Consider the following 48,363-nt stretch of genomic DNA (forward strand, 5'->3'; position numbering starts at 1 on the left):
CGACGTCGGTCACGCGCCTGCAGTTCCCGACCTACGGGGCGTACGCGGCGAGCAAGGCGGCGGTTGAGGCGATGACGCTCGTGCTCGCCCGCGAGCTGCGCGGAAAGGACGTGACCGTCAACGCGGTCGCGCCCGGGCCGACCGCCACGCCGTTGTTCCTGGAGGGCAAGGACGCGGCGGCGATCGACAGACTCGCGAAGGCCGCGCCGCTGGAGCGGCTCGGCACGCCCGCCGACATCGCCGAGGTCGTCGCCTTCCTCGCCGGGCCGGCCCGCTGGGTCAACGGCCAGACGCTCTACGCCAACGGCGGCATCGCCTAGGCGCAGGTCACGCGCGGCCATCCTCGCGCCGCGGACGCGGCCTGCCACATCTCTGCGCCGCCGCCGACGGCGGACCGGCGCGCCTGCAAACGATTGTCCACAAGGAGCACCGCCATGAGCACCACCATCGTCATCACCGGGGCCTCCAGCGGCTTCGGCGCCCTCACCGCACGCGCGCTCGCCGACGCGGGCCACACGGTCTACGCGGGCATGCGCGAGACGGCGAGCCGCAACGCGCCGCAGGTCCAGGCTGCGGCCGACTACGCCCAGGAGCACGGCGTCGACCTGCGCGCGATCGAGCTCGACGTCGGCGCGCAGGCGTCGGTCGACGCCGCGATCGCCCAGGTCGTCGAGGAGCAGGGTCAGGTCGACGTGCTGATCCACAACGCCGGGCACATGGTCGTCGGGCCGGCCGAGGCGTTCACGCCCGAGCAGCTCGCCGAGCTGTACGACGTGAACGTGCTCAGCACGCAGCGCGTCAACCGCGCGGTGCTGCCCGGCATGCGCGCCCGTGGAGCGGGCCTCGTGATCTGGGTCTCCAGCTCCAGCGTCAAGGGCGGCACCCCGCCATACCTGGCTCCGTACTTCGCGGCAAAGGCCGGCATGGACTCGCTCGCGGTCAGCTACGCCGGCGAGCTCGCCCGCTGGGGTGTGGAGACCTCGATCGTCGTGCCCGGCTCGTTCACCTCCGGCACCAACCACTTCGCCCACAGCGGCCATCCGGCCGACACCGCGGTCGAGGCCGAGTACGAGACGAAGTACGCCGGGCTGATGACGCAGGTCGCCGAGAAGCTCGCCGCGCTCGCCCCGGAAGGCGCGACGGCCTCGCTCGTCTCCGACGAGATCGCGCGCATCGTCGCCCTCCCGGCGGGTCAGCGGCCCTACCGCGTGCATGTCGACCCGGCCGACGACGGCTCCGAGGAGGTCAGCGACGTCGCCGACCGCATTCGCCGCGACTTCCTCGTCCGCGTCGGCCTCGACGACCTGCTGCGCGCGGGTTAGCCGACCTCGAGCAGGGTTCGGCCGACGGTCTGGCGGGCGTCGATGGCCGCGTGCGCGTCGGCGGCGCGCGCGAGCGGGAAGCGCTGGCCGATCACGACGCGCAGGCGGCCGGCGGCGCCTTCGGCGAGGGCGCTGTCGATGTCGGCGCGGAGCTCCTGGGGCGTGGGCATGCCGGGGCGCAGGAGCGTGACGCCCGCGGCGGCGGCTGCTGCTTGGTCGACGGCTGACCCGCGTCCGCTCGAGGCGCCGAAGCTGACCATGCGTCCGCCCGGTCTCAGGAGCTTGAAGGCGGCGTGTGCGAGCTCGCCGCCGACTCCGTCGAACACGACGTCGACCGCGCCGGCCTGCGCGGTCCAGCCGGGCTGTCGGTAGTCGACGGCGACGTCGGCGCCGAGCTCGCGGACGAGCGCGAGTTTGCGCTGTCCGCCGGCGGCGGCGATCACGGTGGCTCCCGCGGCGCGTGCGAGCTGGACGAGCAGCGTGCCGACGCCGCCGGCCGCTGCCTCGACGAGGATCCGCTCGCCGGGTTGCACGGCGGCCGTGCGGGTGAGCTTGGTCGCGGTGCGGCCGTCGCCGAAGAGGGCGACCGCGGCATCGAGCGCGAGCCCGTCGGGGAGCGGGACGACGCTGGCGGCGTCGAGCGCGACGCGCTCGGCGTAGGCGCCGCGGCCGCGCGTGCCGCCGACGACGCGTCGGCCCAGCAGCGCCGGATCGGCGCCCTCGGCCACGGCGGTGACGGTTCCGCCGACGCCGTAGCCGGGGATCAGCGGCGGGTCGCCGGGGAACGGTCCGCGCCCGGTCGCCCGGAACGCGGTCTCGGAGAACGAGACGTTGACGAAGGCGATCTCGACCATCACCTGTCCGGGACCCGCGACCGGCTCGTCCGCGTCGCCCGCGACCAGCACCTCGGGACCGCCGAATTCTCGTAACCAGATGGCTTTCATGCGGCCAGCGTAGCGCATATACGGACCACCGGTCCGGTTGTGCTACGGTCCGATCCGGACCGGCGGTCCGGCAGTCGAGACGGCTGTGCACCGCGTCCAACGCTTGCGAACCAACCGATCAAGGAGCACACCGATGTCCTCAGCAGAAACCGTCCAGGATCGCCTTGCCGGGGCGTGGAGATTCATGCCCGTCCATTCGTCGGCGGGCTTTGCGATCAAGTACCTCGTCGCCAGCTTCCGCGGCCGCTTCGAGGAGGTCGACGCGCAGCTCGTCGACGGCCGTCTCGCCGGTTCGGTGAAGGTCGCGTCGGTGTCGGTGCGCGACGAGAACCTGATCGCCCATCTGCAGGCGCCTGACTTCTTCGACGCGGTCCAGCACCCCGAGATCAGCTTCGCGTCCGACCAGCTCGCGATCGACGGCGACCGCGTCGAGCTGAACGGGCAGCTGACGATGAAGGGCGTCACCAAGCCGATCCACGCGACCGGCACCGTCAACGGGCCGACGGAGGACTTCGCCGGCCACACGCGACTGGGCTTCACGTTGGAGACGACGGTCGATCGGACCGCGTTCGGCGTCAGCTGGAACGCCGATCTGCCCAAGGGCGGGCGTGCGCTGTCCAACGACGTGACGCTGACGGTCGAGCTGGAGTTCGTCCGGGTCTAGCGGGATGCGCATCCTCGCGATCTCGGGGTCGTTGCGACGCGATTCGCACAACGGCGCGCTGGTGCGGGCGGCGGCGGAGCTGCTGCCGCCCGGCGCGCAGCTCGTCGCCCACGACGGCTTGCGGGGGATCCCCGCCTTCGACGACGACCTGACGCACGATCGGCCCGCGGCCGTCCAGCGCCTGTGGGACGAGGTCGCCGCGGCCGACGCGCTGCTGGTCTCGACGCCCGAGTACAACCATTCGCTGCCGGGGCAACTCAAGAACGCGCTGGACTGGCTGTCGCGCCCGCTGGCGGACTCGCCGCTGAAGGGCAAGCCCGCCGCGGTCATCGGCGCCTCGACGGGCATGTTCGGCGCCGTCTGGGCGCAAGCGGAGGCGCGCAAGGTGCTGGGCGCGATCGGCGCACGCGTCGTGGATCGCGAGCTGCCTGTCCCGACCGCTCACGAGCAGTTCCGCGACGACGGACGGCTCGCCGACCCGCAGCTCGCGGAGGAGCTCGCCGCGCTGCTGCAGGAACTGACCGACACCGACGCAGCGACGGCCGCGCGGGCATGACGCTCGCGCTCGCCGCGGCCCGTCGTACAGGAGAGGAACGAAGCAGATGAAGGACGCACTGGACTTCGCCGGCAAGACGGCCCTCGTGACCGGCTCGGGACGCAACATCGGACGCGCGATCGTGCTGGAGCTCGCCGCGCGCGGCGCGAACGTCGTCGTCAACGCACGCGCCACCGCCGAGGACGCCGCCGAGGCCGAGGCGGTCAAGCGAGAAGCCGAGGCACATGGCGTCCAGGCCCTGGTCGTCGCCGGCGACGCGGCCGAGCCCGGCACGATCGCGCGGATGAAGGAGCTGACGCAGGCGCGCTTCGGACGCGTCGACATCTGCGTCAGCAACGCCAACGGGCGGATGCGCCGCGAAGGGTTCTTCGACACCACCGACGAGGACTGGCACTTCTTCCTCAACCAGCAACTGACCGCTTCCTGGTATCTCGCCAAGGCGTTCGTGCCGGGCATGCGCGAGGCGGGGTGGGGCCGGATCATCCACATCAACGGACCGGCGGGCTGGACCGGCTCCTCGCGCAGCATCCCGCTCGCCGTCGGCAAGGGCGGCCTGCACGTCCTCACCAAGTCGCTGGCCGCCGGCCTCGGCGAGTACGGCATCACCGTCAACGACGTGAACCCCGGCTTCGTCGACATCTCACGCGGCGCCGGGTCGAGCCTCGACGACGTGGGCGTGCGCGACCGCGCGGCCGCCGCGATGCCGATCCGGCGCCTGATCGCCCCCGAGGAGATCGCGTGGGCGTGCGCCTACCTGTGCTCTGCGCGCTCAGGGGCCGTCACCGGCACCGTCGTCGACGTCGACGGCGGCCCTCAGCTCCCCGGCTGACCCCCGATCACCACGTGCAACTGAAAGGACGCCTCTGATGGCGCAGACCGCTGAGGTCGTCGTCGACGGCCTCGTCTTCCCCGAAGGCCCAGTCTGGTGCGCGGACGGCACCGTCGTGTGCACCGATGTCGCGCTCGCCGTTCTGTACCGCATCTGGCCCGGCGAGCACCGCCGCGAAGTGATCGCGCGCACCGACGGCGGACCCAACGCCGCGGCGCCGGCCAGCGACGGCGGCTTCGTCGTGACCCAGAACGGCGGCTTCGACTTCACCGCCGCGGCCGGCCCCGGCTGGACCGACCAACCCGTCGTCCACGTCCCCTCCGGCATCCAGCGCGTGCTGCCCGACGGCACCGTGACGACGCTCGCCGCCGGCGCGTTCCAGAACCCCAACGACCTCGTCACCGCCGCGGACGGCACGCTGTACTTCACCGATCCCGTCACACCGCCCGGCGGCGGACCGCTCGGCCGCGTCCAAGCGATGGGCCGCGACGGCACCACGCGCATCGTCGCCTCCGGCTTCGAGCACTGCAACGGCATCGCGCTCGACCCCGACGGCAACCTCGTGGTCGTCGAGGGCGAGGGCCTGATGCGTCTCGATCCGGACGGGACGCGGGAATGGATCGTGCAGCGGCTCGGCCCCGGCGGCGCCGACGGCTTCTGCTTCGACGCCGAGGGCAACGTCTACGCCGCCGGGACCACCGACCACGTCGTGCGAGTCCTCGACCCCCGCGGAACGCAGATCGACGAGCTCGCCATCCCCGACACGCCCGACGCGACCCCCGGATTCACCACCAACTGCTGCTTCGGCGGCCCCGACGGCCGCTCCCTCTACGCGACCGACGGCCGACCCGGCCAGCTCGTCGTCTGGGAGCAGATGCCGGTCCCCGGCCGCGAGGTGCACGCCTGGCCCGCGTGACGTACCGCGCGGCGCGCGTCTGGCTGAACCAGCCGATGACGGCCCGGCGTGGGAACATCGACGCGATGGCGGATGCGACCGTGAGGAGCGCGACAGACCGGACCGAGCTGCCGATGGCCGGCGCGCCGCGCGAGCGCGCCGACGCGGCCAGCAATCGCGCGCGAATCCTCGCGGCCGCCCGACGTGTGCTGGAGCAGCGCGGCGCATCGGGCACCTCCATCAACGCCGTCGCGACCGAAGCCGGGGTGGGGAAGGGGACGGTGTTCCGCCGCTTCGGCGACCGCTCGGGCCTCTTCCAAGCGCTGCTGGACGAGCACCTGCGGGTCTTCCAGGACGCCTTTCTGTTCGGTGCCCCGCCGCTCGGGCCCGGCGCACCGCCCCACGACCGTCTTGCCGCGTTCCTCGACGGCCTGCTCGACTTCCAGGACACCCACCTCGAACTCAGCCTCGCGCTTGAGAGAGACCGCTGGGGCGCGCCGATCGAGGGCTATCTCGCAATGGCCGTCCACGTCGAGAACCTGGTCAGCGAGATCTCCGCGGACCTTGACGCCCACACGACCGCGCAGCTGCTGCTCGCCACGCTCAACGTCAACATCGTCCGTCACCTGCGCCGCAGGGAGGGCGTCAGCCTCGACACCATCAAGGCCGCCGTCCGCCCGCTCCTCGCGGGCCTCGCAGCCTCGTCTGGGTGAGCTGCCTTCGGTCAGCTCTCCGCGACGGCGGTGTAGATGATGAGTCGTTGGTCTGGGGCGGTCGGTGAGAGGACGGACTCGTAGCGCATCTCGAAGGACGTGCGGTCGGGGCCGCGGAACCGTTTGACGCCGGCGGTCTTCTCCTGCACCTCGTGCAGGTTCCACCACTCCATGAAGTGCGCGTCGGTCGTGCGCAGGTGGTCGACGAGGGCGGCGGTCTCGGGTTGTTCGAGGTTGCGTGCGACGGCGGCGCGGAAGTTGGCCAGTGTGGAGCGGGCGACGAGCTGCCAGTCGAGGTAGCGGTCGCGCATCGCGGCGTCGAGGAAGGTGAGCTCGATCAGGTTGCGCCGAGCGGGGGGAAGCGCGTCGAAGTCGACGAGCAGCTCGCAGGCGGCGCGATTCCACGCCAGGACGTCCCAGCGCCGACCCAGGACGTAGGCGGCGACGTCGTCGGCGAGCGAGTGCAGGATGCGCTGCATGCTCGGGTCGACGGTCTCGGCAGCGGGCTGATGGAGCGGCGGCTGCTCGCTGCGGGCGAGGGCGTACAGGTGGCTGCGCTCATCCGGGGTCAGCTGCAGCGCGCCAGCCAGAGAATCCAGCACGGAGGGGGAGGGCCGCTCGGCGCGGCCCTGCTCGAGTCGGATGTACCAGTCGACGCTGATCCCCGACAGCGCGGCGAGCTCCTCGCGCCGCAGACCGGGCGTGCGACGGTGGCCGGTCGGTGCGGGAAGGCCGGCCTGCTCGGGAGCGATCTGCGCGCGGCGCCGGCGCAGGAAGTCAGCCAGCTCGCGTTGGCGGTCCAGCCCGGCCGGCGGGAGGGTCGCACTGCCAGTACCGGGATCCGTTCGACTCTGTTGCCCCGCCGGGTTCCGATTGATCATCGATCGCGTCACCGCCAGCCAGTCTAGAGCCCGGGAGGGCCTCCCATGTACCACATCGCCGTCCACTTCGACATCGAGCCCGAGCACCGCGAGGAGTTCATCGCCGCCGCCCTGCAGGACGGTCGTGACTCCGGCGCCAACGAGCCCGGGACGCGCCGCTTCGAGTTGATCGTCGACGAAGAGAACCCGAACCGCTTCTACCTCAACGAGGCCTACGACGACCTCGACGCGTTCAACGTCCACGCCGACGGTCCCTACTTCAAGCGGTTCTTCGCGCTGATCGGCGACTACGCCGAAGGCCCCACGTGGCTGATCAGAGGCACCACCGTCCTGGACGACGCGCACGCGTGACGAGCGCGCACAGTTCGCCGACGAGCGTCGAGGAATGGGCCGACCGAGAAGCCCTCGACGTCCACTTCGCGACGCCGCACTTCAAGCACGTCGCCGCCGTGTTCGACGAGATCCTCGTCGAACCGTTTGGGGCGACCATGCTGACCCAGGCCCCAACGTCGATGACCGGCTAGCGCGGCCAGCCAGGCGGACCGCCTCGATCGGCCGCGCCGTTGTGCTACAACTGAACTGGTCGTTCAGTTCGCTCAACGGCACAACCACTCGCCTGGCAGCTGAAGCGCTCCCCCGTCATGCCGCCGATTCCCTGGAACTCCACCGTCACGCACCTCGAGGACAACCTCGCCGCCGCCGGGATCGCGCTCTCCGACGCGCAGGCCGACGCGCTGACGGAGGGCGCGCGATGAGCGACGGCAAGGGCGCGCCGACGCCCGACCTGACCCGGCCCAAGAGCGTCCGCGCGCACGACGCCGTCCTCCAGGCAACCCGCGAGCTGCTGCAGGAGGGCGGCCTCCCCGCCGCCACCGTCGACGAGATCGCCCGGCGCTCCGGCGTCAGCAAGGCGACGATCTACAACCACTGGCCCAGCCGCACCGCCGTCGCCGCCGAGGCCTTCGGCGGACAGATGGCCGACGCCATCCCCCTCCCCGACATCGGCTCCGCCACGGGAGATCTGACCGAGCAGGCGCGCCGCGTCGCCGCGTTCTACGCGAGCGACGCCGGCACCGTCTTCGCGCAGCTGCTCGCCGCCGGCACGACCGACCCGCACGCCGGCGAGTACTTCCGCGACTTCTTCCTCGTCGGCCGCCGCGAGGCGATCCGCACCCTCTGGGACCGCGCCCGACGACGCGGCGAGGTGCGCTCCGACGTCGACGTCGAGACGGCCATCGACCTCCTCTTCGGCCCCCTCATCTTCCGCCTCCTCTCCGGTCACGCGCCGCTCGACGCCGACGCCGCCGAGGCGATCGCCGACGCCGCCCTGCACGGACTGCTCGCTCAAGACACCGCAAAATAGGTTCCAGCACGACGACGAAAGAGAGAATCCGATGCCTGGCAAGACATGGTTCATCACGGGCTGCTCGCGCGGCTTCGGCCGCGAATGGGCGATCGCGGCGCTGGAGCGCGGCGACCGCGTCGCGGCGACCGCGCGCGACACGGCGACGCTCGCCGACCTCGTCGAACGGTTCGGGGACGCCGTGCTGCCGCTGCGGCTCGACGTGACCGACCGCGATGCCGACTTCGCGGCCGTCAGAGCGGCGCACGAGCGGTTTGGCCGGCTCGACGTCGTCGTCAACAACGCCGGCTACGGCCAGTTCGGCCTCGTCGAGGAGCTCAGCGAACAGGAGGCCCGCGACCAGATCGAGACCAACCTCTTCGGCGCGCTGTGGATCACGCAGGCGGCGCTCCCGATCCTGCGCGCGCAGGGCTCCGGCCACATCATCCAGGTCTCCTCGATCGGCGGGATCAGCGCCTTCCCCAACATCGGCATGTATCACGCCTCCAAGTGGGCGCTGGAAGGCCTCAGCCAGTCGCTCGCACAGGAGGTCGCCGGCTTCGGCATCCACGTCACGCTGATCGAGCCGGCCGGCTACTCGACCGACTGGGGCGGCGCCTCCGCCCGGCGCGCCACCCCGCTGCCCGCCTACGCCGCCTTCCACGAGCAGGTCGAACAGGCGCGAAGAACCCGCGTCGGCACCCCGGGCGATCCCGTCGCCACGCGCGCCGCGATCCTCCAACTCGTCGACGCCGAGCAGCCCCCGCTGCGGATCTTCTTCGGCGACGGCCCGCTCGCGATCGCCACCAGAGACTACGAATCCCGTCTCGCGACCTGGCGCGAGTGGGAGCCGCTCTCGATCGCCGCGCACGGCAGAGGCTGATCAGCGACACGGCGGCAGCGGGGCGCACATCGTCCGCATCGGACGAGGCGCACCGCGCCCCGAACGTCAGTCCGGCGGCTGCGAGAGCGCTCGATCGATCTCGTCCGCGAGTCGCGGGTTGCGATACGGGCCGGCTGCACGTGGGTGAGGACCGCCAGCTCGTCGCTGCGGTCGTCGAGCAGGACCGGGTAATGCGACGCGACGATCCCGGCCTCCGTGTGGCTGACGATCGTCGCCCACGGGTTCTCCGCGATCAGCGTCCGCACGACGCCGGGATCGGTGACGGCGTATCGGGGGTTGTGGCGCATGCCGGCCAGTATCGCGCCGATACTGCTTCAGCATGAGCGAGCGTTCCGACGAGCATCGCGATGTCGCCGCGGACGAGCTGCGCCGGCGGCTTCGTGCGCTGCCCGTGTTCGACGTCGAGCTTCCGGAGTTCGACCCGGCGGCAGCCCCGAGGCAACCGCAGGAGCTGTTCGCGGACTGGCTGCTGGGCGCCATCGACGCAGGCGTGCGCGAGCCGCACGCAATGGTCCTCAGCACGATCGACAGCGACGGCCGTCCTTCGGCGCGCACGCTGATTCTCAAAGGCATCGCGGACGGCGGCTGGGAGTTCGCGACCAGCGGCGCCAGCCGCAAGGGCCGCGAGCTGACCGCCAACCCGTGGGCCGCGGCGACCTTCCACTGGCGCGAGCAAGGCCGCCAGATCCGACTGCGCGGCCGCGTCATCGACGCCGGCGCCGAAGCCAGCGCACGCGACTACCTCGCCCGCCCGATCGGCTCTCGCATCGAGACGCTCGCCGGCAACCAGAGCGCAGTCCTGCACGACCCGGACGACGTCGAGGTCGCTGTCGAACAGGCCCGTGCCGACCTCGTCGGCGACCCCGACCTGATCCCCGCCGACTGGACGCTCTATCGCCTGCTGCCCGACGAGGTGGAGTTCTGGCAAGCCGACCGCGATCGCCGCCACATCCGCCTCCGGTACCGCCTCGCCGACGGCTCCTGGCAGCAGCATCGGCTGTGGCCGTGATCCAAGCGATCTCCGCTGCCGCGCGTCAGATCCAACCCATGCGGCGGGCGATCGCGCAGGCCTCGTGGCGGTTGGACGCGTTCAGCTTCGTCATCGCGCTCGAGATGTAGTTGCGCACCGTCCCCGGGGAGAGCGCCGCGCGGTCGGCGATGTCGTCGATCGGGGCGCCGGTCGCGGCCAGTTCGAGCACGTCCGCCTCGCGCGGCGTCAGCGGGCAGTCGCCGGCGGCGATCGCCTCGGCCGCCAGTTCGGGATCGACGTGGCGGCCGCCGGCGTGCACGGTGCGGACGACCGCGGCGAGCGTGACCGCGGACGTCGTCTTCGGCAGGAAGCCGCGCACCCCCGCGGCGAGGGCGCGCTTGAGATGGCCGGGCCGTCCGTGGCTGGTGACGATCACGCAGCCGCAGCCGGGCAGCAGCTCGGTGAGCCGCTCGGCGACGGCGATCCCGTCGAGCTTCGGCATCTGCAGGTCGAGCACGGCCACGTCGACGGAGTGCTTCACGGCCGCGGTGACCGCGTGCTCTCCGTCGACCGCCTCGGCGACGACGGTGAGGTCCTCTTCGAGGTCGAGCATCTGCGCCAGCGCGGTGCGGATCAAGTGCTCGTCGTCGGCGAGCAGGATGCGGATCGGTGCGGTCATTCGTGGAAACCCGTCTTGTCGGTGGCGCTGAGAGGTCCGGTGCCCGGGAGCTGCGCGACGACGGCCCAGCGATCGCCGCCGTCGGCTTGCACGACCAGCGAGGCGCCCAGCGGGATGAGACGCTCGCGCAGCCCGCGCAACCCGGAGCCGTCGGACGAGCCGCCCGGACGCGCGCCGTCGTTGTCGACCCTGAGCTGCCCGTCGGCGTACTCGATCTCGACGACGCTCGCATTCGAATGTCGCAGGACGTTGGTGACGCTCTCGCGCACGACCCAGGCGGCGGCCTCGTGCCAGGCGCGCGGCATCGCGTCGACGCTCAGCCGCACCTCGATGCCGGCCGAGCGCAGCAGCGAGCGCGCACCCTCCAGCTCCTTGAGGAAGTCGGTGGAACGGTAGCCGCGCGCCAGCTCGCGGGCCTCGCGCAGCGCCTCGTGCGCCACGCTGCGCACCTCCAGCATCTGCTCGGCGGCGCGCTCGTCGCCCCGCTTGGCGAGCGTGGCGGCCAGCTCGGCCTGGACCGCGATCGTGGAGAGCCGCCGGCCGAGCACGTCGTGCACGTCGCGCGAGAAGCGCAGGCGCTCCTCGACCACCGCCAGCTGGGCCTGAGCCTGGCGGGCGACGTCGAGGTCGGTGACGATCCCGAGCAGCCACACCGACGCGCGGGCGGTGAAGAGGAACGCTCCCCCGAAGAGCACGCCTGCCACGACGTTGGGCGCCTCCCCGCCGCTGACTCCGAAGAGCAGCCCGGAGAGCGCGACGAGGGCGACGGCGAGCCGGGGGCCCGGCAACAGCCCGAGCGTCAGCGTCAGGCTGGCGACGATCGCCGTCACCGCGACGTTGCGAGCGTCTCCCGTCCATGACGCCAGCGCGATCGCGAAGTACGCGCCGCACCCGCTCAGCAGCGCCGCGATGCGGCCCCAGGGCAGCGGCTGCACGGCCGGGAAGCGCTGCAGCACCGCCATCGCGACGGCGATGCCGAGCGCGGTCACGGCGGCTCCGCCCGCCACGAGCGCGACCGCCTGCCCGCGATCGTCGAGATCGAACGCCACCGGCAGCAGGGCGAGGCAGGTGAAGCCCAACAGCACCAGGTACACGGACTGGCGCGTGTACAGCCCGACGCGCTCGACCCCGGTGAGGTCCGACCAGCGCAGCCACGTGCCGGGCCTGATCATCAGGTGCGCGGCTCCCACCGCATCGAGCGCCGGGCGAGCACGACGGCCAGGTACGTCCAGGCCGCCATCACGGCCAGCGGTCTGGCCGCCTGGCTCCAGGTCTCGGCAAACGTCAGCGTCGTCTGCTCGGCGCCTGGGCCGTCGAGGCCGAACCAGCCGATCCGCACCAGGTCCGACACCGCCGCTCCCGGCGTCAGCGACAGCACGTCGCGCAGCCGCTCCGACATGCCGGTGATCGAGTTGGTCAGCGGCCCGAGCGAGGCGATCAGGATGATCGGCATGCTCGTCAGCTGAGCGGCCTCTGCGCTGCGCGTCCACGCCGCGGTCCAGTAGGCGAACGCGGTGAACATGATCACCGACAGCAGCGCGAGCGCCACATACAGCAGCGGGTTGACCGGCAGCGGCTGGCCAAGCGCAGCCGCGACCGGGATCGCGACCGCGCTCAGGACCAGCGCGCTGATCGCCCCCGGCAGCGCGATGCTGACGAGCAGCTCGGCGTCGCGCGACTCGCCGGTCCGCATCCGCTTGAGCACGAGCTCGTCGCGGCGGCTGACGAACTGGGCGAGGACGTTGTAGTAGACGGGGAAGAGCGCGATGACGAGGAACATGGTGACGATCGAGCCCGCACCCGTGGCGACGGAGCCGCGCTCGCCGCTGAACAGCAGCGCGAGCGGCAGCAGCGGCAGCACCGCCGCGTAGACGAACGCGAGGCGGTTGCGCGAGAGCAGGACGGCGTTCCAGCGCGTCAGGCTCGCGGTCCGCCGCAGCGAGAAGCGATCGGCAGGCGAGGTCATCGGAGGGCTCCTTCCTTGTCGGGCAGCGCTTCCTGAGCGGCGCTGGCGGCGGCCGGGTCGCGACCGTCGGCGATCGAGAGGAACACGCTCTCGAGGCTCGGGCTGCGAGCTTCGAGGCCGTCGAGCGTGACCTCGTTGTGCGCGGCCCAGGCCAGCAGGTCCGACAGCGAGGTCTGCAGCGCGTCGGTCTCCAGCGTCGTGCGCCCGTGCTCGTGGACGAGGCTGCGGACGCCGGCGAGGTCGTCGGGCACGCCGGAGACGTCCGCGAAGCTGATCTTCGACGGATGCCCCGCCGCGATCTCGCTCGGCGTCCCCGAGCGGACGATCCGGCCGGCGTGCATGATCTCCAGCCGATCGGCGAGCGTCTCGGCCTCCTCGAGGTAGTGCGTCGTGATCAGCACGGTCGCACCGCCGTCGCGCAGGCCGCCGATGAGCTGCCACACCTCGCGGCGGCTCTCGGGGTCCAGGCCCGTCGTCGGCTCGTCGAGGATCACCAGCTCCGGGCTGCCCGTCAACGTGCAGGCGAGGTCGACGCGGCGGGTCTCGCCGCCGGACAGGGCGAGCATGCGCACGTCGGCGCGCGCTTCGAGCGAGAGCAGCGCGAGCATCTCGTCGACCGAGCGCGGGGACGTGACGGTCGCGCTCCACATGCGCAGCGTCTCGCGGACCGTCAGGTCGCCCGAGAAGCCGCTGCGCTGCAGCAGGACCCCCGTGCGGGGGCGCAGGGCGGCGCGCTCGGCGATCGGGTCGAGCCCGAGCACGCTGACCTCGCCGGCGGTCGCCGGGGCCAGCCCCTCGATCACCTCCAGGGTGGAGGTCTTGCCGGCGCCGTTGGTGCCGAGCAGCGCGGTGATCGAGCCGAGCGGGACGTCGAGGTCGACCCCGCGGACGGCCTCGTACGCCGAAGACCCGTGTCCGTAGCTCCGACGCAGTCCGCGGACCCGCACCGCTGGATTGAAATCTGCGTTGTCGTTCATGCATACAGCGTCACCCCGTCAGGGCGCGTCCGGTAGTCCCGGCCCTCACCAGTTCCCAGTGACAAAAGTCATCTCTCGGCGACCCGTCGTCCGCGCACGCCATCGCGGCTACGCTGCGCCCGGCGACGACATGAGCGGCCCGATCCATCAACTGACGGCGGTCGAGATCGCGGCGGGGATCCGTGCGCGGAGGTTCTCCGCCGTCGAAGTGCTCGCCGACCACCTCGCGCGGATCGAGGCGGTCGATCCGCTCGTCAACGCGATCGTCACGCTCGACGCCGACGCGGCGTTGGAGGCGGCGCGCGCGGCCGACCGCGCGCTGGCGCGCGGCGGGCGCGGGCAGCTCGGGCCGCTGCTCGGCCTCCCGATCGCGGTCAAGGACCTCGTCGACACGGCTGGACTGCGCACCACCTACGGCTCGCCGCTGTTCCGCGACCACGTCCCGCAGCGGGACGCGCTGCTGGTGCAGCGGCTGCGCGCGGCCGGCGCGATCGTCGTCGGCAAGACGAACACGTCCGAGTTCGGGGCCGGCTCGCAGACCTGCAACGCCGTCTTCGGGCCGACCCGCAACCCCTTCGACCGCGCGCGCACGCCCGGCGGCTCCAGCGGCGGCGCGGCGGCCGCCGTCGCCGCGCGGCTGGTGCCGCTGGCCGACGGCTCGGACCTCGCCGCGAGCGTCCGCAACCCGGCGTCGTTCTGCAACCTCGTCGGGATCCGCCCGACGCCCGGCACGATCCCGGAGGACTCCGATGCGGCCGATCCGTGGAGCCCGTTCGGCGTCAGCGGCACGTTCGGCCGCACGGTCGCCGACGCGGCGCTGCTGCTGCGGGCGCTGGCCGGGCGCGAGGCCGGCGCGCCGTTGAGTGCGTTGCAGCCGCTGCCGGGCGACCTCGAGCTGCGCCTGCGCGAGCCCGGCGACGGCGTCGGCGTGCGGGTCGCCTGGAGCCGCGACCTCGGCGGGCTGCCGGTCGAGCCGGAGGTGCTCGCGGCGCTGGAGCCGGCGCGGGAGGCGCTCGCCGCGATCGGCTGCGACGTCCGTGACGCGGAGCCCGCGCTGGCGTTCGCCGACGAGGCGTTCGACACGCTGCGGGCGGTGATGTTCGCCGCCGCGCACGGGGCGAAGGTCGACGCCACGCCGGAGCAGGTCAAGCAGACGATCCACTGGAACGTCGCGCGCGGGCGCGCGCTCGACGGCGCCGCGGTCGCGCGCGCGATCACGCTGCGCGGCCGCGCCTTCCACACGCTGCGCGAGTTCCTGCAGCGCTTCGACGTGCTCGCGCTGCCGACCTCGCAGGTGGTGCCGTTCCCCGTCGAGGTCGAGTGGCCGCGGCAGGTCGCCGGCGCGCCGATGGAGCACTACGTCGCCTGGCTGCGCTCCTGCTCGCGCATCACGGTCACCGGCCACCCGGCGATCTCGTTGCCGGCCGGCTTCACGCCGTCGGGACTGCCCGTCGGACTGCAGCTGGTCGGCCGTCACGGCGGCGACGCCGAGCTGCTGCGGGTGGCCGCGACGCTGGAGCGGGCGCTGGCCGAGCGGACCGCGCGCGAGCCGATCCTGTACGCATGATGCGTACGGACGCGGGCGTCGGGCTTTGCCGGCCGCCGCGTCACCGCGCATAGTCCGACGGCATGCCCCGACTGCTCTCCTGCGGCGCGCTCGCGCTGCTGCTCTCCGCTGTCTGCGCCGCGTCGTCGAGCGCCGCGCCGCCGCTCGTCACCTACCCCGAGTCGGCGACCGGGCTGACCAACGTGCGGCAGGTCGCGGAGGCGGCCGGAAAGGTCTGGGTGGCCGGTGACAGGGTCGCCTTCGATCCGACGCTGGTGAGCTGCATCGACGAGCGCACCGGACAGAAGTGCGCCGCGAGCTACCCGATCTCGCTGAAGGACGCGGGCGGCGTCGCGCAGGCCAGCCCCAGCGGGATCGCGGTCGGCGTCGACGGCGCCATCTGGGTCGCGAACGAGGGCGACGAGGACCACTTCGACGCAACCGCGGGCAGCGTGTCGCGGATCGATCCGTCGTCGGGTGCCGTGAGCACCTTCCCGGCCCCGGTCGACGCGCCGCACGCGGTCGTGGTCGGCCTCGACGGCGACGTCTGGGTCGCGAACGACTCCAACACCGTCTCGCGGCTCGACCCGGCGACCGGGGTGAACCGCGCCGGCTATCCGCTCGGCACCGGGGCGACGCCGACGCCCGACAAGGTCCTGCTGCCCGCGGCGCTCGCCGTCGGCCGCGACGGCGACGTGTGGGCTCCGCTGTTCGACGGCAACTCCGCGCACCACTCGCAGATCACGCGCTTCGATCCCGACACGAAGGCGGTCGTGCCGGGCTACCCGAAGCCGACCGGCGGCGACCGCTTCTCCGGAGCGCTGACCGTCGGCGCCGATGGCGACGTCTGGGTCGACGACGGCGAGAACGGCCAGCTTTCGCGGCTCGACCCCGTGACGGGAGCCAACCGGCCCGGCTACCCGCGCTTTCGCACGCCGGCGACGGCGATGGCCACCGGCCCGGACGGCGACCTCTGGATCACGGGCGGCAACCCGGCGGTCGTCGACCGCATCGACCCGGCGACCGGGAGCAGTCGCGACGACTACCCGTTCGCGCTGCCGACTGCCACCAGCGCGATCGCGATCGCCGCGAACGGCGACCCGTGGGTGGGCGTGACGCAGGTTGCCAACAATCGTCTGGTGCACGTGAACCTGTCCGGCTCGACCGTGACGGGGCCGCCGAGCGGAGACGAGGGCGGGGGCGGGGGCGGCACCCCGGGCGGCGGTGACGGCGGCGGGGCACCGGGCGGCGACCCGAGCGCGTCGCCCGGCGACAGCGGCAGCCAGCCGCCCGCCGGCACTCCGGCGCCTGCCGTCGTCGCGCCGCCCGCCGGCACCCGACCGGCGCGCGACACCGCTGCGCCGCAGGTCAAGCTCTCCGGACCGACCTCGCAGAAGGCCGGCGCGTCGATCTCGGTGACGGTGAGCTGTCCGACGGAGGCGTGCAGCGCGCGCGCCGGCGCCGTCCTCACCGTCCCGTCCGCCGCCAAGGCCAAGCGCTACAAGCTCGGCGCGGTCACCCGCCGGCTCGCTGCCGGCAGGCGCGCGACGCTGAAGTTGACGCTCTCCAGATCCGCGCGAGCGGCCGTCGCCAAGGCCCTGCGCAGCAGGAAGACGCGCAGCGGCGTGAAGGTCAAGGTCACGATCAGCGCCAGGGACGCCGCCGGGAACGCGCGCCGCGTCACCCGCACGATCACGCTCACGCCCAAGTAGGCGTGGTGGGCGCAGTCGGACGCTGCGCGCCGCGGCCGCTCAGGCCTCGACGGAGTCGAGCGCGTCGACGGTGACGCGCTCGCGTTCGAGGTCGTGTTCGAGCGTGCCGGCCAGCGCCTCCACCACGCGCGCGTCGAACGACGTGCCGGCGCAGCGGCGCAGGATCGCGATCGCGTCCGCGTGCGTGTGCGCGGGGGCATGTGCGCGTTCGGAGATCATCGCGTCGTAGGCGTGGCAGGCGAAGACGATGCGGGCGCCGAGCGGGATCTGCTCGCCCGCGAGCCTGTCCGGGTAACCGGTGCCGTCCCAGCGCTCGTGGCTGGCGCGCACCAGCGCCGCGACGCCGCGCAGCTCCGGCGTCGTGGCGATCGCGCGCTCGCCGAAGAGCGTGTGGTGCTCGACGAACGCGCGCTCCTCGTCGTCGAGCGGGCCGGGCTTGTCGGTCATCGCGGCGGGCAGCGCGAGCGTGCCGAGGTCGTGCAGCGCGGCGGCGTTGCGGACGTCGCGGCGGGCGGTGTCGTCGAGGCCGAGCGCGGTCGCGGTCGCGGCGGCGTTGCGGGCGACCGCGTCGGCGTGGCGGCGCAGCTGCGGGTCGTGCGCCTCCAGCAGCGCAAGCAGCGCCTCGACGACCGGCTGCTCACGGCCGCCGCTGCCGCGCTTGTGCGCGTACATGCGCTCGTCGGCGAGCCGCAGCGCGGTCGTCGAGCCGGTCGCCTCGTCCGGCAGCGTGACCGCGCCGAAGGCGGCCGTCACCGTGAACCCGTCACCGTGCTGGGCGGCGCCGTCGGCCAGCGCCGCGGGCGTGACGCTCGCGTCGGCCGGCTGCAGCACGCAGAACTCGTCGCCGCCCATCCGGTACGCGCGCCCGTCCGCGCCCGCGCCGTGCTGCAGCGCCGTGCCGATGCGGCGCAGCAGGTGGTCGCCGGCGAGGTGGCCGAACGTGTCGTTGTAGGACTTGAAGCCGTTGAGGTCCAGCAGCACGAGCGTCGCGCGGGCGCCGTTGAGGCGCTCGAGGTCGGAGACGAGCCGGCGGCCGTTGCCGAGGCCGGTGACCGCGTCGGTGACCGCCTCCTCGCGGCTGTGCAGCAGCAGGCGGTAGTTGAGCGAGAGGCTCAGTGCCATGCGCGCCAGCAGCGTCGCGACGGCGAGGCCGGAGAGCGTGATCGTCAGCGGTGCGGAGTCGGCCTCGGCGCCCTCGACGATCAGCACCGCGAGCGCGATCGCGCCGAGCAGGATCGGCACGAAGATCTCGGTCCGGCGCGGGACGCTCGACAGCGGCTGCGGCGCCTGCCACGCGGCCAGCCCCATCAGCAGTGCGCCCGTCATCCAGCCGACGTCGTAGAGCGTGCCGAACTCGGCGGTGTGGGTCGTCGCCTGCGCGTGGCGGTAGAGCACCTCCGTCAGCGCCAGCGTCGTGGCGCCGGCGACGATCAGCGCGAAGCGGCGGTCGAACGCCCAGCCGCGCAGCGCCAGCAGGCCGACCGAGGCGGCGACGAGGATCACGGAGCCGGTCGGGTAGACAGCCGCCGTGACGGTCGCGCTGTCGACCGACTTGATCGCGCTCTCGATCACGAACGCGGCGCCGACGGCGGTCACCGTCAGCGCGCTCAGCAGCGCGTCGACCCAGCGCGGTGCCGGGATCGGGTGCGGGACGGCACTGCGGCCGTAGCAGACGATCCCCAGCACGATCAGGGGGTTGACCCCGAACATCAGCGCGTCGGCGAGCGAGAGCGCGGCGCTGTTGCCCTCGAACGCGGTCACGATCGCGCCGGCGACCCACAGCAGCGTGGCCCCGACGCCGCACAGGAACGCGAGGTGGGCGGGGTCTGGGGTCGCGGCGCGCAGGCACCAGGTCAGCATCGCCGCGAGGATCCCGACGTCGTAGATCATCTCGGCGAGCGTCGCGTCGCCGATCCCGAGCACGGTGCGCAGCAGCGAGGCGACGCAGACGGCCGCGCTGACGCCCAGCAGAAGGCGGGAGAGTCGATGGATGGTGGGCGGGGTCAACGCGGTCGAGGGCGGGGTCGGACTCCGCATACATCGGCGGGAACGGCGTTAGGCTTGACCGACGTGGCGCGTGTGTCAAGGTCGGAAACCGGTGCAAGTCGTGCGACCGCGTTTGCGGACTGTCAATGAGCGATCTGCGGCGCGCTCGCAGCAGCCAGCGCGGCGAGCGCGGCGGCCTCCAGCGGGCGGCGCTGGGCGCCGTCGCGGACGGCTGCGAAGACCAGCCGCTTGACGGGGGTCTGGAGCGGGCGGGCCTGCGTATTCGCGTGCCGCTGCTGCAGCGACAGCTGCGGCACGAGCGCGACCGCGCTGCAGGCGTTCGCGAGCGCCTGGATCGCGGCGAAATCGGCGCTGCGCGCGACGACCCGCGGCGCGAACCCGGCCGCCGCGCACGCGCGCTCGACGACGCGGTCGCACGCGCTGCCGCGGTCGGGCAGGACCCACGGGCGGTCGGCGAGGGTGGCGAGGGGGATGGGGAGCGCGGCGGATGGGGCGGGGCCGGGGCGGTCGGGGTGGTCGGTCGGCGGCTCGTGGGCGGGTGGGGCGAAGGCGGCGGCGCGGTCGATCTGCTCGTGGGCGGGCGGGTCGAGCCCGGCGCCGCGGGCCTCCGGCGTGCGGTCGAGCGCGCCGACCAGCCGCAGCTCGTCCGCGAGCAGTTCGCGGCGGTGGATGCGGGCGTGGCGGCGGCGTTCGAGCAGGTCGTAGTCGTGCGCGACGACGACGTCGGCGCGCTGCTGCACGAGCAGGCGCAGCGCGTCGTCGGGATCAGCCTCGTCGATCTCCAGCACGAGGCCGGGCGTGCTGCGGGCGAGCGCCGCCGCGGCGCGCGGGACGAGCGTCTGCAGCGCGGTCGCGAACGCCAGCAGCCGCACGGTTCCGCCGGGCTGCGCGGCGCGCGCGGCCAGCTCGGCCTCGGCCGCCTCCAGTTCTGCGCCGACGCGCTCGGCGACCTCCACCAGCAACCGTCCCTCGGCCGTCAGCTCGACCCCGCGCCCGCGCCGCCGCAGCAGCTCGCTGCCGCTCTCGCGCTCCAGCGCCGTCAGCTGCTGGGAGACCGCCGAGGGGGTGTAGCCGAGCGCGCGAGCGGCACCGCTGATCGTGCCCGCGAGCGCGACCTCGCGCAGGATCCGCAGTCGGCGTACGTCGATCATCCTTCAGTCAGGCTAACGGGTGGTGTGAGGAATCGTAAGTTGTGTTGGTGAGCATGGGGCGGGAGCATGAGGCGCATGAGCACCATCACCGGTCTCCACATCCCACTCGTGACCCCGTTCGACGCCGCCGGCCGCGTCGATCTCGCGGCGCTGGAACGGCTCGCCCACCACTGCCTCGGCAACGGCGCCGACGGGCTCGTCGCGCTCGGCACGACCGCTGAGGCGCCGACGTTGAGCGCGGCCGAGCAGGACGCGATCGTCGACTGCTGCGCCGCCGTCTGCACGGCCCGCGGGGTCCCGCTGACCGTCGGCGCAGGCGGCAACGACACGGCGGCGGCCGTGCGCGAGGTCGAGCGGCGCTCCGCCCAGTCGGGCGTCGACGCGCTGCTGAGCGTCGTGCCGCCCTACTCGCGGCCCTCGACCGCCGGCGTCGTCGCGCACTTCGAGCGTCTCGCGGCGGCGAGCGCGGTCCCGCTGCTGGTCTACGAGGTCCCGCTGCGGACGGGAATCCGCCTCGGCAGCGCGGCGCTGCTGGAGCTGCATGCCGCCGCACCGACGATCGCGGGCGTGAAGCTCGCGGTTGCGGCGTTCGACGACGACGCGCTGGAGCTGCTCGCCGCGGCGCCGCCGTCGTTCGCGGTGCTGGCGGGCGAGGACCAGCAGATCTTCAGCATCGCCGCGGCCGGCGGCAGCGGTGCGATCGCCGCGGCGGCGCATTGCGAGACGGCTCGCTTCGCGGCGCTGCTGAGCGCCGTCGAGCGGGGTGAGTTGGCTTCGGCGCGAGCGCACGCCTGGGCGCTGCGCCCGCTCGTCCGCGCGCTGTTCGCCGAGCCGAACCCGGCGGTGATCAAGGCGATGCTGCACGCCGAAGGCCTGATTCCGACGGCGGACGTCCGCCTCCCCCTCACGCGCGCCTCGCGCGTGGCGGTGGAAGCGGCGACCACGGCGCTCGCCCCGCACATCCCCGCCTGAAGGGGGGACCGCAGGTTTGCTGCGGGAGAGCGGGAGCAAGCCTGCGGTCCTCGGGGCGAGCGCGCGCGGGACGCGACCGCTCGTCTGCAAATTGTTCCGAACACCGGGACACTGGAACGATGATCGAGCGGACGTCGGTGCGCCATCTCGTCTCCGCCGCGATCTTCGCCACCTACCTGCTGTGGCTGTGGCTCGGGATGCGCCGCGGCGGCATCTCCTAGCCCAGCACCAGCTCCGCCGCCGTGCGCACCGTCGCCGCGTCGCCGCCGATCAGCAGCGTCGTGACGATCGACTCGCGCCACGCCTCGAGGTCGTGCTTGATCTTGTCCTTCGGTCCGATCAGCGACAGCGCCTCGATCAGCTCCTGCGGGATCGCGGCGCCGGCCTCGGCCTTCTTGCCCGACAGGTACAGCTCCTGGACCTCGTCGACCATCGCCTCGTAACCCATCCGGATCGCGACGTTGGCGTGGAAGTTCCTGCCCTTTGCGCCCATCCCGCCGAAATAGAGCGCGTAGAACGGGCGCAGGTAGTCGGCCGCCTGCGCGACGTCGTCGGTGACGATGAACGGGACCGTCGCGCAGACCTCGAAGTCGTCGTAGGAGCGGCGCGCGCCGTCGCGCGCGAAGCCCGCGTCGAGCGACTCGCGGTACATCTGCTCGTGCTCGGGCGCGAACAGCATCGCGAACCAGCCGTCGCACAACTCGGCCGCGAGCGCGATGTTCTTCGGCCCCTCGGCCCCGAGGTAGATCGGGATCTCTCTGCGCAGCGGGTGGATCGACGCCTTCAGCGGCTTCGCGAGGCCGGTTCCGTCCGGCAGCGGCAGCGGGTAGAAGGGGCCGTCGTTGGTGACCGGCGCCTCGCGCGCCCACACGTCGCGCAGGATCCCGATGTACTCCCGCGTGCGTGCGAGCGGCTTCTCGAAGGGCATCCCGTACCAGCCCTCGACGACCTGCGGCCCTGACACGCCGAGGCCGAGCACGAAGCGCCCGCCGCAGAGATGGTCGAGCGTCATCGCGGACATCGCCGTCATCGTCGGCTGGCGTGCCGAGATCTGCGTGATGCCGGTGCCGAGCTTGAGCCGTCTCGTCTGGGCGCCCCACCACGCGAGCGGCGTGAGGCCGTCGGAGCCGTACGCCTCGGCGGTCCAGATCGAGTCGAGCCCGAGCTCCTCCGCGGCCGCGACCGACTCCGTCACGCCCGGCGGCGGCCCGGCCGCCCAGTAGCCGGTGTTGAGTCCGAGCTTCAGCTCACCCGCCATCGTGCCTCCTCAGGGTTCATCGAGCGCCGGACGCTATCCGACGGGGACTGGCTGGAGAGCCAGTCGACGCTCGTCGAAGCGCGTCGAGCCGGCGCGATCCGCCCGGCGCGCGCTCGCTCAGCGCCGCGGCGAGTAGACGACGCGCTCGACCTGGATCTGGTGCTGCCCGTGGCTGCCGGGGTAGACCGGCCCGGCGCCGGCCGCCCAGTCGCCGACGCGCGGATCGCGCTTCGGTCGCAGGTCCCTGTTGATGTCGAGCACCGAGATCCCGGGGAACGTGATCGACCCGCCCGCGAGGATCAGGTGCAGGTCCCCGTCGCCGTCGGGATCGAGCGACTCCAGCGCGATCACGGTCCCCTGCGCGGTGCTGCAGTTGCCGGCGTCCGCGGCGCATCTCGGCGCGGCCGGCCGCTGCGCCGCCGCGCGTCTGGCAGCTCTCTCGCGCGGGGTCGGCGGGAGGTCGGCGGGGTGGGCGGGGAGCGGCGGGTCGTCGCCGGACGCGCGGCCGCCGGACGAGCCGCCACAACCTGCGAGCGCGCTGACGGCGAGCAGCGCGGCAGCGACGACGGCCGCCGCGACGAGGAGCGCATGCAGGGAGGGGATGACGGTGGCGCGCCGCATTGCCCGACGACCGTAGCGGCTCGCTCGGTAGGCTCGCCCGATGGCCGGCAGAGCGACACCGGCGACGCGCGTGGCGCAGCAGGCGCGCGTCGACCACAGACTGCACGAGTACACGCACGACCCGTCCGCCGACTCCTACGCGCTGGAGGCGGCGGAGGCGCTGGCGCTCGATCCGGCGCGCGTCTTCAAGACGCTCGTCGTCGACCGCGACGGCGCGCTCACGGTCTGCATCGTGCCGGCCGGCGGCACGCTCGACCTGCGCGCGCTCGGCAAGCGCGCCGCGATGGCGCCGACCGATCGCGCCGAGAAGGTCACCGGCTACGTCGCGGGCGGGATCTCGCCGCTCGGCCAGCGGCGCGCGCTGCCGACGCTGCTGGACGACAGCGCGCTCGCGTTCGAGACGATCTTCGTCAGCGCCGGCCGGCGCGGGCTGGAGATCGAACTGGCGCCGGCCGACCTGATCGCGCTCACGCGCGCCGAGACGCTGACGCTGCGGCGCGGGGCCTGACACCCGCCCAACCGCCGCGCCGGGTAGGTTCCAGGGGCGTGCCGGCGCCCCTCAGACCATCAGCACACGCTCCGCCGCGAGACCCGCTCGCCTGGACCGTGACGCTGCTCGCGCTCGCAGCGTTCGCGGCCAGCTTCGTGCTCTGGAGAAGCGGCGGCTTCGCGCTCGACGTGCCGTGGGCGCAGCAGTACGACCTCCGCCTGCACGTCGACTTCGACGGCCTCGCGGCGCTCTACGCGCTGCTGGCGACGGGCGTCGGCGCCGCCGTCTTCGCGTACGCGACCGCCTACCTGCCGCTGCACCTCGAGCACCAGACGCGCCCGGCGCGCGACCGTTGGCGCTTCTGGCCGTGGATGGGGCTGTTCACCGCCTCGATGGTCGGGCTCGCGATGGCGCAGGACCTGATTTTGCTGTTCGTCCTGTTCGACCTGACCGCCGTCTGCTCGTACTTCCTGATCGGCTTCGACCGCCAGGAGCGCGCCTCGCGCCTCGCCGCGCTGATGGCGCTGCTGGTGACCGGCGTCGGCGCCGTCGCGCTGCTGATCGGCGCGGTCGTGCTGTACGTCGACCACAGCACCTTCTCGATCCCCGAGCTGTCGCGGATCCTCGAAGGCGCTGGCGATCCCTCGACCGGCACGACCGTCGCCGTCGCGTTGATCACCGTCGCGGCGCTGGCGAAGTCGGCGCAGGTGCCGCTGCACTTCTGGCTGCCGCGCGCGATGGCGGCGCCGACGCCCGTCTCCGCCTACCTGCACTCGGCCGCGATGGTCGCCGCCGGCGTGCTCGTGATCGGCCGTTGCTACCAGCTGATCGAGGTCTCGCAGGTCGTGCTCGACGGGCTGCTCGTCGTCGGGCTCGCGTCGATCGCGATCGGCGGCGCGATATCGCTCACGCGCGACGGCTTCAAGCAGGTGCTCGCGTACTCGACGATCTCGCAGTACGGCTACGTCGTCGCGCTCTACGGGATCGGCGGCAGAGCCGGCGCGGGCGCCGCCGCGTTCTACGTCGTCGCGCACGCGCTCGCGAAGTCGGCGCTGTTCCTGACGGCCGGCGCGGTCACGATGGCGACCGGCTCCAGACGCCTGTCGCAGGTCGGCGGTCTGTGGCGCGAACTGCCCGTGCTGGCTGCGGCGAGCGCCGTCGCCGCCGCGACGCTGAGCGCGCTGCCGCTGACGATCGGCTTCTTCAAGGACGAGCTGTTCTTCCACGCCGCCGCCGGCCGCTCGACCGCGCTCGGGATCCTCGCCGTCGTCGCCGCCGGGCTGACGTTCGCCTACACGTGGCGCTTCTGGAGCGGGATCTTCCTGGGGCCGCGCCCGCTCGTCTCGACCGCGACCGGGGGGCCCGCCAAGCCCGCCGCGCTCAGCCCGCTCCCGTCCCTCCTCGTCGCCCCGATCGCCGTCCTCTCCCTGCTCGCCTGCTTCGGCGGCGTGATCGTCAAGCCGTTCGCCGACCTTGCGAGCGACGCCGCGACGGCGACGCTCGGGCACCACGCCGCGGTCCATCCGGCCTACCACCTCGACACGCGCACGGAGAACCTGATGGCGCTCGCCGCCTGGGCGCTCGGAGCGCTGCTGCTGGCGACGCCGAAGCTGTGGGGGCCGGCCGCGCGGGCGCTCTCGCGCGCTGGCGAGCGGGCCGGGCCGAGCGCCCTCTACGAGCGCGGGCTGAGCGGCCTCAACCGCGTCTCGACCATGCTGCACGACGTCGAGGTGCGCGACCTGCGCAGCCGCGTCGCCGCGGTCCTGCTGCCGGGCGGGATCCTCGTCGCGCTCGGCTTCGCCGCCACGCCGACCGCCGGCGCGTTCGTGGTCGGCAGCGTGCGCGGCACCGACCTGCTCGTCGTCGCGCTGCTGGCGCTCGTCGCGGTCGCGGCGATCGTCGTCACGGCGACCCACCAGCACGTCTCGCTCGTCGTCTCGCTCGCGGTCGTCGGACTCGGTCTGGCGGTCGTCTACGCGCTGCTCGGCGCGCCCGACGTGGCGCTCGTGGCGATGCTCGTCGAGACCGTCATCACGCTCGTCTTCCTCGCGATCGTCGCCTACGCCCCGCGCGGCGAGCGGCCGACGGCGAGCGAGCAGGAGGGGACCGCGTCGCAGCCGCAGCGCCGCCGCCATCCGAGCCGCAGCTGGCGCGATCCGCTGATCGGCGCGGTCGCCGGCGCCGCCGCGTTCCTCGTCGTGTGGGCGTCGCTGTCGCGCCCGGCCGCGACCGAGCGGGTCGTCAGCGAGCAGATCCGGCTGACCCCGGAGGCACACGGCAGAGACGTCGTGACGGTGATCCTGGCCGACTTCCGCGGGCTCGACACGATGGTCGAGATCACCGTCATCGGCGTCGCCGTCTTCGGCGTGATCGCGCTGCTGCGCAAGGGGCGCAACTGGTGAGCATCCTGACCGAAGCGGTCGCCCGTCTGCTGCTCGCGCCGGCGCTGATGGTCGCCGCCGCGATGCTCGTGAAGGGCTACGCCGACGTCGGCGACGGCTTCAGCGCCGCGGTCGTCGTGACGCTCGCGGTCGCGCTGCAGTACCTCGTGCTCGGCGCCAGACGGACCGAGGAGGAGATCCCGCTGCTGCGCCACGCGCCGCGCGCGGCGATCGCCGGCCTGCTGATCGCGCTCGCGTCCGGCTTCTTCCCGCTGCTGTGGGGCGACCCCGTCTTCACGCACGCGCCGGGCGTCGGCGACAGACCGATCCACATCGGCAGACTCGAGCTGATGACGCCGGTGCTGTTCGACGTCGGCGTCTTCCTGCTCGTCGCGGGCGCGCTGATCGCGCTGATCCACCACCTGGCGGAGCCGCCGGAGCTGGAGGAGGAGGGGCTCTCATGACGCTGATCTTCGCGATCGCCGCGGCGGTCGTCTTCGGCTGCGGCGCGTACCTCGTGCTGACGAACGACCTCGTGCGCGTCGTCGCGGGGATGGTGCTGATCTCGCAGTCGGCCGTGCTGGTCGTGATCGCCTCCGGGCTGACGCGCGGCGACGCGCCGATCCTGCCGAGCGGCGACAAGCAGCCGAGCGACCCGCTCGTGCAGGCGATGGCGCTGACCGCGATCGTGATCGGCCTCGCCGTGACCGCGCTGCTGCTGGCGATAGTCGCGCGCGTGCGGGCGACGCTGCGCTCGCTGGAGGTCAGAGAGCTGGCGCGCGACGAGGCCGAGCACACGACCGCCGTCGAGCGCTCGCTCGACGAGATGTACGAGCGGCTCGATCCGGGCGAAGCGGGGGAGGAGCAGTGATGCGCGTGCTCAGCTCGCGCCAGCCTGCGCGTGCGACGGCGGGAGCCTCGCGATGACCGCGCTCGCGCTCGCGCTGCTGCTGCCGTGGGTCGTCGGCGTCCTGCTGCTGCTCGCCGACGGCCGCCGCAAGCTCGTCGGCTGGGCCGCGGTCGGCGGACTGGTCGCGAACCTCGCGGCGCTGATCGTGCTCGCCGCGCGCGTGCTGCCGGACGGCTCCGAGACGATCCGCACCGGCGGCTGGGAGGGCGGCGTCGGGATCGTGCTGCACGCCGATCCGCTCGGCGTCACGTTCGCGCTCGTGTCGTCGTTCGTGGTGCTCGCCGCACTCGTGCACGAGGTCCTCGACGGCGTCCGCTCGCGCACCTTCCCGGCGCTCGTCGTGCTGCTCGCGACCGGCCTCACGGGCCTCTTCCTGACCGGCGACGTCTTCAACTTCTACGTCTTCTTCGAGCTGGCGATGATCTCCGCCTACGTGCTGACCGCGTACGGCGACGACCGCCACCAGCTCGGCGCCGCGCTGATCTTCGCGGTCGTCAACCTCGTCGGCTCGTTCCTGTTCCTGATCGCCGTGGCCGCGACCTACCACGTCACCGGCACGCTCGCGATGGCCGACGTCGCGACGCGGATGGCCGACGTCGAGCCGAACGCCGCGATCCTGATCGCCGTCACCTTCTTCGTCGCGTTCGGGACGAAGCTCGGCCTCTTCCCGTTCCACTTCTGGCTGCCGGCCGTCTACGCCGGCACGCGCCCCGCGGTCGCCGCGATCCTCTCCGGCGCGCTCGCGAACATCGGCGCCTACGGCCTGCTGCGCTTCGGCGCCGGCCTGCTGCCGAACGAGCTGGCGCTCGGCTCGACGGTGCTGGTCGTGATCGGCGGGCTGTCGGTCCTCTACGGCGCGCTGCTGGCGGTCAGCCGCCGCGACCCGTCGGAGATGCTCGCCTACTCGGCGATCGGCCAGGCCGGCTACGTGCTCGTCGCGCTCGGCGTCGGCGGGCCGATCGGGCTCGCGGCGGCGGTCCTGTACGCGATCCTCAACGCGCTTTCGAAGGCCTTGCTGTTCCTCTCCGGCGGGCTGCGCGGGGCGTTGGTCGCGGCGGCGTTCGCGGTCGGCGCGCTGTCGCTGGCGGGGATGCCGCCGGCCGCCGGCTTCCTCGGCAAGCTCGCGCTCTTCCGCACGGGTGTCGACGAGGGCAGCGTCGCGCTGATCGTGCTGCTGTTCGCCGGCGGCGCGCTGTCGTTCGTCTACGCCTTCCAGCTCTACCAGCACGAGTTCTGGCGCGGTGGTCGCGTGCAGGCCGGCACCGTCGCCGACGACGAGGCGGGCGCGACCGGCGACCGCTCCGCCGCCAGCCCGGTCGCGGTGCGCGCGGTCAGCATCGTGCTGGCGCTCGTCGTGCTCGCGCTGGGGATCTGGCCGGAGCCGCTGCTGTCGCTGTCGAGCGACGCGGCGGCGGTCCTGCACGGGGGAGCGGTGCGGTGAGCGGCGGCTTCGCAGCTCGCGCGCTCGCGGTCGTCGTGCTGCTCGGCGTCTATCTGCTGACGCTCGGGTCGCTGGCGTGGGGCGACGTCGCGATCGGGCTGGCGCTGGCGGCGGCGTTGGAGCTGGGCTGGCGCCGGCGCGCCGCGCGCGGCGGCACGATCGGCAGCGACGCCGCCGACAGCTCGCAGCGACCGCCGCTGCATCGCGCGCTGCTGGCGCTGCCGCGGCTGGTGCTCGCCGTCTGCGTCGAGATCACGCGCGGCACGTGGGAGGTCGCGAAGTACTCGCTCGGCGTGCGCGAGGTCGAGCACGACGGGATCGTCGAGATCGAGCTGGAGGGGATCTCCGAGGAGGGCGTCGCGGCGTGGGCGTTCATCTCGACGATCTCGCCCGGCGAGCTGGTGCTCGACGTCGACGAGGAGCGCGGCGTGCTGGTGATCCACGCGCTCGACGCGAGCGACCCGGACGCGATCCGTGCGCGCCACCACGAGTTCTACGAGAGATACCAGCGAAAGGTGGTGCCCTGATGCCCGAGCCGACGACCCCGCGGCGCGTGCGGCGAAGCTGCGCGCTGGCGTGCGAGTCCATCGCGAGCATGCGGCGAAGCGGGCGGCGAGCGCATGCCTGACGTCGTGATCATCGTCGCGCTCATCTGCGTCACCGGGATGCTCGGGATCGGCGCGGCGGTGCTGCTGCGGGCGCGCGACGTGCTCGAGCGGATCGTCGCGCTCGACCTGCTGACGGTCGTCTGCATCGCGCTGCTCGCGCTGCTGACCTACCTGCGCGACGTCTCGTACTACCTCGACGCGGCGCTCGCGCTGGCGGCGCTGTCGTTCGTCGCGACGCTCGCGGCGGTCCGCTCCGACGGCGGCGGGGGTCCGTTCCGGTGATCGGGACGCTGCTGGAGGCGCTCGGTGTCGCGCTGATCGTGCTCGGGATCGCGGTCACGAGCGTGACCGTCTACGGCGTCGTGCGGCTGCGCGGGCTCTACTCGCGGCTGCAGGCGGCGAGCAAGGCGTCGATGCTCGGAACGGTCGCGATCCTCGCCGCGTCGGTCGGCACGCGCGACGGCGCGACGATCGCACGCGCCGCGGTCGTGGCGCTGTTCCTGCTGCTGACGACCCCGATCGCCGCGCACGCGATCGCGCAGGCGGCCTATCGGCGCGACCGCGAGGCGGACCTCGCCGGCGCGGGCGCCACGGACGCGCGCGGCGGCTCGGGCGAGCGCGACCGCTCCGGCGACCGCTACGACGCCGACGCCGGCACGACGACGCCGGCGGAGGGCCCCGCCGACACGACCGGCTGACGCTCCGCCGGCTCCGCGTTGTTCGCGAGCCGCCGCGCGCCGTAGAGCAGCATCAGGTCGACCGCCAGGCCGAGCACCGCGCCGAACTGCGATTCGTAGAAGTCGAAGACGCGGCCGAGCAGGATCGAGAGCAGCAGCGCGCGCTCGAACCAGACGACGGCGCCCGGTGTGTCGCGGCGGTAGACGAGCACGATCCCGCGCGCGACGAACAGCGCGGAGACGAAGCTGGAGCAGATGCTCGCGACGTTCGCGAAGCGCAGGTTGCCGAAGCCGTCGGCGACGAAGCCGGCGTGCGCGCCGCCGAGGTCGGTCACGAGCGCGAGCGCCAGCTCGGCGGTCGAGAGGAACGACAGCAGCGCCCAGAGGCCGAAGACCAACGTCAGCAGCAGCGGGAAGTCGGGCCGCGTCGTGAGCCGCTGGATCGCGCCGCGCATCCGCTGCACGCGCAGCGTCCACCAGTTCGGTGGCGGCAGCGGCGTCGTCTCGATCTCCAGCAGCAGCCGCCGCACCGGCGCGACGAGCGGGTCGTCCGGGTCGGCTCTGTCCAGCAGCGCCAGCGCCTTCTCGCGCGTGCGTTCGTCGAGCCGGTGGCGGGTCGCCTCGCCGGCCAGCTCGATCGCGTTCGCGAGCGACTCGCGCGACGTCAGCACGCCGCGGTTCTGGATCCACCGCGCGACCATGAAGAGCGCGACGAAGACGAGGTAGATCAGCGCCGCGGCCGGCTTGTAGAAGTAGTTGTTGTCGGACGTGACGAACTTGCCCAGCTCGTCGATGAAGAAGCCGAAGCCGACGCCCCCGACGATCGCCACGCGCCGCTTCACCGGCCGCCCGAGGAACGTCACCGACAGCCCCAGCGCGATCAGCATGAACAGCCCGCCCCACAGCAGGTGCGCGATGTGCAGCCCGCCGCCGCCGATCTGCGGGTAGTTCGTCAGCCACAGCTGCGTGCGGATGATCAGCACCGTCGCGACGGCCGTCACCAGCAGCGTCTCCTGCAGCGACCCGAAGTCGCTGGACCGCAGCAGCGGTCCCGAGATCCGTTGAAGTCGCGCAGAGGCCATTGCTAGGGATCATCGGCAGGCGCGGCGGTGAGCTTCAGCGCGCCGATCCAAATCTATTCCCAATCTGTCCAAGGATTTGGATACTATTCCAAGAACTTGGAGAAACTTGGAATAGATTTGGAATAGAACGTGTACGTCCAGAAGCCACCGCAGCTCGACATCCTCGCCGCTATGGATGCGACGGAAGACTATGGATGGCCGGAGGAGCCGGCAGGCTATCCGCACTGGGACAAGCTGCGCCACATGCGGGTGCCGGAGGGCTACAGGCACGAACAGTGGTGGACCTTGGTCCGGATCGGGCGTGCTCATCGCCCGTTGCCCCTGCGCGACGTCGACGGGCGTCCGTTCCAGTTCGCGCTGCCGGAAGAGTTGCAACGGCCGCTGCACATCGTCGACCAGCGCTGTGCCGGAGAGATCGCCAGCCAGGAGATCGTCACCGGCGACAAACAGGCGAAGACCAGATACCTCGTCAACGGCCTGATGGAGGAGGCGATCCGCTCGAGCCAGCTCGAAGGGGCGACCACGTCACGGCAGGCCGCCAAGGACATGCTGCGCAGCGGTCGCGCGCCGGTCGATCGCGGCGAGCGGATGATCCTCAACAACTACAGAGCGCTGCTGTTCATGCGCGAGATGAGCGGCGAGCGGCTGACGCCCGCGCTCGTCTGCGAGCTGCAGCGGATCCTCACCGAGGGCACGTTGGAGCGCGCGGACGAGGCCGGACGGATCCAGCGGCCGGGTGAGGAGCGCGTCGCGGTCCATGACCGCAGCAATCCGACCCTCGTGCTGCACACGCCGCCACCGGCGGAGCAACTGGCCGAGCGGTTGGAGGCCCTCTGCGCGTTCGCCAACGACGATGACGCCAGAGAGAGATTTGTCCATCCCGTCCTGCGCGCGATCCTCGTGCACTTCCAGCTTGCGTACGACCACCCGTTCGCGGACGGCAACGGGCGCACCGCCCGCGCGCTCTTCTCGTGGTACATGGCCAAGCACGGCTATTGGCTGATCGAGTATCTGTCGATCTCGCGGATCCTGCGGGAAGCGCCGGGCCAATACGCGCGTTCCTTCCTGCTGACCGAGACCGACGGGGGCGACACAACGTACTTCCTGCTCCACCAGCTGCTGGTGATCGAGCGTGCGATCGACGATCTCTACGTGTACCTGCGCCGCAAGACGGACGAGATCCGCGACGTCGAGCGGTTGATGCAGGGCGACGACGGTCTTAACGGCCGGCAGCTCGCGCTGCTGTCGGCTGCTCTGCGGCAGCCGGGGGAGACCTACACCTTCGGCGGGCATGCGCAGAGCCATCGCGTCACGCACGAGACGGCGCGCACCGATCTGCGTGCGCTGGCCGCGCGCGGTCTGCTGGAGGAGCACCGCCAGGGACGCCGGGCGCTCTTCACGGCCCCCGCCGACCTCGGCGAGCGCCTCAGAGGGCGCGGCTGAGGCGCTACGCCACCCGCCGCAGGCGCGCCTGCGTCGCGGGGGCCGGGGTGCCGCCGCTGCCGAAGGCGGCGTCGAGTGGCAGCGGCATGCCGAAGTGGTGGCCCTGGACGAGGTTGACGCCCAGCTCTCGCAGCAGCGCGTGCGTCTCGGCGTCGCCGACCTGCTCGGCGATCGCGCTGCGGCCGAGGCCGTGGACGACGTTGACGGCGGACTCGATCAGCAGACGGTCGGCCGGGTTGCGGGTGCAGTGCCCGACCAGTTCGCCGTCGAGCTTGAGCGCGTCGAACGGCAGGTGCTTGAGGTAGTAGAGCGAGGCGAGGCCGGCGCCGAAGTCGTCGATCGCGAACTGGCAGCCGAGGCCCTGCACGTGCTGGGCGAACGCGCGCGCGAGCTGCACGTCGGCGACGGCGGCCGTCTCGGGGATCTCGAAGACGAGGTTGCGCGGGTCCGCGCCGGTGCGCTTCAGCTCGCCGGCGATCAGCGCCAGCAGCGTCGCGTCGCTGATCGAGCGGCCGGATATGTTGACCTCCAGGCGCGTCGCCTCGCCGCGCTGCTCCAGCTCCGCCAGCAGCCCGATCGCGCGCCGCACGACCCACTGGTCGATCGCGACGATCAGCCCGTCGCGCTCGGCGATCGAGAGGAACGCGGCCGGCGGGATCAGCGTTCCGTGCGGGCCGGTCATGCGCAGCAGCAGCTCGTGCTGGACCGTCTTGCCGCTCTGCGCGTCGAGCACCGGCTGGGCGACGAGCGCGAAGCGGTCGTTGGCGAGCGCGTCGACGATCCGGTCGCGCCAGGTCGTGCGCGCGCGGGCGCGCGTGGCCGCGTGGACCTCGGCCGTGAAGAAGGCGTAGCCGTCGCCGCCGGCGTCCTTGGCGTCGTACATCGCGAGGTCGGCGTCGACCATCGCGGCCTCGGCGCTGAGCGTCTCGCGCTCGTCGAGCACCGCCGCGCCGACGGAGATCGTGACCGCGCCGGTGCGCTCGTCGTTGGCCGGATCGGCCTGCGCGCGGATCGCCTCCACGAGTCTGCGCGCGACGATCTCGGCCTCTCTGCGGTCGGCCTTCGGCAGCAGCACCGCGAACTCGTCGCCGCCGAGGCGGGCGAGCGTGTCGGTCGTGCGCAGGCGGCGGCGCAGCACGCGCGCGACGCTGTTGATGACACGGTCGCCGGTGGTATGGCCGTAGGCGTCGTTGACCTGCTTGAAGCGGTCGACGTCGAGCACGAGCACGGCGCCCTCGGTGCCGTAGCGCTGCGCCTGCGCGACGTGGCGCTCGAGTTCCTGCTCGAAGCGGCGGCGGTTCAGCAGGCCGGTCAGCGGGTCGTGGTCGGCCATGTGCTGCAGGTGCGCCTCGACGCGCTTGCGCTCGGTTATGTCCAGCACCTGCAGCAGCACGCGGGCGCCGTCGCCGTCGGCGCTGCGCAGCGCGGCGGCGTGGACGGCGGCGGGGATCGACTGACCCGTCGCGTGCAGGCAGCGCAGCTCGGTCTCCAGCCCACGCTGCTCGCCGCTGCGCAACGCGGCGATCGCGTCCGTCAGGCGGCCGGCGTCCTCGGGATGGACGATGTCGGAGAGCGTGCGGCCGAGCAGCTCGCGCGGCGTGAAGCCGACGATCCGCCCGAGCGCGTGGTTGGCCTCGACGATGCGATCCCTCGGCCCCAGCACCGCGTTGCCGATCGGCGCGGTGTCGAAGACCGTCCGGAGATTTGACTCTGCTCGGCGCACCGCGCGCTTGTGGAGCCAACGCGCGGCTACGAGCGCGATGGCTCCCGAGAGGATGAAGACCAGCTCGAGGGAGGACACGCCCTCAAACATCGGTCCAAGTCAGCATCTCTTGACTATTGGATCTGCATTTTCGAAGCAGGAGCATCCAATTCGGCACATTTGCGCTCTGAGCGTTCAAGCAAACGTCCCGAATCGGCATGCCGCTGCCGTGCGGCGGACGCGGGGGCGGATCCGGCTTAGACTCGCGGGATGGAGCCCGTGCCGCTGCCGATCGCCGGGGAGTCCGCCCCGGAGCGAGCGGACGCCGCGCGCAACCGCCGCCGCATCCTCGCCGCGGCCGAGGCGCTGTTCGACGCGCGTGGAGTCGGGAACGTCACGATGGCCGAGATCGCGGCCGCCGCCGGCGTCGGCAAGGCGACCGTCTTCCGCCGCTTCGGCGACAAGGCGACGCTGCTGGACGAACTGCTCGGCGAGCACGAGCGCGACCTGCAGGAGGCGATCCTCGGCGGCCCGCCGCCGCTCGGCCCGGGCGCCCCGCCGGCCCAGCGGTTGCAGGCGTTCCTCGGCGCGCTGGCCGCCTTCTGCGAGCGCCACCGCCACGTCCTGCTCGCGTCGGAGACCTCCAGAGTCGGCGCCCGCTACGCGACCGGCTCCTACGTCTCCTGGCAGCAGCACGTCGCCCTGCTGCTGCGCGAGGCACGCCCGCAGCTTGACGCCGGCATCGTCGCGGACCTGCTGCTGGCCCCGTTCGCCGGCGAGCTGCTCGTCCACCTGCGCGACGGCCGCGGGGTCCCGTTCGAGCGGCTGGAGGCGGGGGCGCAGGTGCTGGCCGCGAGCGTGCTGGCGGGGCCGTGACGGCGGCGCGGCAGGGTCGGTGGGGCGGCGAGCGGGAGCGCACGTGTGCCTGACACCGTCCGCCTGACCGCCCAGCTCGGGTCGTGGCGCGAGCGACCCGGGTCGCTGGCCGAGCGGCTCGCCGCCGCGCTCGGCGCGGTGATCGAGCGCGGTGGGCTCGACGGCGTGCGGCTGCCGGCCGAGCGGCGGCTCGCGGCCGAGCTGGGCGTCAGCCGCACGACGGTGATCGACGCGTACGCGCGGCTGCGCGCGGACGGGCTCGTCGCCTCGCGCGAGCGCTCCGGGACGCGCGTGCGCGCCGTCGGGCGGCGCGGACGCGCGCCCGGGACGCAGCTGCCGCAGCTCGGCCGGCTGCTCGCGCCGGACGCGCAGCACGTCGACCTCGCCGTCGCCGCGCCGCCGCTCGACGAGCTGGTCGCCGGCATCCGCGTCGAGCTGGGCGACGCGGCCGGGCTCGTGCAGCCGCACGGCTACGACCCGCAGGGGATCCCGGCGCTGCGCGAGGCGATCGCAGAGCGGCTGACGCACGACGGCCTCGACGCGCGCGCCGACGAGGTCCTGATCACCTCCGGCGCGCACGAGGCGCTGCAGCTGATCGGCACGCTGTTCGTCGGGCGCGGGCAGCCGGTCGCCGTCGATGCGCCGACGTACCCCGGCGCGCTGGAGCTGTTCGAGCGCGCCGGCGGGCGGCCGGTCGGGGTCGCGCGCGACGCCGCCGGGATGCGGCCCGACGCGCTCGCCGCGCTGTTGGGGCGAGAGGTCGTCGCGCTGCTCTACCTGATGCCCGGCTGCGACAGCCCGGCGGGCGGCTCGATCGCGCTCGGCCGGCGGCCGGCGCTGCTGGAGCTGGCCGAGCGGCACGACCTGCTCGTGGTCGAGGACGCCGCGCTCGACAAGCTGCGCTTCGACGGCCCGCTGCCGTCGCTGCGTTCGCTGGCGCCCGAGCGGGTGCTGCGCGTCGGCTCGCTCGACAAGCTCGCGTGGGCGGGCCTGCGCGTCGGCTGGGTCAGCGGCCCGCGGGCGACGATCGCCCGCCTCGCCGCGCTGAAGGCCGCCCGCGACCTCGGCAGCGGAATCCTCGGCCAGCTCGCCGCCCTACAGCTGCTGCCCGACGTCGACCGCCTGCGAGCGGCGCGGGTGGAGCAGGCGCACGGGCGGATGGAGGTGCTGCGCGGCGAGCTGCGCGCGTCGGTTGCGTCCTGGCGGATCGACGCCCCCGAGGGCGGCTGGTCGCTGTGGGCGCAGCTCCCGCCGGAGGCGGGCGTCGACGGCGAGGCGCTGACGGCCGCGGCCGCGCGGCACGGTGTGGACGTGGCGGCGGGCGGTGCGCACTACGCGCGGGACGGCAGATCCCCGCCCCCCGCCATCCGCATCGCCTACGCCGCCCCGCCGCCCACCCTCCGCGAGGGCGCCGCGCGCCTGGCGACCGCCTGGGCCGAGCTGACCGACTGAGGAGCGGTCGTTTGCCGGTCGTATGGACCAGCAGACGACCGCTCCTCGGTCCCGCTCACGCGCTCAGGAGATCCAGCCAATGCGCGAAGCGCGGATCCCTTCCGTGGACCGCGGTGTCGTAGGCGGACTGGATCGTCTCGGTGACCGGGCCGCGCGCGCCGGCGCCGATCGGGCGGCCGTCGACCTCTCGGACGGGGGTGATCTCGGCTGCGGTGCCGGTCAGGAACAGCTCGTCGGCGAGGTACAGCTCGCCGCGCGTCAGCGGGCGCTCGGCAAACGGGATCGCAAGGACCTCGGCCAGCTCCCGCACCGCCCCGCGCGTGATCCCGCCGAGCGCTCCGCTGGACAGCGGCGGCGTCAGCAGGACGCCGTCCTTGACGAGGAACAGGTTCTCGCCCGAGCCCTCTGCCAGCAGGCCGTTCTCGTCGAGCATGATCGCCTCGTCGAAGCCCAGCTCCTCCGCCTCCACGCGCGCGAGCACCGAGTTGAGGTAGTGGGCGGTCGCCTTCGCGGCGGGCAGGTGGGAGCCGTGGCCGAGCCGGCGCCAGGAGGAGACCTTCGCGCGGATCCCCTGCGTCATCGCCTGCTCGCCGAGGTACGCGCCCCAGCCCCAGGTCGCGATCGCGACCTCGACCGGCGCGCCTCTCGGCGAGACGCCCATCGCTTGCGGCCCGGCGCCGCGGTAGGCGATCGTGCGCACGTACCCGGACGGCAACCCGCTCGTGAGCACCAGCTCGCGCGTCGCCGCGGTCAGCTCGTCGAGCGAATAGGGCAGCTCCATCCCGTACAGCGAGGCCGAGTCGCGCAGCCGCCGGTGGTGCGCGCGATGGTGGACGATCGCCGGCCCGGCATCCGTCGCGTACGTGCGCATGCTGTCGAATACCCCGGTCCCGTAGTGGAGTCCATGGGTCAGCACGTGCACGTTCGCCTCGGCCCAGGGCACGAAGCGACCGCTCATCCAGATCTGCTCGGTCGGTTGCATGCACGCACGCTACGCCCGTCCGGCGCGGGCGCAAACGGTCCAACGAGGTGGTCTTGGACTGTCGCGAGCGGTCGCCCGCCGGCTGCGCACGAGCGCGAGCCGGGCGCGGTCGTGAAGAAGTTGTCCCTGCGTTGAAGGAAAAATCCATGCACGTGCAACAATCAGACGCATGCGAATCAGCGTCCTGGATCAGTCCCCCATCGTCGAAGGGTCGACCGGTCAGCAGGCGCTCGCGAACACGCTCGACCTCGCGCGCCTGACCGATCGCCTCGGCTTTCACCGCTACTGGGTCGCCGAGCATCACGGCGGCCCGATGCTCGCCAGCCCCAGCCCGGAGGTCCTGATCGGGCCGATCGCGGCCGCGACGCACCAGATCCGCGTCGGCAGCGGCGGCGTGATGCTGCCGCACTACAGCCCGCTGAAGGTGGCGGAGAACTTCTCGATGCTGGCCGGCATGAACCCCGGCCGGGTCGATCTCGGGATCGGTCGCGCGCCCGGTTCGGACGGCCACACGATGTTGGCACTGCAGCGCGACCGCCGCACGCCCGCGCCCGACGACTTCCCCAACCAGCTCGCCGAGCTGCTCGGCTACTTCGAGGACGCGCTCCCCCACGGCCACCCGTTCGCGCGCTACGCGAAGTGGCTGCCGGGGCGCCCGCAGCGCCCCGACGTGTGGCTGCTCGGCTCCTCCGAGCAGAGCGCGCTGTGGGCGGCGGAGCTGGGCGTGCCGTATTCCTTCGCCGACTTCATCAACCCCCGCGGCGCGGGCATCGCGCAGATCTACCGCGAGCGCTTCGAGCCGTCGCACCGGCGCGAGCAGCCGGAGGTCAGCATCGGGGTCTGGGCGCTCGCCGCCGACACCGACGAGGAGGCGCAGCTGCTCAGCACCAGCGCACGCATGGCGATGACGATGCTGCGCCAGGGCCGCCTGATCGAGGTCCCGACGGTCGAGCGCGCCGTCCGCTTCCTGGAGTCGCAGAACAGCGAGATCCCCGGCGGCCAGCGTGGCCGCCGCACGATCGTCGGCACGCCGCAGAGAGTGCGCGACGGGATCGAGGCCGCCGCCGTCGAGTACGGCGCCGACGAGGTGCTCGTCGTCACGATCGTGCACGACCACGCGGCGCGCCGCCGCTCCTATGAGTTGATCGCCGAGCAGTTCGACCTGACACCCGCCACCGCTCAGCCCCGGCCGCAGGTTGCCGCACCGAGCTGAGAGGGGAGAATCCCGCCCATGAGCACGACAGTCGCCCCCGCACCCGCAGCGCGCAAGACGCCGCCGCCGCAGGATCACGTGATCGTCATCTTCGGGGCGACCGGCGATCTCGCCAAGCGCAAGCTGTTCCCCGGCCTGTTCCATCTGTTCGCCGCGGGACTGATGCCGGAGGACTTCCGCATCATCGGCTCCGGCCGCCATGCGCCCGGCAGCGACGACGACTTCCGCGAGCTGGTCCACGACGCGCTGACCGAGTTCGGCCGTCGCGAGGTCAGAGACGACACGTGGGAGGAGTTCTCCAAGAGGCTCTCGTTCACCGCCTCCTCGGCCAACGACGGCGCAGAGCTGGCCGACGCGGTCCGCCGCGCCGAGGATTCGATCGGGCACACCGCGCGCCGGCTGCTGTACCTGTCGGTGCCGCCGTCGGCGATGCAGTCGATGGTGCGGATGCTCGGCACGACCGGCCTCGTCGCCGGCGCGCGGCTGATCATGGAGAAGCCGTTCGGGACCGACCTCGCCTCCGCGCGCGAGCTGAACTCGGTCCTCAGCGAGGTCGTCGACGAGGATCAGATCTTCCGCATCGACCACTTCCTCGGCAAGGAGGCGGCGCAGAACATCCTCGCGTTCCGCTTCGCCAACGGCCTGTTCGAGCCGGCCTGGAACCGCAACCACATCTCGCACGTGCAGATCGACGTGCCCGAGACGCTGACGGTCGAGGGGCGCGCGAACTTCTACGAGGGCACCGGCGCCTTCCGCGACATGGTCGTCACGCACCTGTTCCAGCTGCTCGGCTTCGTCGCCCTGGAGCCGCCTGTGAGACTGACGCCGAAGGCGCTGCACGACGAGAAGGCGAAGGTCTTCGACGCGATGCGCCCGCTGCGCCGCGACAAGGTCGCCTTCGGCCAGTACGACGGCTACCGCGACGAGGACGGCGTCGATCCGCGGTCGCGCGTGGAGACGTTCGCCGCGATCGAGGTCAAGCTCGACACGTGGCGCTGGGAGGGCGTGCCGTTCCTGCTGCGCACCGGCAAGGCGATGGCCGAGGGGCGCCGCTCGATCACGATCGGCTTCAAGGAGCCGCCGCTGCGGATGTTCGCCGACGAGGGCGACTTCGCCCGCTGCCAGCGTCCCAACGAGCTGGTCTTCGACCTCGCCGACACGCCGCAGATAACGGTCGACGTGCGCGCGAAGGTGCCGGGGCCGGCGATGGAGCTGGGCGCCGCGCCGCTGAGGTTGAACTTCGCGGACGCGTTCGGCGACAGCAACGGCCTGGAGGCGTACGAGCGGCTCGTGCTCGACGTGATGCGCGGCGACCACACGCTCTTCACCCGCTCCGACGAGATCGAGCGGCTGTGGGAGGTCAGCGACCCGCTGCTGCAGAACCCGCCCGAGATCCAGAAGTACCCGCGCGGCTCGTGGGGTCCCGACGCCGCGCTCGAGCTGGCCGGCAGACGCGGCTGGCGCCTGCCGGAGCGCAGCAAGTAGGCGGGGTCAGGCCGCGCGGCGCGCGCGGGTGCTGCGGCTGCGGCTGCTGCGCGGGCGGACGGCCGCCGGGCGACGCTGGGCGAGCGCTTCGTGCGCGTGTTGCGCGATCAGGCCGGTCGCCTTGATCGCGCGCTCGCGCGTGCGGCCGGCGCCGCGGCCGGCGGTGTCGTCGGCGTCGATCGCGAGCGGCGTCTGGGCGGCGAGCGCGCGGACGGCCGCCTCGAAGTCGTCGTGCGGCGCGGGCGCCAGCTGCGCTCCGCCGCGCGCGAGCTCGCTCAGCAGCAGCGGCCGCTCGAGGTCGAGCAGGTCGGCGTAGTGCTCGATCCCGGCGATCGGCTTGCCCGCGACGTCGTCGAAGACGCAGCGACCGTCCTGGACCAGCTGCCAGATCGTGGCGAGCAGGTCGGTTGCGGACTGCGCTTGCGGGCGGATCGACGTCGTCGTCTGGGTGGGCATGGCCGGTGGTCCTCCGTGTTACGTGACGGTGAACCTAATCATCTCAAACCCGACCAGGAATATCCAGTATTGGTTCGCGGACCTGTCGCGTGTGGGCGCGCGCGGGGTGGGTAGGCAGTCCCGCAAGGCGGTCGCATTAAGGGGCGACTCGCTCGGGCCGCGACGCGTTCCCTCGGCGCGTCGCGGCCGATCCTTGCGCTCGCGCAACATGGCGCTCGGCACGCACGCGGGGCGGCACCGCTCCCTTGCCCACGGGAGGCCAGCCCGTCCGCTCGGTCACGATCGCGCACACGAAGGTAGCCTGAGGCGCGTGATCTACCTCGCACGGCATGGCCGCACGCCCTATAACCACGAGGGGCGCTTCCAGGGACTCGGCGACGTCCCACTCGACGAGACCGGACTGCGCCAGGCGCAGGAACTGGCCGAGCACGCGGCCGGGCGCGGCCTCGTCGCGCTGTGGGCGAGCCCGCTGAGACGGGCGCGCCAGACGGCCGAGGCGGTCGCCGCCGCGACCGGCCTCGAGATCCGCTTCGACGATCGGCTGGTCGAGACCGACACCGGCGACTGGACCGACCGCAGCTTCGAGGAGGTGCGCGCCGAGGACCCGGAGGCGTTCGACGCGTGGCTGAACGGCGACCCGGCGTTCGCGTTCCCGGGCGGCGAGTCGTTTCAGCAGCAGGGCGACCGCGTGATGGCGGCGATCGCGGAGATCGAGCAGGGCCCGCAGCCGGCGTTGGTCGTCTGCCACGGCCTGACCGCCCGCCTCGCGCTCGCGCGCCGTCGCGGCGAACCGGGCCCCGACCCCAACCCGCTCCCCAACGGCGCGCTCGTCCCGCTCGACGGCGACCCCTCCGACGCGACCCAGGTCGAAGCCCCGCCGAGCGCGACCGACACGCGCGCCTCGTAGCGCGCGACGACGAGGACCGAAGGATTGCTGCTGCTCTATGACAGCAATCCTTCGCTCCTCCCGCCAAACGCGGCAGGATCGGCGCGCATACGCTCGAATTGACTGAGCGCACCCATGGCCAGCTCGCTCGAGCAGCTCCAGCAGGAGACCGGCGCCGACGTCGCTGCGCTGCTGCGCGCCCGCGAACGGACGACCGAGCGGTTGAAGAAGCGGCAGGAGCTGCTGTCGGCGCTCGACGTCGACGACGACGCGACCGTCGTGCTGATGGGCTCGTGGGGGCGCCACGAGCTGACGCCCAGCTCCGACGACGACTACATGGTGCTCGTGCGGGGGAAGAGAGCGGGCGCGCCGCCGCGCCCGACGCCCGCGCAGGTCGGCCGCGCGTTCGCCGCCGACCCGGCCGGCTCCAGCAGGCCGGGGCGCGAGGGGATCTTCGCGCAGGTCGTCCACTCCGCCGACCTGGTCCAGAGAATCGGCCTCGACGACGACTCCAACACGAACCTGACGCGGCGGATGCTGTTGATGCTGGAGTCGGTCGCGGCCTGCAACCCGGACGTGCTGGCGGGCACGCGCCGCGACGTGATCGACGACTACCTGAGCGACTCCGTCAAGGACTTCCGCCCGCCGCGCTTCCTGCTCAACGACCTCGTCCGCTACTGGCGCACGATCGGCGTCGACTTCGTCGCGAAGGACCGCAAGCGCGCCGGCGAGGGCTGGGGGCTGCGCAACGCGAAGCTGCGCACGTCGCGCAAGCTGCTGTTCGCGAGCGGGCTGCTGCCGGTGCTGCGCTGCCACGAGCTGACGGCCGCGCAGATCCCCGCCTTCCTCGCCGCGCAGCTCGCGTTGCCGCCGACCGACCGCGTCGCCGGCGCCTTCCTGCACTACGGCGCGCTGGTGCAGGGCGCGTCCGTCTTCAACGCCTACGACCGCTTCCTGCAGCTGATCGGCGACGAAGCGGTGCGTGCCGAGCTGCACGCGATCGACGGCCGCGCCGCCGCCGAAGCGTCAGCCCGCTTCGCCGAGGTGACCCAGCTCGGCCGCGCGATCGACCGCGGCTTGGTCAGCCTGCTGTTCGGCGACGGGCTGCGAGACGTGACGCAGAACTACGCGGTGTTCTGAGGCGCCTGCCTCAGCGGGGCGGAAGCGGTGCTTCCAATACCCAGGGCACGCCGCTGCACCGGGTGAGCACCGGCATGAACGCCTCGGCGTCCTCGACCCGCAGCGGGACGTGGGCGCCGCTCGGCTCGATCGAGCTGAGGTGGACCTCGACGAGGCGATCGGCGAAGGCGTCGAGCAACTCGTGCGCGAGGCCCATCGTCGGGTCGTGCAGCTGGGCGTGCGCGATGTCGAAGCAGAAGCGCGCGGCGGGCAGCGCCTCGAAGTAGCCGGCCAGCTCGGAGGCGGTGCGCGCGTCCGGCTTGCGCGTGTCCATGTTCTCCAGTCGCAGCCGGCTGCCGAGCGCGGCGAACGCGTGCGCGTCGCCGAGCGTCTCGGGATGCATCACGATGCCCTCGACCGACTGCGGCAGCTCCGCAAGCGCGTCCGCGAGCGCCTGCGGCGAGCCGTGCCAGCCCTTGGAGGGGCCGTGCACCGAGACGTGGCGGAACGGCAGTTGCGGGATGTCCTCGACGAACGAGACGAGGCCGGGCAGCTCGCGAGCGCTCAACGCGGACAGCTCGACGACGTCGTCGGAAAGGACCTCTGCCGCGGCCGCAAGCCGCGGCCAGTCGCCGCGCGCACCGACCATGTAGCCGGTCGAGACGCCGATCAGCCCTGGGTTGCAGGCGAGCAGCTCTTCGATCTCGCTCACGGTGGGAATCATCTCGGCGGGCGCCAACATCGGACGGCAAACCTAGCGAGCGGGTCGGACGCAACCGCCCCCGCCGAGGCCGCTTCCCCGCTCCTTGCGGGGTTTCGTGCGAGGTCCTAAACGCCGCTCCCGGGCGGGCAGGCGTTCTTTGCCGGCTTGACGTTCAGCAGGTCCGCGATCACGGCCGTGGGCGCGATCCCGCAGCCGACGTCGGCCGAGCCGAAGTCGACCACGACCCAGCTCTTCGTGCCGGCCGGCTGGACCGCGATCACGTAGCCGCCCTGCAGGCTTCTGGCGTATCTCGGCTTCGGCACGACGTTGGCCGTCGCCCACGCCTTGCTGACGGTCGAGACCTTCGCCCCCGTGACGCGGAATCTCGCCGCGAAGTCCGGGTCGCCGCCGCCCAGCGGCGACTGGAAGACCGCCTTGGAGAGCGCGGCGGTCTCGGATCTGGTCGCCTTGCGCGCGGCGCTGGCGGGCAGCGCGGTCAGCAGGCAGGCGAGCAGTGCGATCGCCGCGGCGATCGTCCAGCGGGAGCGGAACATGGGACCTCCAAGGTCGTCGGGTTGCCGGACTCTAGATGCCGGTGAGGTCGATGGGCCGGCTAATGGCCGGATGTGACCTTCAGCCCGACGACCGAGGCGAGCAGCAGCACGAGGAAGAAGATCCGCGCGGCGCTGTGCGGCTCGTCGAACAGCACGATCCCGAGCACGGCCGCGCCCGCGGCGCCGATCCCGACCCAGACGCCGTAGGCGGTCCCGATCGGCAGCGTCTTGGTCGCCTGCGACAGCAGCAGCAGCGACCCGACCATCGCCGCGACGGTCGGGACCGTCGGCAGCAGCTTCGTGAAGCCGTCCGTGTACTTGAGCCCGATCGCCCAGGTGATCTCCAGCAGCGCCGCGACGAAGAGGGTGAGCCAGGCCATGGTTGGAATGCCTCCGTTGAAAGTGAGACCACGGTCGCACTTCAATCTAGCACGAATGGTCGTTAGCGTGCTAATACTTAGGTACCTACGGTTTCCCCGATCTCGACCACGCCCCCGGAGCAACGCCCGTGCCACCCGCAGACGCAGCCCGCCGCAACCCCACCACCACGCTCGCCGTGCTGTCGCTCGGCGTGCTCGCGTGCGCGCTGTCGCAGACGATGGTCGCGCCGGCGATGCCCGAGATCCAGGACGCGCTCGGGATCAGCACCTCCGCCGTCGCGTGGACGCTGACCGCCTACCTCGTCGCCGCGTCGGTGATGACGGCGCTGATCGGCCGGCTCGGCGACATGTTCGGCAAGAAGCGCGTGCTCGTGATGACGCTGATCGCGTTCGGGGTCGGCTCGGCGATCTGCGCCGTCGCGCCCTCGATCGGCGTACTGGTGTTCGGTCGCGTCGTGCAGGGCGCCGCGGGCGGGCTGTTCCCGCTCGCGTTCGGGATCGTGCGCGACGAGTTCCCGCGCGAGAAGGTCGCCAGCGGCATCGGCCTGATCAGCTCGATCCTCGGCGTCGGCGCCGGCCTCGGCCTGATCATCGGCGGCCTGCTGGTCGACAACGCCAGCTGGCACTGGATCTTCTGGCTCGCGCTCGCGCTGACGGTCGTCGCCGTGGTCGCGACCGAGCTGATCGTGCCGGAGTCGCCCGTGCGCGCGCCCGGCAGAGTCGACTGGACGGGCGCCGGGCTGCTGTCGATCGGCCTCGCCGCGCCGCTGATCGGCGTCAGCCAGGGCGGCGCATGGGGGTGGGGCGACCCGAGAACGCTCGGCCTGATCGCCGTCGGCCTCGTCGTGCTGGTCCTGTTCGGCCGCTTCGAGCTGCGCCAGAAGGAGCCGCTCGTCAACATCCGCACGTTCGCGCTGCGGCCGGTGCTGCTGACCAACATCGCGACCGTCTTCGTCGGCTTCGCGATGTTCGCCGGCTTCGTGCTGATGCCGCAGTTGGCGCAGCTGCCGAAGTCGACCGGCTTCGGGCTCGGCACGAGCGCGACGGTCGCCGGCCTGCTGCTGCTGCCGACGACGCTGATGATGCTCGTCGGGGCGCCGCTGTCGGGCCGCTTCAGCACGCGCAACGGCTCGAAGGGCCCGCTGATCGCCGGCTCGCTCGTCACCAGCGCGGCGCTGCTGCTGTACGCCGTCATGCACGACAGCGTGCCGCTGCTGCTGCTGTGGGGCGCGCTGCAGGGACTCGGGATCGGCGCCGCCTTCGCCGCGCTGCCGAACCTGATCATCGAGTCGGTGCCGCAACACCAGACCGGCGAGGCGACCGCGGTCAACACGCTGCTGCGCAACGTCGGCGCGTCGATCGGCTCGCAGGTCGCCGGCACCGTGCTGGCCAGCCACGTGCTCGCCTCGACCGGTGAGACGAGCGACTCCGGCTTCACGCTGGCGTTCGCGCTCGCCAGCGCGATGAGCCTGCTGGCGGCGCTGATCGCGCTCGGGATCCCACGCGCGCGGCGCGCGGTCGCAACCCAGCAGGCGAACGCGCCCGCCACCGCCGAACCGGCCCGGGAGCAGACGGCGCTCGCCGGCGCCGGGATGGAGGGCTGAACGGTGTCGCTCGCGGTCGGGCCCAAGCGATCCCGCGCCGCGTCCGCCGCCGACGACGCCGGCCACCAGCAGTTCATCGAGGCGTGGCGGACCTTCTCGCGCGCGTCGGAGCGAGCCAAGTCACGTCGCAGAGCCAACGACGGCGACGGTGCGCTGTCGCTGCCGCAGACGCTGCTGCTGAGCGGGCTGCTGCACGAGCCCGAACTGCCCGTCGGCGTGCTCGCCGACCTCGCGATGGTCGCCAAGCCGACCGCGACGCGGATGCTCGACGCGCTCGAGCGCGAGGGCTACGTCGAGCGTCGCAAGTGCCTGACGGACCGCCGCGCGGTGCTGATCTCGCTGACCGAGGAGGGCCGCCGCGTGCTCGACGAGACGTGGTCGCACCTGCACGCCGGCCTCGTCAGAGCGAGCGAGGCGCTGAGCGACCGCGAGCGGCGCGAGGCGACCGCCCTGCTGCAGCGCCTCGCGCAGGTGATGGACGAGATCTGAGGCGCTATCTCGGCCGCTCGTCCGGCCAGTGGCCGTGCTCGTCGAAGTAGCGCCGCTGCGCGGCCTCGCGGTCGCGGTCCCTGTCGCCGGAGATGCCCATCCGGTAGAGGATGTTCAGCAGCAGCACCGACAGGCCCGCGCCTATCAGCGCGGCGGCACCCTCCCAGTTCGAACTGGGATCGATCACGATGAAGATCAGGCCGACGAGCACGATCGCCGCTGGCAGCGCGTAGCGGATCGCGACGACGGCGTGTCTCATCTCTTGGAGCCTTCTCCGCTCGGGCGCGGCACGATGACGACGGGGCAGGCGGCCTCGCGCAGCAGCGTCGTCGAGACGGAGCCCATCAGCACGCGCCGGAACGGGCCCTTCGCGCCCGAGCCGGTGAACAGCACGTCGTCGTGCTCGGAGTCCTCCAGCAGCACGATCGCCGGGTCGCCGTCGAGCACGGCGGCGTCGACGGTGAGGCCCTCGAGCCCGGCGAGCGCCTTGTCGAGTCTCTCCTGCGCGGTCTCGCGCGCGAGGTTGGCGATCTCGGCGTAGGCGGTCGGGTCCAGCGGCGGGTAGGCGCCGACGGCGCTGTTGACCGCCGTCACGACGCGCAGCCTGCCGCCGCCGGCGCGGCGCGCGAAGTCGGCCGCCGCGTCGAGCGCGCGGGCCGACTCGGGCGAGTCGTCGAACGCGACCGCGACCGTCAGCGGCGTGCCACCCGCGCCGCCGAGCGTGCCGTCGACGGCGTGGTCCTGGTTCGCCTCCGCGTAGCCGAGCGGCGCGACCGCGACGGGGCACGGCGAGCCGTCCAGCACCCGCTCCGGCGTCGAGCCGGTCAGCAGCCGCACGGCCGCGCCGTGGTGGGTCGCGCCGACGACGATCAGCGTCGCCTCGCGCTGCTCCGCGAAGTCGTGCAGCACCTGCGACGGCTTCGCGCCGGCGAGCGCGTGGAACTCGACCGCGACGCCACCGCCGTCGCCGACGACCGCGCGCGCCTGCTCGATCGCTCTCTCGGCGTCGTGACGGGCGGACGTGCCGAGGTCGGCGAGCGCGCCGCCGTGCCCGAGCGGATCCTCCGGATATGCGCATACGACGAGCAGCGTCGCCGACGTGGTGCGGGCGAGCAGGAGCCCGAGCGCGAGCGCGTCGGAGGCGTGGTCGCGGCCGTCGTAGCCGGCGATGATCGTGCTGGGCATTCGGAGGAGTCCTCGGTCGGGGGAACTGCCGTCAACGATACGCGCGCATGCGCCTCAGAGGTCGTCGTAGAGACTGCTGAGGCGCTCCAGCACGGCCGCGCCGGCGAGCAGCTCGTCGCGATCGAGCAGCGCGAACGTCTCGCGCCACTTCTGCGCGTGCAGCTCGTCCTTGGCGGCGAGGCGGCGGCGGCCCTCCGCGGTGAGGCGGTTGGTGACGACGCGGCGGTCGCGCTCGGAGCGCGTGCGCTCGACGATCCCGCATGCCGCGAGCTGGTCGAGCATCTGCGTCACGGTCGGCGGCGACAGCTCCGCCGCGGCCGCCAGCTGGCTGGCCGGCAGCTCGCCGCCGGGCGCTCTCGCCAGCTCGCGCAGGAGCCGGTACTGGGGGAAGCTGAGCCCGTCCCTGCGCTGCCCCGCGTCACGGCCGCGCAGGCGCCGTTGCGCCGCCAGCAGCTCCGACAGCTGGTCTCTCAGCGCTTCGAGCGCCCCCTCGCGGTCATCGGTCATCGTGCTGGATGGTAGGCCCCGTTCGTCACGGAACTCTGCAGTTTCTGCTCCAAAAGCGATGCGACTGCGACGCGAGCCGGTCTGACTGCAGCGATCGACCCCGGTTTCCGACAGTCTGTACGACACTCTGTAAGCAGGAACGTCGAGGCCGATCCCGTACTGGTGATCGACATCCGGGAGTCGGCCGGGGCGGCCTCTCCACCTTTTTTCCGTGCGCGCGCTCGTCGTCCATCGAGACCCGACCGCCGCCTCAGAGCTCGCCGACGCCCTCCAGGGGACGAGCGGGCCGATCGAGGCGGTGGTTCTGCACGACCCGACCGAGCTGGCCGCGGCGCTGCGCGAAGGCGGCTTCGATGCCGTCGTCTACGGCGACGCGGAGCGTGACGGCATCGAGGCGGCGCTCGCCGCCGCGCGCGACGCCGACGTCGCGCTGGTGCTGACCGCGCCCGACGCCCACCGTCCCGCCGACGGGCGCGTCGCGCACGAGCCCGACCCGCGCCGCCTCGCCGAGACGGTCGCGCGCGAGCACCACGGCGCGCAGGACCGCCGCGCCGCCCGCCGCGCCCGTCGCCTGCTCGACGGCCAGCGCACGCTGACCGATCGGCTCGCCGCCGAGCCCTCGCCCGAGCAACTGCTCGGCGACGCGCTCGAGCTCGTCGCGCAGATCTTCGACGCCGTCGGCGGCGTCGCGTGGGAGACGACGATCGGCGACGAGTTGCGCGCGCGCCGCACGTGGGGGAAGGCGCTGGCGCCGAATGGGACCGCGGCCGCGCCCACGGCGCCCGCGGACGCCGCGCCCGCCGGCGCGGCACCCGCGCCCGGCGCCGCG

The 48,363-nt window shown here is 72.9% G+C and carries 53 protein-coding genes and 1 pseudogene (1 of these 54 only partly in view); 33 read left to right on the forward strand and 21 right to left on the reverse strand.

What is annotated here, in order from left to right; translation table 11 throughout:
• Together Q7L65_RS16765 and Q7L65_RS16770 are read left to right on the forward strand one after the other, a co-directional pair.
• Positions 1-320: the 3' end of an SDR family oxidoreductase gene (locus Q7L65_RS16765; protein WP_304722752.1), read on the forward strand. The gene continues 424 nt to the left of window position 1, outside the view; only the last 320 of its 744 coding nucleotides appear in the window; its start codon lies off the left edge, out of view; its stop codon occupies positions 318-320.
• A 114-nt stretch (positions 321-434) separates the two neighbouring features.
• Entirely contained in the window at positions 435-1,322 is an 888-nt protein-coding gene (locus tag Q7L65_RS16770) for an SDR family oxidoreductase (protein ID WP_304722754.1), read from the forward strand.
• On the opposite strand, the gene Q7L65_RS16775 is transcribed toward Q7L65_RS16770, so the two are convergent.
• A complete protein-coding gene (locus Q7L65_RS16775) occupies positions 1,319-2,266 on the reverse strand; it encodes a zinc-binding dehydrogenase (RefSeq protein WP_304722755.1) in 948 nt (315 codons plus the stop codon). The genes Q7L65_RS16770 and Q7L65_RS16775 overlap by 4 nt on opposite strands.
• 133 nt (positions 2,267-2,399) lie before the next feature.
• Here Q7L65_RS16775 and Q7L65_RS16780 point away from each other — a divergent pair, with 133 nt between their 5' ends.
• From Q7L65_RS16780 to Q7L65_RS16800, 5 genes are all read left to right on the forward strand, one after another.
• Entirely contained in the window at positions 2,400-2,930 is a 531-nt protein-coding gene (locus tag Q7L65_RS16780) for a YceI family protein (protein WP_304722756.1), read from the forward strand.
• Between the two features lie 4 nt (positions 2,931-2,934).
• Positions 2,935-3,486, forward strand: a complete 552-nt coding sequence (locus Q7L65_RS16785) for an NADPH-dependent FMN reductase (protein ID WP_304722757.1) — start codon at positions 2,935-2,937, stop codon at positions 3,484-3,486.
• Between the two features lie 46 nt (positions 3,487-3,532).
• The gene (locus Q7L65_RS16790; RefSeq protein WP_304722758.1) at positions 3,533-4,315 is read left to right on the forward strand and encodes an SDR family NAD(P)-dependent oxidoreductase; all 783 of its coding nucleotides are present in this window, start codon (positions 3,533-3,535) and stop codon (positions 4,313-4,315) included.
• Positions 4,316-4,352: 37 nt separating this feature from the next.
• Positions 4,353-5,231, forward strand: coding sequence for an SMP-30/gluconolactonase/LRE family protein (locus Q7L65_RS16795; RefSeq protein WP_304722759.1), 879 nt, complete (start codon positions 4,353-4,355; stop codon positions 5,229-5,231).
• An 80-nt stretch (positions 5,232-5,311) separates the two neighbouring features.
• Positions 5,312-5,923, forward strand: a complete 612-nt coding sequence (locus tag Q7L65_RS16800) for a TetR/AcrR family transcriptional regulator (protein ID WP_304722760.1) — start codon at positions 5,312-5,314, stop codon at positions 5,921-5,923.
• An 11-nt stretch (positions 5,924-5,934) separates the two neighbouring features.
• On the opposite strand, the gene Q7L65_RS16805 is transcribed toward Q7L65_RS16800, so the two are convergent.
• Positions 5,935-6,891, reverse strand: coding sequence for a helix-turn-helix transcriptional regulator (locus Q7L65_RS16805; RefSeq protein WP_304722761.1), 957 nt, complete (start codon positions 6,889-6,891; stop codon positions 5,935-5,937).
• Between Q7L65_RS16805 and Q7L65_RS16810 the strand changes: the two genes are divergently transcribed.
• The 4 genes from Q7L65_RS16810 (at position 6,850) to Q7L65_RS16825 (ending at position 9,029) form a co-directional block, all read left to right on the forward strand.
• Positions 6,850-7,155 carry a putative quinol monooxygenase gene (locus Q7L65_RS16810; RefSeq protein WP_304722763.1) on the forward strand — a complete coding sequence of 102 codons (306 nt, stop codon included), beginning with the start codon at positions 6,850-6,852 and terminating at the stop codon, positions 7,153-7,155. The two genes, Q7L65_RS16805 and Q7L65_RS16810, sit on opposite strands and share 42 nt — an antisense overlap.
• On the forward strand, positions 7,152-7,328 hold the full coding sequence (locus tag Q7L65_RS16815) for a putative quinol monooxygenase (protein ID WP_304722764.1): 177 nt from the start codon (positions 7,152-7,154) through the stop codon (positions 7,326-7,328). Before Q7L65_RS16810 ends, Q7L65_RS16815 begins: the two co-directional genes overlap by 4 nt.
• Before the next feature lie 227 nt (positions 7,329-7,555).
• Positions 7,556-8,167 (forward strand): TetR/AcrR family transcriptional regulator, encoded by a 612-nt coding sequence (locus Q7L65_RS16820; protein ID WP_304722765.1) that lies wholly within the window; start codon positions 7,556-7,558, stop codon positions 8,165-8,167.
• A gap of 31 nt (positions 8,168-8,198) precedes the next feature.
• Positions 8,199-9,029 (forward strand): SDR family oxidoreductase, encoded by an 831-nt coding sequence (locus Q7L65_RS16825; protein ID WP_304722767.1) that lies wholly within the window; start codon positions 8,199-8,201, stop codon positions 9,027-9,029.
• On the opposite strand, the gene Q7L65_RS27720 is transcribed toward Q7L65_RS16825, so the two are convergent.
• Positions 8,960-9,337 carry an FMN-binding negative transcriptional regulator gene (locus tag Q7L65_RS27720; RefSeq protein WP_370552573.1) on the reverse strand — a complete coding sequence of 126 codons (378 nt, stop codon included), beginning with the start codon at positions 9,335-9,337 and terminating at the stop codon, positions 8,960-8,962. The two genes, Q7L65_RS16825 and Q7L65_RS27720, sit on opposite strands and share 70 nt — an antisense overlap.
• 32 nt (positions 9,338-9,369) lie before the next feature.
• Here Q7L65_RS27720 and Q7L65_RS16830 point away from each other — a divergent pair, with 32 nt between their 5' ends.
• Entirely contained in the window at positions 9,370-10,059 is a 690-nt protein-coding gene (locus Q7L65_RS16830) for a pyridoxal 5'-phosphate synthase (protein ID WP_304722769.1), read from the forward strand.
• A 25-nt stretch (positions 10,060-10,084) separates the two neighbouring features.
• On the opposite strand, the gene Q7L65_RS16835 is transcribed toward Q7L65_RS16830, so the two are convergent.
• Genes Q7L65_RS16835 through Q7L65_RS16850 form a run of 4 tightly spaced genes read right to left on the reverse strand, consistent with a single transcriptional unit; the run spans position 10,085 to position 13,642 of the window.
• Positions 10,085-10,699, reverse strand: a complete 615-nt coding sequence (locus Q7L65_RS16835; protein ID WP_304722771.1) for a response regulator transcription factor — start codon at positions 10,697-10,699, stop codon at positions 10,085-10,087.
• The gene (locus tag Q7L65_RS16840) at positions 10,696-11,871 is read right to left on the reverse strand and encodes a sensor histidine kinase (RefSeq protein ID WP_304722772.1); all 1,176 of its coding nucleotides are present in this window, start codon (positions 11,869-11,871) and stop codon (positions 10,696-10,698) included. The genes Q7L65_RS16835 and Q7L65_RS16840 overlap by 4 nt, the downstream gene beginning before the upstream one ends.
• The gene (locus Q7L65_RS16845; RefSeq protein WP_304722774.1) at positions 11,871-12,665 is read right to left on the reverse strand and encodes an ABC transporter permease; all 795 of its coding nucleotides are present in this window, start codon (positions 12,663-12,665) and stop codon (positions 11,871-11,873) included. Before Q7L65_RS16845 ends, Q7L65_RS16840 begins: the two co-directional genes overlap by 1 nt.
• Complete coding sequence (locus tag Q7L65_RS16850) at positions 12,662-13,642, reverse strand: ABC transporter ATP-binding protein (RefSeq protein ID WP_304722776.1); 981 nt, start codon at positions 13,640-13,642, stop codon at positions 12,662-12,664. Before Q7L65_RS16850 ends, Q7L65_RS16845 begins: the two co-directional genes overlap by 4 nt.
• Positions 13,643-13,772: 130 nt before the next feature.
• On the opposite strand from Q7L65_RS16850, the gene Q7L65_RS16855 reads away from it, so the two are divergent.
• Both Q7L65_RS16855 and Q7L65_RS16860 read left to right on the forward strand, forming a co-directional pair.
• Complete coding sequence (locus Q7L65_RS16855; RefSeq protein ID WP_304722777.1) at positions 13,773-15,209, forward strand: amidase family protein; 1,437 nt, start codon at positions 13,773-13,775, stop codon at positions 15,207-15,209.
• A 62-nt stretch (positions 15,210-15,271) separates the two neighbouring features.
• Positions 15,272-16,900 carry a hypothetical protein gene (locus Q7L65_RS16860; protein ID WP_304722779.1) on the forward strand — a complete coding sequence of 543 codons (1,629 nt, stop codon included), beginning with the start codon at positions 15,272-15,274 and terminating at the stop codon, positions 16,898-16,900.
• Positions 16,901-16,939: 39 nt separating this feature from the next.
• Here Q7L65_RS16860 and Q7L65_RS16865 read toward each other — a convergent pair whose 3' ends face one another.
• Both Q7L65_RS16865 and Q7L65_RS16870 read right to left on the reverse strand, forming a co-directional pair.
• Entirely contained in the window at positions 16,940-18,907 is a 1,968-nt protein-coding gene (locus Q7L65_RS16865; RefSeq protein ID WP_304722781.1) for an HD domain-containing phosphohydrolase, read from the reverse strand.
• 122 nt (positions 18,908-19,029) lie between these two features.
• Positions 19,030-20,058, reverse strand: a complete 1,029-nt coding sequence (locus tag Q7L65_RS16870) for a LysR family transcriptional regulator (protein WP_304722783.1) — start codon at positions 20,056-20,058, stop codon at positions 19,030-19,032.
• Between the two features lie 75 nt (positions 20,059-20,133).
• On the opposite strand from Q7L65_RS16870, the gene dapA reads away from it, so the two are divergent.
• Positions 20,134-21,030 (forward strand): 4-hydroxy-tetrahydrodipicolinate synthase, encoded by an 897-nt coding sequence (dapA, locus tag Q7L65_RS16875; protein ID WP_304722785.1) that lies wholly within the window; start codon positions 20,134-20,136, stop codon positions 21,028-21,030.
• A 217-nt stretch (positions 21,031-21,247) separates the two neighbouring features.
• Here the strand turns inward: dapA and Q7L65_RS16880 are convergent, their stop codons facing one another.
• Positions 21,248-22,276, reverse strand: coding sequence for an LLM class F420-dependent oxidoreductase (locus Q7L65_RS16880; protein WP_370552582.1), 1,029 nt, complete (start codon positions 22,274-22,276; stop codon positions 21,248-21,250).
• A 129-nt stretch (positions 22,277-22,405) separates the two neighbouring features.
• The gene (locus Q7L65_RS16885) at positions 22,406-22,909 is read right to left on the reverse strand and encodes a hypothetical protein (RefSeq protein ID WP_304722788.1); all 504 of its coding nucleotides are present in this window, start codon (positions 22,907-22,909) and stop codon (positions 22,406-22,408) included.
• Between the two features lie 40 nt (positions 22,910-22,949).
• On the opposite strand from Q7L65_RS16885, the gene Q7L65_RS16890 reads away from it, so the two are divergent.
• The 8 genes from Q7L65_RS16890 (at position 22,950) to mnhG (ending at position 29,437) form a co-directional block, all read left to right on the forward strand.
• Positions 22,950-23,417 carry an aminoacyl-tRNA deacylase gene (locus tag Q7L65_RS16890; RefSeq protein WP_304722790.1) on the forward strand — a complete coding sequence of 156 codons (468 nt, stop codon included), beginning with the start codon at positions 22,950-22,952 and terminating at the stop codon, positions 23,415-23,417.
• A gap of 38 nt (positions 23,418-23,455) precedes the next feature.
• The gene (gene mbhE / locus Q7L65_RS16895) at positions 23,456-25,801 is read left to right on the forward strand and encodes a hydrogen gas-evolving membrane-bound hydrogenase subunit E (protein WP_304722792.1); all 2,346 of its coding nucleotides are present in this window, start codon (positions 23,456-23,458) and stop codon (positions 25,799-25,801) included.
• The gene (locus Q7L65_RS16900) at positions 25,798-26,244 is read left to right on the forward strand and encodes an MnhB domain-containing protein (RefSeq protein WP_304722794.1); all 447 of its coding nucleotides are present in this window, start codon (positions 25,798-25,800) and stop codon (positions 26,242-26,244) included. Before mbhE ends, Q7L65_RS16900 begins: the two co-directional genes overlap by 4 nt.
• Entirely contained in the window at positions 26,241-26,651 is a 411-nt protein-coding gene (locus Q7L65_RS16905; protein ID WP_304722795.1) for a sodium:proton antiporter, read from the forward strand. Before Q7L65_RS16900 ends, Q7L65_RS16905 begins: the two co-directional genes overlap by 4 nt.
• Before the next feature lie 52 nt (positions 26,652-26,703).
• The gene (locus tag Q7L65_RS16910) at positions 26,704-28,131 is read left to right on the forward strand and encodes a complex I subunit 5 family protein (RefSeq protein ID WP_304722797.1); all 1,428 of its coding nucleotides are present in this window, start codon (positions 26,704-26,706) and stop codon (positions 28,129-28,131) included.
• Positions 28,128-28,658 carry a Na+/H+ antiporter subunit E gene (locus tag Q7L65_RS16915; RefSeq protein ID WP_304722799.1) on the forward strand — a complete coding sequence of 177 codons (531 nt, stop codon included), beginning with the start codon at positions 28,128-28,130 and terminating at the stop codon, positions 28,656-28,658. Before Q7L65_RS16910 ends, Q7L65_RS16915 begins: the two co-directional genes overlap by 4 nt.
• 93 nt (positions 28,659-28,751) lie before the next feature.
• A complete protein-coding gene (locus tag Q7L65_RS16920; protein ID WP_304722801.1) occupies positions 28,752-29,021 on the forward strand; it encodes a monovalent cation/H+ antiporter complex subunit F in 270 nt (89 codons plus the stop codon).
• Positions 29,018-29,437 (forward strand): monovalent cation/H(+) antiporter subunit G, encoded by a 420-nt coding sequence (mnhG, locus tag Q7L65_RS16925; RefSeq protein WP_304722803.1) that lies wholly within the window; start codon positions 29,018-29,020, stop codon positions 29,435-29,437. The genes Q7L65_RS16920 and mnhG overlap by 4 nt, the downstream gene beginning before the upstream one ends.
• Here mnhG and Q7L65_RS16930 read toward each other — a convergent pair.
• The gene (locus tag Q7L65_RS16930; RefSeq protein ID WP_304722804.1) at positions 29,377-30,498 is read right to left on the reverse strand and encodes a hypothetical protein; all 1,122 of its coding nucleotides are present in this window, start codon (positions 30,496-30,498) and stop codon (positions 29,377-29,379) included. The two genes, mnhG and Q7L65_RS16930, sit on opposite strands and share 61 nt — an antisense overlap.
• Before the next feature lie 171 nt (positions 30,499-30,669).
• Here Q7L65_RS16930 and Q7L65_RS16935 point away from each other — a divergent pair, with 171 nt between their 5' ends.
• A complete protein-coding gene (locus tag Q7L65_RS16935) occupies positions 30,670-31,941 on the forward strand; it encodes a Fic family protein (RefSeq protein ID WP_304722805.1) in 1,272 nt (423 codons plus the stop codon).
• Positions 31,942-31,945: 4 nt separating this feature from the next.
• Here Q7L65_RS16935 and Q7L65_RS16940 read toward each other — a convergent pair whose 3' ends face one another.
• A complete protein-coding gene (locus Q7L65_RS16940) occupies positions 31,946-33,742 on the reverse strand; it encodes a bifunctional diguanylate cyclase/phosphodiesterase (protein WP_304722806.1) in 1,797 nt (598 codons plus the stop codon).
• Positions 33,743-33,913: 171 nt separating this feature from the next.
• Between Q7L65_RS16940 and Q7L65_RS16945 the strand changes: the two genes are divergently transcribed.
• Both Q7L65_RS16945 and Q7L65_RS16950 read left to right on the forward strand, forming a co-directional pair.
• Entirely contained in the window at positions 33,914-34,519 is a 606-nt protein-coding gene (locus Q7L65_RS16945; protein WP_304722808.1) for a TetR/AcrR family transcriptional regulator, read from the forward strand.
• A gap of 45 nt (positions 34,520-34,564) precedes the next feature.
• Positions 34,565-35,971 carry a PLP-dependent aminotransferase family protein gene (locus tag Q7L65_RS16950; protein WP_304722810.1) on the forward strand — a complete coding sequence of 469 codons (1,407 nt, stop codon included), beginning with the start codon at positions 34,565-34,567 and terminating at the stop codon, positions 35,969-35,971.
• Between the two features lie 55 nt (positions 35,972-36,026).
• Here the strand turns inward: Q7L65_RS16950 and Q7L65_RS16955 are convergent, their stop codons facing one another.
• Positions 36,027-36,953: a branched-chain amino acid transaminase gene (locus Q7L65_RS16955; RefSeq protein ID WP_304722811.1), complete on the reverse strand. Its 927-nt coding sequence runs from the start codon at positions 36,951-36,953 to the stop codon at positions 36,027-36,029.
• 169 nt (positions 36,954-37,122) lie between these two features.
• Between Q7L65_RS16955 and Q7L65_RS16960 the strand changes: the two genes are divergently transcribed.
• Together Q7L65_RS16960 and zwf are read left to right on the forward strand one after the other, a co-directional pair.
• Positions 37,123-38,166, forward strand: coding sequence for an LLM class flavin-dependent oxidoreductase (locus Q7L65_RS16960; RefSeq protein ID WP_304722812.1), 1,044 nt, complete (start codon positions 37,123-37,125; stop codon positions 38,164-38,166).
• 18 nt (positions 38,167-38,184) lie between these two features.
• Positions 38,185-39,651 carry a glucose-6-phosphate dehydrogenase gene (gene zwf / locus Q7L65_RS16965; protein WP_304722814.1) on the forward strand — a complete coding sequence of 489 codons (1,467 nt, stop codon included), beginning with the start codon at positions 38,185-38,187 and terminating at the stop codon, positions 39,649-39,651.
• A 6-nt stretch (positions 39,652-39,657) separates the two neighbouring features.
• On the opposite strand, the gene Q7L65_RS16970 is transcribed toward zwf, so the two are convergent.
• The gene (locus tag Q7L65_RS16970; protein WP_304722816.1) at positions 39,658-40,107 is read right to left on the reverse strand and encodes a hypothetical protein; all 450 of its coding nucleotides are present in this window, start codon (positions 40,105-40,107) and stop codon (positions 39,658-39,660) included.
• A gap of 310 nt (positions 40,108-40,417) precedes the next feature.
• Here Q7L65_RS16970 and Q7L65_RS16975 point away from each other — a divergent pair, with 310 nt between their 5' ends.
• Positions 40,418-41,014 carry a histidine phosphatase family protein gene (locus Q7L65_RS16975; RefSeq protein ID WP_304722818.1) on the forward strand — a complete coding sequence of 199 codons (597 nt, stop codon included), beginning with the start codon at positions 40,418-40,420 and terminating at the stop codon, positions 41,012-41,014.
• A 114-nt stretch (positions 41,015-41,128) separates the two neighbouring features.
• Entirely contained in the window at positions 41,129-42,133 is a 1,005-nt protein-coding gene (locus Q7L65_RS16980; RefSeq protein ID WP_304722820.1) for a hypothetical protein, read from the forward strand.
• 10 nt (positions 42,134-42,143) lie between these two features.
• On the opposite strand, the gene Q7L65_RS16985 is transcribed toward Q7L65_RS16980, so the two are convergent.
• The 3 genes from Q7L65_RS16985 to Q7L65_RS16995 form a co-directional block, all read right to left on the reverse strand.
• Positions 42,144-42,824 (reverse strand): hypothetical protein, encoded by a 681-nt coding sequence (locus Q7L65_RS16985; protein ID WP_304722822.1) that lies wholly within the window; start codon positions 42,822-42,824, stop codon positions 42,144-42,146.
• A 116-nt stretch (positions 42,825-42,940) separates the two neighbouring features.
• Positions 42,941-43,369 carry a hypothetical protein gene (locus tag Q7L65_RS16990; RefSeq protein ID WP_304722824.1) on the reverse strand — a complete coding sequence of 143 codons (429 nt, stop codon included), beginning with the start codon at positions 43,367-43,369 and terminating at the stop codon, positions 42,941-42,943.
• A gap of 59 nt (positions 43,370-43,428) precedes the next feature.
• Positions 43,429-43,749, reverse strand: coding sequence for a multidrug efflux SMR transporter (locus tag Q7L65_RS16995; RefSeq protein WP_304722826.1), 321 nt, complete (start codon positions 43,747-43,749; stop codon positions 43,429-43,431).
• Positions 43,750-43,877: 128 nt separating this feature from the next.
• Here Q7L65_RS16995 and Q7L65_RS17000 point away from each other — a divergent pair, with 128 nt between their 5' ends.
• Positions 43,878-45,353, forward strand: a complete 1,476-nt coding sequence (locus tag Q7L65_RS17000) for an MFS transporter (RefSeq protein ID WP_304722827.1) — start codon at positions 43,878-43,880, stop codon at positions 45,351-45,353.
• Positions 45,354-45,356: 3 nt separating this feature from the next.
• The gene (locus tag Q7L65_RS17005; RefSeq protein ID WP_304722828.1) at positions 45,357-45,842 is read left to right on the forward strand and encodes a MarR family winged helix-turn-helix transcriptional regulator; all 486 of its coding nucleotides are present in this window, start codon (positions 45,357-45,359) and stop codon (positions 45,840-45,842) included.
• Between the two features lie 4 nt (positions 45,843-45,846).
• On the opposite strand, the gene Q7L65_RS17010 is transcribed toward Q7L65_RS17005, so the two are convergent.
• From Q7L65_RS17010 to Q7L65_RS17020, 3 genes are read right to left on the reverse strand one after another with little or no spacing between them, the layout of a single operon-like run.
• Positions 45,847-46,101 (reverse strand): hypothetical protein, encoded by a 255-nt coding sequence (locus tag Q7L65_RS17010; RefSeq protein ID WP_304722829.1) that lies wholly within the window; start codon positions 46,099-46,101, stop codon positions 45,847-45,849.
• A complete protein-coding gene (locus Q7L65_RS17015) occupies positions 46,098-47,027 on the reverse strand; it encodes a universal stress protein (RefSeq protein ID WP_304722830.1) in 930 nt (309 codons plus the stop codon). Before Q7L65_RS17015 ends, Q7L65_RS17010 begins: the two co-directional genes overlap by 4 nt.
• Before the next feature lie 54 nt (positions 47,028-47,081).
• The gene (locus Q7L65_RS17020; RefSeq protein ID WP_304722831.1) at positions 47,082-47,534 is read right to left on the reverse strand and encodes a MarR family winged helix-turn-helix transcriptional regulator; all 453 of its coding nucleotides are present in this window, start codon (positions 47,532-47,534) and stop codon (positions 47,082-47,084) included.
• Between the two features lie 211 nt (positions 47,535-47,745).
• On the opposite strand from Q7L65_RS17020, the pseudogene Q7L65_RS17025 reads away from it, so the two are divergent.
• Positions 47,746-48,363: pseudogene (locus tag Q7L65_RS17025) on the forward strand (hypothetical protein); the annotation flags it as partial.

Origin of the sequence: Conexibacter sp. CPCC 206217, from assembly GCF_030646165.1 — a bacterium.
Classification (GTDB): domain Bacteria; phylum Actinomycetota; class Thermoleophilia; order Solirubrobacterales; family Solirubrobacteraceae; genus Conexibacter.

Excerpts from the sequence above, each read along its gene's own strand:
- Q7L65_RS16810 (WP_304722763.1), top strand. The coding sequence starts at position 6,850 with ATGTACCACATCGCCGTCCACTTCGACATCGAGCCCGAGCACCGCGAG.
- Q7L65_RS17010 (WP_304722829.1), bottom strand. The coding sequence starts at position 46,101 with ATGAGACACGCCGTCGTCGCGATCCGCTACGCGCTGCCAGCGGCGATC.
- Q7L65_RS16790 (WP_304722758.1), top strand. The coding sequence starts at position 3,533 with ATGAAGGACGCACTGGACTTCGCCGGCAAGACGGCCCTCGTGACCGGC.
- Q7L65_RS17020 (WP_304722831.1), bottom strand. The coding sequence starts at position 47,534 with ATGACCGATGACCGCGAGGGGGCGCTCGAAGCGCTGAGAGACCAGCTG.
- Q7L65_RS16945 (WP_304722808.1), top strand. The coding sequence starts at position 33,914 with ATGGAGCCCGTGCCGCTGCCGATCGCCGGGGAGTCCGCCCCGGAGCGA.
- Q7L65_RS16930 (WP_304722804.1), bottom strand. The coding sequence starts at position 30,498 with ATGGCCTCTGCGCGACTTCAACGGATCTCGGGACCGCTGCTGCGGTCC.
- Q7L65_RS16775 (WP_304722755.1), bottom strand. The coding sequence starts at position 2,266 with ATGAAAGCCATCTGGTTACGAGAATTCGGCGGTCCCGAGGTGCTGGTC.
- Q7L65_RS16980 (WP_304722820.1), top strand. The coding sequence starts at position 41,129 with ATGGCCAGCTCGCTCGAGCAGCTCCAGCAGGAGACCGGCGCCGACGTC.
- Q7L65_RS17015 (WP_304722830.1), bottom strand. The coding sequence starts at position 47,027 with ATGCCCAGCACGATCATCGCCGGCTACGACGGCCGCGACCACGCCTCC.
- Q7L65_RS16770 (WP_304722754.1), top strand. The coding sequence starts at position 435 with ATGAGCACCACCATCGTCATCACCGGGGCCTCCAGCGGCTTCGGCGCC.
- Q7L65_RS16920 (WP_304722801.1), top strand. The coding sequence starts at position 28,752 with ATGCCTGACGTCGTGATCATCGTCGCGCTCATCTGCGTCACCGGGATG.
- Q7L65_RS16825 (WP_304722767.1), top strand. The coding sequence starts at position 8,199 with ATGCCTGGCAAGACATGGTTCATCACGGGCTGCTCGCGCGGCTTCGGC.
- Q7L65_RS16855 (WP_304722777.1), top strand. The coding sequence starts at position 13,773 with ATGAGCGGCCCGATCCATCAACTGACGGCGGTCGAGATCGCGGCGGGG.
- Q7L65_RS16995 (WP_304722826.1), bottom strand. The coding sequence starts at position 43,749 with ATGGCCTGGCTCACCCTCTTCGTCGCGGCGCTGCTGGAGATCACCTGG.
- Q7L65_RS16835 (WP_304722771.1), bottom strand. The coding sequence starts at position 10,699 with ATGACCGCACCGATCCGCATCCTGCTCGCCGACGACGAGCACTTGATC.
- Q7L65_RS16960 (WP_304722812.1), top strand. The coding sequence starts at position 37,123 with ATGCGAATCAGCGTCCTGGATCAGTCCCCCATCGTCGAAGGGTCGACC.
- Q7L65_RS16860 (WP_304722779.1), top strand. The coding sequence starts at position 15,272 with ATGCCCCGACTGCTCTCCTGCGGCGCGCTCGCGCTGCTGCTCTCCGCT.
- Q7L65_RS16910 (WP_304722797.1), top strand. The coding sequence starts at position 26,704 with ATGACCGCGCTCGCGCTCGCGCTGCTGCTGCCGTGGGTCGTCGGCGTC.
- Q7L65_RS16780 (WP_304722756.1), top strand. The coding sequence starts at position 2,400 with ATGTCCTCAGCAGAAACCGTCCAGGATCGCCTTGCCGGGGCGTGGAGA.
- Q7L65_RS16820 (WP_304722765.1), top strand. The coding sequence starts at position 7,556 with ATGAGCGACGGCAAGGGCGCGCCGACGCCCGACCTGACCCGGCCCAAG.
- Q7L65_RS16970 (WP_304722816.1), bottom strand. The coding sequence starts at position 40,107 with ATGCCCACCCAGACGACGACGTCGATCCGCCCGCAAGCGCAGTCCGCA.
- Q7L65_RS16955 (WP_304722811.1), bottom strand. The coding sequence starts at position 36,953 with ATGCAACCGACCGAGCAGATCTGGATGAGCGGTCGCTTCGTGCCCTGG.
- Q7L65_RS16990 (WP_304722824.1), bottom strand. The coding sequence starts at position 43,369 with ATGTTCCGCTCCCGCTGGACGATCGCCGCGGCGATCGCACTGCTCGCC.
- Q7L65_RS16845 (WP_304722774.1), bottom strand. The coding sequence starts at position 12,665 with ATGACCTCGCCTGCCGATCGCTTCTCGCTGCGGCGGACCGCGAGCCTG.
- Q7L65_RS16830 (WP_304722769.1), top strand. The coding sequence starts at position 9,370 with ATGAGCGAGCGTTCCGACGAGCATCGCGATGTCGCCGCGGACGAGCTG.
- Q7L65_RS27720 (WP_370552573.1), bottom strand. The coding sequence starts at position 9,337 with ATGCGCCACAACCCCCGATACGCCGTCACCGATCCCGGCGTCGTGCGG.
- zwf (WP_304722814.1), top strand. The coding sequence starts at position 38,185 with ATGAGCACGACAGTCGCCCCCGCACCCGCAGCGCGCAAGACGCCGCCG.
- Q7L65_RS16840 (WP_304722772.1), bottom strand. The coding sequence starts at position 11,871 with ATGATCAGGCCCGGCACGTGGCTGCGCTGGTCGGACCTCACCGGGGTC.
- Q7L65_RS16850 (WP_304722776.1), bottom strand. The coding sequence starts at position 13,642 with ATGAACGACAACGCAGATTTCAATCCAGCGGTGCGGGTCCGCGGACTG.
- dapA (WP_304722785.1), top strand. The coding sequence starts at position 20,134 with ATGAGCACCATCACCGGTCTCCACATCCCACTCGTGACCCCGTTCGAC.
- Q7L65_RS16905 (WP_304722795.1), top strand. The coding sequence starts at position 26,241 with ATGACGCTGATCTTCGCGATCGCCGCGGCGGTCGTCTTCGGCTGCGGC.
- Q7L65_RS16890 (WP_304722790.1), top strand. The coding sequence starts at position 22,950 with ATGGCCGGCAGAGCGACACCGGCGACGCGCGTGGCGCAGCAGGCGCGC.
- Q7L65_RS16935 (WP_304722805.1), top strand. The coding sequence starts at position 30,670 with ATGGATGCGACGGAAGACTATGGATGGCCGGAGGAGCCGGCAGGCTAT.
- Q7L65_RS16795 (WP_304722759.1), top strand. The coding sequence starts at position 4,353 with ATGGCGCAGACCGCTGAGGTCGTCGTCGACGGCCTCGTCTTCCCCGAA.
- Q7L65_RS16885 (WP_304722788.1), bottom strand. The coding sequence starts at position 22,909 with ATGCGGCGCGCCACCGTCATCCCCTCCCTGCATGCGCTCCTCGTCGCG.
- Q7L65_RS16785 (WP_304722757.1), top strand. The coding sequence starts at position 2,935 with ATGCGCATCCTCGCGATCTCGGGGTCGTTGCGACGCGATTCGCACAAC.
- Q7L65_RS16870 (WP_304722783.1), bottom strand. The coding sequence starts at position 20,058 with ATGATCGACGTACGCCGACTGCGGATCCTGCGCGAGGTCGCGCTCGCG.